Here is a 57,671-nt window from a genome sequence, read left to right as displayed (position 1 = left end):
GTTATGCTGCTGAGGTTATAATTCAGATCGAGGTTGGCCAGTACATCATTGCTGCTGGTGCGCTGATAGCCTGAAAACTCGGTTTGCGAAAGCAGGTTGTTGGTATATGTTGTTGTACCGCCAAATGTGTTATTTGGATTATAAAGCGGATATGCATTGTTTGGCGTGCTGTAAAGAGCGCCCAATATGTTTCCATATCCTGCCCCTGGCTGCGTGCTTTGCTGGATACGGCCAAATAACTGAAGATCGACCGTAAATTTTTTGGTTACGTTAACCGCGAGATCGGAGTTAATGATATAGCGGTTAAGATCATTATTGGTGTTGTAGGGTACAGCTGATGCGGTGCGGAACATCCCGGCCTGGTCAAGGTAGTTTAATGACACGCTGTACCGCGCTACCTGGGTACCGCCGTTAACATTCAGCTTGTAGCTGGTCATCGGCGAATTATCGCGCAATATGGTTTTAAACCAGTTAACGTCCGGATGTCGTAAAGGGTCGGTGTGGTTGCGGTAGGCGTTAAAATCGGCACTGCTGTAAAGGGCCGGCTTACCATCGTTTTGTAACGCTTCATTATATAAATACGCATATTGATAAGCAGGCAGCGGGTTTGGCAAGCCCAAAGGCTGCTGGGTGCCTGTTTGTGCAGTGAATGAAATATGCGGCGTACCCACCTGACCGCGTTTAGTAGTAATAAGTAAAGTACCGCGCGAACTGTTGATGCCCAGCATCATATTTGAAAGCGCATCCTTCAACACTGAAACCGATTCGATACTTTCCGGATCAAGCGACGCTATCTCACGCTGAACACCATCGATAATCGTTATCGGCCCCTGCCCTCTTAATGAAAGGCCGAACTCGGTATTGTCATTGGCCGAATAATTATTGTGCTGCACTACCGCCCCGATAAAGTCATTTACCGTCTGCACGCCGGTTTGAGGTGCGGCGAAACCGCTATACTGCTGGGTATATAAACCGGGGAGTTGCCCGGGTAAAGCATAGGTATATAAAGTTGCAGGGGTGCTGGTAAGTTGATTGGTATAGATAGTTGATATGGCACCCACATTTTTTGATGTGCTTATGGTATCATAAAGCACATTAATGGTTTTAGGTGCCTGAATATAGGTATCTATGAGCCTCACCGTTAATTTAGCAGTGTTTTTAACGGTAACCTGGCGGGCGTTATAATTCGCGGCAGTAAATACCAGGGCATCTCCCTTTATGGCGTTGATAGCAAACATGCCGTCTTTACCGGTAGTCAGGGTACTATTTTTTCCTTTATTGATTACTTTAACACCCTGCAGTGGGTTACCATACTCATCAAGTACAATACCGCTTACCTGACCGGGCCGTGCAGGCGCCACGGCAGCTGTATCCTGCTGCATGGCTGCATAGCTGGTTTTAACCAGTAGCAGCATCAACAGCGTGATACCTGTTAAACATTTATTTATGTAGCAATAAGCCATATTTTTCAGGTTTAAAATTGTTGGCAAAAGGTTTAAATATCGTTTTAGCAGATCCTGTATAGTTAGATGCATCTGCTTGTTTATTTCATCTACAGATCAACCGCATTTAAATGTATAGGTGAACGGGGCATCAGTATTACCATAGCCTACTTTTACCTTGCCAGTTTTATCTGTAAGGAAGTACTCCATTCTTGTGATGGTTTGCGTATCCCCTGCATTAAAGAATGATCTCGGCCAAAACGTAAGCTGGTACTTTTTACTGGTGGCAGTAGTTTGTTTCAATAATGTTTTAGAGGTTTGCTCACAAACGTTTATGGTTTTGCCATCGCTGGTGTAGGCCTTTGCGCACAGGTAAACTTCACTTGCGCCGCTTAACTGTGTATCGGTAACTGTACCATCAAAAGTCAGGGTTACAAAATCGTTATCCAATGATTTTGGCGGATCGATTGTGGTAAGCTGCGGGTTACAAAAGTCAACCAGGTCACCGCTGCCGCCGGTTACTTCAAAACAGGTATTACCAAGCAGCACACTGTAATAAGTACCATTGCCATCGCTGGTAAAACCGTTACCGCTGTCGGTTATGGTATAGCCCAGTTTAACCAACATGTTATTATTATCGGCGCCTACTTTTGTTTTGATATTCAGGTCGACAATAAACTCTACCCCACCGGTATGGCTGTAGGCTTTATCAGTTTGGTAAGCCACCCATTCCATGTCATCAATAAGGTTACCACCGTTACCGAAAGTTTTTTTCATGTATGCCGACCAGGTAAGGCCGTCGCCCTTTTTAGGTAAAGTACCGTCGGGTATCAGGGACATGGTTCCGTTACCTTGTTTGCTGGTGTAAGTTATGGTGGTATTCTGCGCTGCCTTCCAGCCTTTAGGCACCAAAAAACCAAAAATGAGGTAGTCGGGGCCTCCATCTCCCACGGTAGGGATATCACAGTGTACCGTTATCGGCACAACTGAACCTACGGTAGCTGTGGCCGGCTGATCAACACTGGTAATTTGTTCGCCGCAGCAGGCTAAAGCAATACCCAGCACCACCAAAGCACACAGCTTCCATAAATTTTTACCTTTTATATGTAAATATGATCTCATAATTTATCGGTTGCTTTTAGTTTATCAATTGGCTTTTTCAAGCACGTACACATAAGTATTATTGGTACAGCCCGGACTGAAGGTGATACTAAGCTGCCTTTTGCCGTTTACTATAGGATAAGTAAAAGCTGTTGAAACCGGTTTATCGCCCGTGGCAGTAAAGGTGATCTTAAACGGGTACTGCGGATCATCAAGTGCAAAAGCACCATCCTTGCTTACCAGAAAGGGCAATTTGTTCACCAGTGTATACCCTTTATCGGTAAAGCTGATCCTGAACTGGCTAAAATCAATAATGGAGGTTAAATCGGTGCCATTACGGGTAGCTTTGATCACCCGCCAGTTGCCGGCGATATCTTTGGGAGCCTCGCTTCCGGGAACTATCTTTTCGGTTTTACATGATGATACTGCCATCATAAAGACAGCTATCAACAGCAAGTAAAACCATTTTGCTTTGTAATTATATTTCATATCAATACTATTATACTGTCGGTGATTAATAGCCCGGGTTCTGGATCAGTTCGGGCGATTTGGCTACCTCGCTTTGCGGGAAAGGCCACAGGTACATCGCTTTACGGAAATTGCGTTTGCGCACATCAAATTGTTTGTAGGCCACTGCAGCACCATCGCGGTCAACTTCCATCCCTTTGGTAGTGATGTTGTCAGTTTGGTCGGCAATTTTCCAGCGGCGCACATCCCAAAAGCGGTGCTCTTCAAAAGCCAGCTCAATACGGCGTTCGTTTTGAATAGCCGTACGCATTTCGGCCTGGCTCAAACCCGCGGGCAGCTGGTATGGGTTTAAGCCCGCACGTTGACGGATAGCCTCAACTGCCGAATAAACTAATCCGGTCGGCCCTTCATATTCATTAGCAGCTTCGGCATAGTTCAGCAGGATCTCGGCATAGCGGATCAATGGTAGGCAACGATCTGTCCGGTGCATAAAATCGTTGGCCACGGCAGCCGGGTCGAGCATTTTATTGGTGTAGTATCCGGTGGTAGTGCCAACATGTACGGCATCAGGTCCCGTTGTATTTCCGTTGTATTTACCAACAAAAATATTTATGGGCGAGGTACCCGACGAAAGCCTGATTTGCAGAGGCGTTTGGTCATGGATGATGCTATAATCCAAACGCGGATCGCGGTTAGCATAAGGATTATTGGGATTATAGTTTGATGTAGGGTCTGTTATATTTTTACCGTTGCTCATCGGGAAAGCATCAACCAATCCCTGCAGGGGGAAAGCACCGTTTTTGCCCGTACGGGTCGGTGGCTGCCATAAGTTTTCTAAATCCACGTTGCCGGTCGGGCGCATCAACTGGAAAATATATTCGGTGTTTACACGCTTGGTAAACAGCTTTTGAAAGCCAAAACCCGGGGCGGTGGCATTGTCAACGTTGAGGCTATACACCCCTGTTGAGATAACGGCGGCCGCAGCTTGTTCGGCAAGTCTCCAGCGCTCTTTATCGTAAGCCGGGTATCCCACCAATTCAAGCGTTTTACCCTCACCGATAGATTGCCCGTTGAACAAAGGACTTGCGGCATAAAGCAGCACCCTTGATTTTAAAGCAAGGCAGGCCCCTTTTGATGCACGGCCATAGTTTACCCCCGATTGCACAGTCGGCAGGTCCTGCGCTGCCGCGTCACACTCGGCAAGGATATAATTCACGCAATCGGCATAGGTATTGCGGGCAGCCGGGATCTTATCCGTATAGGTGTAAACACTGTCGCCAAGTAAATGCACACCGCCGTAATGTTTCAGTAATATAGCATAATACCAGGCCCGTAAAAACCGCGCCTCGGCTTTCATTTGTGTTTTGACGAAATTATTGATTGGTGCCTTAGGCAAATTTTTAAGCAACTGGTTTACCGAGCGGATATTGGTATAACAGGTTTTATACGCATCATCGGTAACCACGGCGGCATTGATGGTGCCCGTTTCAAATGCCAGGGCTGTTGATCCGGCAGATGCTGATACTTCCGCTTCGTCGGAGGCAGCATCGATACCGCCGTTAGGCGTAGGCGAAAGTATTGGCCCGTAGGTAAACCTTCCTGCCGCCGCACTAAAACCAACATTGCTGTAAATACCGGCTAAAAACGATACGGTATTAGCACTATCGGTAAACACCGTCTCGCCGGTTAGGTTTGATGTTTGTGTTTGCCCCAGGAAACCTTCCTTTTTACATGAAGTAAAAACAAGGAAGCCCCCGAAAACCGAATAAGCAAGAACCTTAAAGTAAAGTTTTTTCATACTATAGGGGTTAGTTAACATCGTGCTTCGACAGAGAAAATATAAAATCGTTTTAGCAATTTCATATTTTTTAACCCGCGGAGCAAATGTTTTAAAAGCTGTTTGTTAATTGGTTTATAATTCAGATGTTGAAATCTGATACTAATATAGTTTATAAAAACGATTTAGCAAATTTTTCGAGTTATTTTTTTATAATTTTTAAAATCACAATTTCTATACTGGAATTTTAACAATTACAACATTTGCAATCGGTTGAAAATGTTGTAATTGTTATTATAAAAGCGTTATCTATTTAAGTCCATAGTACTTAAGCGGAAGCCACAGGTCTGATTTTCTCTTTTTCGATACCTGAACGTGTAAATTGAACTAAAAACTTAGCACCAATTTATTGGTAACCCGGCATCATTTATTTCATTCCGCCAAAAAAACGACTAAAAAACAGTGCCTGGTAGTTGATGGAATTGCCCCAAAATTCCCAGGTATGGCCTCCCGGCCTTACAGTATAATCATGGGGGACTTTGCGTTCAAGCAACTTTTCATGCAGTTCCTGGTTAGCCTGGTAAAGGAAATCATCATAACCAACATCAAAAGTAATAGCAAGTGAGTTGGGTTTTAACAGGTAGATGAGGTTTACCACGCTGTTTTGTTCCCACCTGTCGGGGTGTTCGCTGTATTTACCCAATACGCGTTCGATGCCGAAACTATCCGGAAAAGGCCTGATATCAACCGCGCCACTCATGCTCCCGGCAGCACCAAATTTGTCTAAATGCTTAAAAGCTATATACAACGCGCCATGTCCGCCCATACTCAAACCGGTTATGGCCCTCCCCTTTCGGTCAGTTATGGTTGAATAATGCTTATCTACCCAATTCACCAGCTCGGTACCTACATAGGTTTCGTATTGTGAATCCTTAATGGTTGGGCTATCAAAATACCAGCCAGCAAAATCGCCGTCGGCACAAACTATAATAAAATGATAAGTATCGGCCAAACCGGCAACAGCAGGGACTTTTTTAATCCAATCGCTGTAATTGCCGCTAAAGCCATGCAGCAGGTATAATACCGGGTACTTTTTGGTGCTTGAATAATCGGCCGGCTTGATCACCACAGCCTTAATGTCTTTATTCATTATAGCACTGTGGGTCAGCACCGTATCAACCGTTGCGGCAGCAGCTTTCCAACTGTAAACCGCAAGGCCAATAAATAATGGAATAGATAGTAACTTTTTAATATTCATCAGTATATAGTGATTTTATTTTGAGGCGATGATGGTGATGCGATGGTTTTGCGGTTTATTGATAGCATAGATCTGGTCGGTAAGTACATCCATTTCTTTTTGCCAGGCATCGCGCAGGCTTTTGTAACGGGCACGGGTATAGTTATCTTTATTTCCGTTAACAAAAATGTCTTTTTTGGCATACTTGCTTATGGTATCCATAGCGGCGTTGGTATCATGGAATAACAAGCCTTTGCCTTTTAAAAAGTCAAACTGCATCCAGGTATACATGCGGATACGCCTTTCAATGTCCCAACGTTCCTCGTTCAGTTCCCTGATCTGGATGGCCTGCTGATATTGCGGTGTTATAGTGATCTCGGCCAGGTTGATACCTGCGCCCAATTGCTCAGCCGACCAGCTACCCATTTTTTCGCCATCGATAAGTACATTATAATTAGCTGCTTTTAACCCTTTAACGGCAAGCAACTCCTGGTTCATTTCTTTGGTAAACGGCACAACCTTAAGCGCATCGGCTTGTTTTTTTCGGTTTCCCCAGCCACGCGGAATGGTATCAATGGGGTACGGCAATGAATTTGCGAGGTAATTGAACGATACGGAATCTGCCGAAGAAACCACGTTAGTTACTTTACAATTCACCGCCTTAATGGTCTTTTTACTTTTTGCATCAACAGCCACATCAGCCACTACCTTATTGCTGAAGCCCTGCGCCTTTAGAAAAAGATAAGCCATCACCAGGTGTCCGTCATTGTCCGGATGCACCCTGTCATTAGGCGTTAAGCTGAAGGTGGAATCTTTGGCTTGCTCACGCAGGTTGATCTCTGTCATGGGATGATAGAAATCAACATAACCCCAGTTATTTCTTTTCGCTGCTGCTTGCTGAAAATCGATCACCTTTGAAAAAGCCGCACTTTTTTTAGGATAGATGTTTTTTGTAGTAAACTTGCTTGTTTCATCATAAGGCGAACCAAGAATAAAAATTTTACGGATCTCGGGGTGTTGCTTTAGTTTGTTTTCCAGCAGTGCATAGTTATCGTATGAGCCCTGGATCCTTTTATCCATAACATCCTGTGCATCGGGGCGGTACCATTCAAAATAACCGGTGTCGTTCATGCCCCAGGTAAGGGTTAACACATTTGGCTTTTTGCTGAACACATCATCTTCAAAACGGTCGTTGATCTGTCCTACAACATCGCCGCCAATGCCGGCGTTATAGCAGGTTATCCGCATGTTAGGGAAACGGGTCATATAATACAGCCAGATGTACGAGTGGTAATGGCCCCCATCTGTAATACTGTTGCCAACAAAAGCCACCCGGTCGCCCGCGCGAAATGGCGCTATGTTTTGGGCAGTTACTGCTCCCCGGGCTGCTATCAGTACTAATAATAAAATCAACTTTTTCATTAACTGTTAATTATAATGTGTTCAGCAAAAAATAAATTCAAACTATAAACCCACCAGGCTGTACGGAACCCTTACTGCTTTTACCTGGTAAAAGTTAGGATCCTGGTTATTATTTACGCAGGTGGTTGTGCTGCAGCTGCCGCCATCACCATTATAATTAAGGCAATAGGTAACAAGCAATTCGTTATGTCCGTTTATAAACTCAGCGTGGATGGCCGGGGTATAGTACTTTGCCAAATGGCCCTGGTAAACATCATTGATGGTGAAAACCATTTTAGGCGCAGTGAAAGGCCCCTTAGGACTATCGGCCGTTGAAATATAAATGTTATGGCTCGCCGGATCACAAAAATAGCCCAGGTCCATTTGCATCATTACATATTTATTGTTCACTTTTGATATGGTCACATTTTGCTGCGTGGTATTGCCCGCACCTACGTTTATAGCTGCCGCCGAAGCGGTTGTACGGGTTGACGACCATGAAGAGCCTGTCCAGAACGACCAGTTAGACGGGTTACTTACCGGGAAGCGGGCCAGGAATACATTGGACGTATTGAAGAAAACGCTTTTGCTTCCGTAAACATATACCGAGTCGTTAGTAGCGTTTTTAACCATCCCGTTTGAAAACCCGGTTTCTGTTTGGCCCGACATACCCGCAGGTGTTAACCGCGCGGCTGTACCCCAGTTAAGTCCGGATGTGTTTTGAGTTAAGTCATAAAGCACCTGGTTTTCGGGTGTAGATCCGTTGGCCGATTCAAATGTGTAAAGATAAACGTGGCTACCGGCCTCAATTCCTGCGCCGGGCCAGCGATAGGTTGAGTTATGATCGCCCGGGCTTTCAATGATCTCCATGCTGTTTACCGGCGAATTATTGGTAGTGATATTTGGCGTAAGTGATTGATCCCAGCTGTGACTGGCCGGCTGCAGCAGGGCCGAATTATGATATTTAAAAAACTGGCAATATAACTGTCCGTTACTTTGAAGCTGTGACGATTCATAGGCATCTTCGGTTATCCAAAGCACTTTTCCGTTGTTGGCCCCATAGGTAAGCGGGATACTTTTTCCCTCATCAAAAGCCACGGTGCCATTGGTACGGTGAAAAAAGTTCACGACATCATCGTCGCGGTAAGCCTCGGCTGTAAGCCCGTTAAGCAGCCAGGTTTGCGCCGTATTCCCGGCAACAAATATTTCCTGGGTAATAGGCGTACCATTAGTGGCAGATGATCCATGATTGGTGACCGCAAGCCCATTACCCACATTAATAATTTTATAAACGCCGGTACTTACTGCCTGAATATACCATTGCTGGGCATTGTTAGTGTTGGCTTTATCCTGCCATAGGCCTGTACCGGGATTCGTGGTGGCCAAGGGTACTTCCAGATATTTACCGCTGGCTACGTTCATGATCTTAAATTTGGTAGTGCTGGTTATAGCGCCGCTACCCTGTTGTACAATTATCCATTTTTGGTTGGGAGCCGTGGCCGTACCACTGCCCGAGTATTGGTTTTGCTGCGCACCGGTGCCATCATTAAGCATACCGCTGCTATTAATTTCAATAGCTTTACCGCTTAACACGTTGGTGATGAAAAAGGTTCCGTATGAGCTTACCGGCGATCCGCTGGTTAGTTGTACAGAATCTGTGCGTACAAAAGGTTTGGGGTACTTAACGGCAGCTTGTTTGCTGCATGAGGCCAGCAAGGCCATGGCCGTCATGGTACAGGTGAACAGGTTTGTTTTCATAATTTGGTTTGGTTTATAATTTGGTTTGATGTTTGGTTAGTGCTGTCAAATCATTCAATTTATAAAATCGATTTAGCAATTCTATATAAAAAACCTGCTCATCTTTCCTTCACGCATATCCTAAATTATCAGATCCCCCAGTTTTTATTGGGTGTTGCGCCCATACTTAGTTCAAGGGCGCCGCCTGCCGCAATATCCTTATAATCGATATAGCATTTATTATAGGTTTTGCCGTTAAGCTTTGCTCCCTGTATATAAATATTTTTTGCCGAATTATTATTGGCGATGATGGTAAAGGTTTTACCCTTTGCGTATTTAGGATCAAGCTTTAACGTTACTTTATTAAATACCGGACTGGTGATCTCCTGCCTGGTATCGCCGGGACAAACCGGATGCAAACCACTCGCTGCCAATACATACCAGGCCGACATTTGCCCCACATCTTCGTTGCCTACTAAACCCTCTACCGAGTTTTTATAAGCCCGGCGGCAGATCTCACGGGTCCATTTCTGGGTAAGCCATGGAGCGCCCAACCTGTTATATAAAAATGGAACATGGTGCACAGGCTCATTGGAATGATTGTAGTAATCGTTCCACATCATGTTATCGGGCGTTTTTTCAAAAAGATTGTTCAGATCAGCTATCACCTTGTCGCGGCCGCCCATCAGTTTTGCCATACCATCAACATCCTGCGGCACAAACCATCCCTGCTGATAAGGGTTGCTCTCAATACAGCCGTACCATTGTTTAATCCGCCCCTCTGCAGGCCATGGAAGCCAGTTGCCGGTACTATCCTTAGGCCGGAACCAACCTTTATCCGTATCAAAGATGTTTTTAAATGCCTCTCCCCTTTCGCCGTATTTTTTTACGTCTTTTGTTTTGTTAAGCGCTTTTGCAAGCTGTGCAACGCACCAATCGTTATAGGCGTATTCAAGCGTATAGCTTATGCTGCCACCACCCGGAGTAAAACCCTTATCGCCATTGCCAAATTTTTCAACAGTGCTCACCGCTAATTTATAGGCATCTGGTATATTATAATTACGGATGCCTTTGGCATAAGCATCGGCCAATACAGCTACAGCCGGGTTGCCAAGCATACAACCGCTATATGCATTCAGCAGTTCCCAGCGCTCCAGGTAATCTTTCTTCTTTTCATTCGCAAGCGTAACCAGCGAATTAACCAGGTCATTAACCAGCGAAGGGTTAATAATGGTTTGTAAAGGCATCTGGCTCCTGAAAACGTCCCACCCGCTAAATATGGTGCGTTTTTTAAATGTTGTAGTATGATGAACCTTGCCATCACCACCCATATATTGCCCGGTAACATCGCTTACAATGCGGGGATCGATCATGGTATGGTACAATGCTGTATAAAACACCGTTTTTTGCTCTGTAGTGCCCCCCTGGATACTTACTTTTGATAAGGCGTTATTCCAGAGGTTAACGGTATGCTGATGAACAGCATCGAAATTCCAGTCCTTTATTTCGGCTTGCAAATTGGCTTTGGCACCGGCTATACTCACAAATGAAATACCCGATTTAAGCAATACCTGTTCACCTGCTTTGGTAGCAAATTCGCTATAAAAACCAAGGTGCTTTCCCTGCTTTTCCTTCAATCCTTTAAGGATCTCAGCATTAGCTACGCGTTCCTGGTATTTATCGCCGGTATCGCTTGGAATATCGGCACTCCAGATACCATAGTTTTTAAGCGGCTTGCTGAATTGTGCATAAAAATACACTGTATAATCTGCATGTCCATCACCATTGCCCCATCCGCCACCGTCTGGGGTGCATTTCATAAAGCCCTCAATAGTGTGGTCATCAACTACTTTTACATATTGCAGTGTTGACGTTCCCCCTACCCTTCGGGCCAGATCAATCTGGATACGCGATTGTTTATTTTGAGAAAAGGTAAAGCGCAACATGCCGCTATGAGGGGCGGCAGTGGCTTCGGCCTTGATATGATTATCAGTTAGCAGAACACTGTAATATCCGGCCGATGCTTTTTCAGTGCTTTTATCGTAAGCAGAACGATATCCAACCCCTTTAGTGCCTGGTTTACCGGCACTGGTTTTAATTGGCCCCGCTGTAGGCATTACCAAAAAATTCCCCAGATCGCCATACCAGCCAATGCCACTCATTTGAGTAAAAGCAAAGCCTTCAATACTTTTATGTTCATAGCTATAGCCCGAGCCATTGTCGCCTCCGGTTATGGTGTTTGGGCTTAACTGTACAAGCCCGTAAGGTGAGGCAGCGCCCGGAAACGTTTTACCTAAGCCATGGTAAACCCCTGCCCCATCGGCGCTGGTGCTGGCACCTATAAAAGGATTAACATAGGCAGCCACATTTTGCGCTTTCAGCACTGTTGCCGGAATAAACAACATACCCGCGGCAAATACGGTTATTAAACATTTTTTTAAGGCTGGCAGCGTAGTTATGTTCATAATAGCAGTACCGGATAGAAAGTTTAGTTTACCGTAAGTTTTTTTTGACAGATAAACCTTCAGAACTAAAATTGACCGGTATTTATAAATTGGTTATTGCACGACCAAATTATATAATAAAATCGATTTAGCAAATTTTTGTTAATTTTATTTTTTCAGATAAATATTCTGTCTGAAGCTTCCATTAACATTGCAGTGACATACATACCTACAGCCATTTGCTAAACCAATCCAACGTCATTTTTAAATGTTCAGGCGTAGATGTATGGAATAGCTTTGGCGTTACATCGCGCATAATCTTATCGGTTGCCCCTTTCGATCTATATGCTTGTATGGCCGAAGCGTAAGCTATGTTTGCTCCGGGAAGCGGGCAATTGGGATCATTTTCTGTGCCTACAATCAACACGGCACGGGGCGCTATCAATCGCAGCATCGACGGACAATCGAACTCGCCGGTGATACCGGGTAATAGTTTATCCCATACAGCCTGTACATTATGCTTGTTTAATACCGAATCGCCAAGGTCTTTGGCTGCCTGCAAATGCGCTCCCCGGATAGTACCTGCCCGCCCCTGCCATTTATCATTATCTAACGACCATTTGAAACTCTGCACTGCAATATCCAGTACAATTACTTTTATCCGCTTATCTACTGATGCCGCAAGCCATGTTTCCATCCCTCCCATGGATATGCCGCCCATACCAATGCGGTTGGCATCTACATCAGGCCTGCTTGCCAGGTAATCGGTTACCCGCCAAAGATCGAAAGCGGTATCAAACAAAAATGGATGCGTTTGATGGGCTTTGTCCTTATTTTCCCAGGCAGCGGTGGCAGCTGCTACGTATTCTTTTGAGCCGTGCGCGCCTCCGGCAATGCGTTCGCCATGAAAGCGGGCATCAATGGCTACGCCCATGATCCCTCTTTTAACCAATTGGTACAACATGTTTTTGTTGTCTTCCTTTTTACCACCTGTACCATGTAAAAAAATTACAGCAGGGTATGGTTTTATACCGGTAACCGGCTTATAAATAAGAATAGGCACCCGTTCGTCCTTTTCGCTGTAAATAAAACCGTGCTCTATAATAACCGAATCTGTTTGTGTTATTGTAATGGATGGATTTAATGGAACGCGTGGCCTTTCCAGCAGTTTTTTAAAATCAGCGGCAACCTTATCAACTGGAGGATAATTTATTTGCTGCGCAAATGAAAGCAAAGAGCATACCGATAATGTAATACAGGCACAAAGCACCCTGATCTTAAACAACATAACATGATTGATTTATAGGTACAATGTATAAAATATACAGATTAATGAGTGTAACAATACTAACATACTACGTGAGAATATTGAAGTGTACAGGCCGGGACAGGAAGCGGGGAATTGGTAAAAAGAATAATAGTTTTGTTGAGTACATTTTCCTACTCCTAAACTAAGGGCAGAGTAAAAAGTACGAAAGCTGAATGTCTCCATCCAGCTTCTGTAAAACTACCATTAACGGTAACTTTCTGAGCACATTAATTTTCTTCGGCGTATTTTTTAAAGTTGTTAAGTATCGCCTGCCAGCCATTTTTTTGCATTTCAAGGGGATTTTGATCTTCAGGATCGAAAGCTACCTCAACTTCAGTTTGATTATCATTGGCTTTGAAGGCAACCGAGGCCTGCCTGCCGTTTGGCATGGTATAGGTAAACTTTTCACCGTCAACAATTTCGTCATAAGTAGCTTCAAAGTCAAAACCAAAGCTCCCGTCTTTAGCTTCCATTCTTGCCGAGTATTTTCCGCCTACCCGCATATCATTTGATGCAGAAGGACATTGCCATGAAGGATCTGCAAAGTTCCATTTTGTAATGTGTTCGGGATTGGTGTAATAATCCCAAGCTTTTTTAGCATCTGCATTTACCATAGCGGTAACGGTGATCTTGTTGCTCATTTTTTACTTTTTTAAGGTTAATAATAATTGGTCAAGCTTTTCAAGGGTTGCCATCATTCCCTGTTCCATGCCCATCTGGATAACAGTTTCCAAATCTGAAAGCGATTTGTAAGTTACAATGGTTTCTACCAAAGCGTTTTCTCCTTTATCGGTAAAATTCACAAGCCACTCCGCACGGGGAAGATCCTTATTTATTTCACCTTCTGCGTTACAAAAAGCATCCAATGATGTATAGTAATCAATGGGTTTGATTTTCAGATAGTCTGTCCAGCCCCAATATTCTGTACCGTTGGGCTCTACCATGGCATAGTGCCAGTGGCCACCTTCGCTAAAGTCCATTGATTTGGTTTTGGTGGTTAAGGGCGCTGGCGCAAACCACTGATCGAGCAATTCGCTTTTAGTATAACAGTCCCAAACCAATGGTCTGTCGGCTAAAAACTCACGTCTGATGGTCAGCGTATTTTTTACTTTGTCGGCAATAAAATCAAAGTGCAAGTTGTTTTTCATTTTTGTTGTTTTTTTAAGGTAGCTAAAAGGTTATCGAGTTGCAGGAACCGAGTTTCCCAAATCTTACGGAATTGCTCCAGCCATTTGTCTATTTCTTTCATTTTGTCAATCTCCAGTTGATAGTAGATCTCACGCCCCTGGTGTTCCTGTTTCACCAGTTCGCATTCGGTCAAAACCTTCAGATGTTTTGAAATTGCCTGCCGCGTAGTGTCAAAATGCTCGGCGATGGCATTAGGTGTCATTGCCTGTAAGGCGATTAAGGCGATGATAGCCCGCCGTGTAGGGTCGGCAACAGCCTGAAAAATATCTCTTCTCATTGAAGTACTATTTACGAACCGGTTAATAAGACCGCCGGTTCATTTAAAACTTATTTCCTGATCATGGGCAGGTATTTTTCCCAATTGTCAATAATTACCCAAAGAACAATTGCGATCAATATCAATACGATAGGTAAACCTGATGGGGCCATACTGATATTAGCCAATAAAATACCGGTTAAAAGAGGTACGAGTACTACAGCACCAAGCGCCCTGGTTCTTGGGATGATCAATAATACACCGCCAAGGATTTCCATGGCACCCACCAGCGGCATTAGCCAGCCTATTTGCATAAAGGCCTGCCCCGCTTTCACCATTTTTTCAGGCATTTCTTTAGGCATGGGCATGTAATGAAAAAATTTGTCAAGACCGGCGTTGATAAACATTAGCCCGGTTAACAGGCATAAAACAAATAGGATTTTAGTTTTCATGGTTTGGTTTATTTAAATAAGAAACTGATTGGTTGCAAATATATGCGCAACTAATTGGTTTCACAAATTTATTTTGATTTTTTTAGTTATAAACACAAAGCCCCGATATTTGCGATATCGGGGCTTCTAATTATCCAATCTTATAACTGTTATCCCAGTTGCAGATCTTTTTGCTGTACAGCGCCTGGTTGCCCAGGTGCACACTGATGGCGGTGCGGGCTCCCGTGAATACATTACTATCCGGTAGCTCATTATGCTGTATTTTCTGATAAAAATCGTTGAATGCATACCAGGTACCATCTTTCGTCGCCTCGGGCAGAATGGGTGTGCCTCCTTCTTTATTCCATACAATACGTGTTGCACCGGTTACGCCGTCTACTGTCCCTTTTTCTTTCAATAGTTTTTTCTCGGGGTAAAACATGCCCTGATCAGTTAGCAGGGATACAGTACCCAGGGTACCTTTAATCTTGAAAAGATATCCGTCATGCGCATTGCCGCACATTGCGCCGAAATTACCGATCAGGCCCAGGTCCGGGTAACGTAACATCAGTTGTACATTATCATAGGTCTCCCTGCCATCTTTAAACACATCTATCCCGCCAGTGGCAAAAAACTCCTGCGGATGGGTATCAAAAACCCAGTTAATAAAATCAATCTGGTGCGAAAGCAGTTCGGCCGCCAGTCCTCCCGAATATTCTTTGTACATGCGCCAGTTGATGGCCCGTTCCAGTGAAGGATCAGGCACCGGGCGTCGCCAATTGCCATTGCGGTCCCAGCGGCAATCCACTTGTGTTACTTTACCCAGGTAGCCTTTATTGATCATCTCCTTAACCCGGTAATATAAAGGCGAATAGCGGTACTGGTGACCAACCTGCAGCACCTGGTTGCTGCGGCCATGCATCAGGCTCACAAGCTCAAGCGCTTGATCAATGGCATAGGTCATCGTTTTTTCCAGGTATAAATGTTTGCCCGAGCGGATAACATCAGCAGCCACAGCGTAGTGCAGGTACAGCGGAACAGCAACGATGATCGCCTCCACCTGCTTATCATCAATTAATTTACGGTAATCCGTATATATTTTTACTGAACCTGGCTTAACCAGCTTTTGTGCTGCTGTCAGTCTGAAATCGAGCACATCGCATAAGGCAGTAATCTGGAACTGATCGGGCATTCCGTTAAGGATATTCATAATCCCGGTACCACGGTCGCCACAGCCTACAACTGCAATTTTAACGGGATCGGCCCCGGGCTGTATTGCGCTCAGGTTTTGGTTTAGCAATAGTCCGCCTGTTAGCAGGCCTGTATTTTTCAAAAAAGTTCTTCTCTCCATTTATCCAGTTTTATTGTTGATATCCTTTAAAGTAAGCAGTAACCGTATCTGCTATACGGCCATCCGGCTTCCGGTATACAATATAAGCACCCAGATCCTTCCGGTTTTTCAGAAAGTTCAATGTGCGTTTTAATCCCATTGTCATAAACCCGTTATCATAACCATCCGCTGTTATTGCATCTTTTGCATAAACGGTAACGCTGATCATTTCGTTTTGAATTGGATAACCTGTTAACGGATCCATCAGGTGCGAAACCTGTTTGCCGCCTGCTTCATGATGTTTGCGGTAATTGCCGGATGTAGTAATGGCGCCATCCCCCGGCTCAATCACTTTCCGCATCGGGGCCGGATTCAGGTCATCGCCACTGATGCCTTCAATGCCCACCTTAAACGGTTCGTTGCCGGGTTTATGGCCTTTAATACGTAATTCGCCACCCAATTCGATGAGATAGTTATGAATGGAATGCTGTTCCAATAACGAAGCCAGCAGATCGACAGAATAGCCCTGCGCGATGCCGTTGAGATCCAGTTGTACTTCCGGCTGGGTTTTGTGTAAAAAAGTACCTTTCAAACTGATTTTATCCGCTCCTACATGATGAAGGAGGTTTTGCACTTCTTCCCGGTCGGGGTCATGTGCCGGTTTAATTACACCAAATCCCCAGGCATCAACCAAAGGTTTCACTGTGGGGTCAACCAGCCCCCCGGTTGCGTGGCTGATCTGCAGCGCACGGGTGATCAGCACACGAAAAATTTCATCTATACGGATACCTTTTGCAGAACGGTTGAACTGGCAGATAAGCGAATTAGGCTGATATAGGGACACCGACTGATCAAAATGCTTTAACAGGCTATCCGTTTGCGCTGTATTCACCAGGCTGTCGGGCGCATAATACACGATACCATATGTGGTACCTTGTGCATACCCCTTCAGCTCGAAGCGGCGGAGCGGCTCCTGCTGTACGAAAGCACAGCATACCAAAATAAAGACGCAAGGATACGCCAGTAAGGTCGTTTTCATAGTCAGATAGCCAAATGTAAGCATTCAGCCGCTTTTTCATCTCATTGCGTGAAATAAGCATAGCGATCATCTGCAGTGCCGGGAGTATTTGTGAAAAAAATGGAGGTATTTGTTGGATCTGTGCGCTTCAAAGTATTTCCAGAGAGAGTCAAGCCGGATATTCAAATCCATTCTACAGTAAGCTCAACCTATGAATATACAATGGAGTTGTTCAATCTCTCTGGTTCCTGTCTTTAATTTCAAAATAACATTGATTGCAAACAACTTTAATGTCTGCGAAAGCCATTGCGTTATCAGTCCACTCGCCGTCTCTGAGCCTGATCTTTTCGCACTCATCACACCATGCCTGATAGTCACCATCAGGATCAAATGATGGATGGGAATCGAAAGCCTCATGGAAACCAATAGATTTATTACTAATTAAATGCTGACAGACAAATGCAACACGATCAGACACATGTGTTTCACAATCGATATACTTATTTTTGAGATCGTTGTATTCTGCTTGTGTTAGTTCATTAGTAAAAATAAAATACATAAACAGATGATCGTGCGGTATGCGATATGAACCAATCGCGTTTAACAATTTTGCCGAAATCGCGGTCATTTCCCAACCTGTATATTCATCCCCTTCAAACAGACCTTCAATAAGCTGTTCAAAATCGTTTTCTAATCCGAAAGCTTTCACTTTTTCCAAAGAACGGCTGACGTGTTTGGGGGTGGTAATGTTATCCCAAGCCCATTTCCAGGTGTTGTCTTTGGTTGAAAATGAACCGACATCAACGTATTTAAAATACAAATTTCTTTCATTGTCCGATTTGAAATGAAATGCACCAACGCCATGGTCGTAAAACCATTCATCATAACTATCAATATCATACAACTTCATAAATTCAGGTTGTAACGACATTAGATGTGTTACACATTGACTTTTAAATTCTTCAAAATCGTGTTCCTGTGACAGCATAGAACGAATTAATTTTAAGTAAACTTAAGATTTTCAACAATAAAAAAACCGTAAGCAAAACATACGTTCAACTTACTATTTTTCTTTTCGTACTCAATCCCGATCGCCTCACGAACCAATTTTTAGATGATCTGAAACAGTTGCCGTTCTATTTGATGATTGCGGTCGATCTAAAATTTCTAAGCCGTTTTCAATTAAACCTTCATCGGTACAACAAAAAGGTTAATAGTTGTTCTAATATCTTCGCACTGTATGGATAACCTGCGTATAAGGAAAACCCAATTTAGCATCAGAGGCTCATCTTTTTTACACCCCAGCCAATAGTAAGCTGTATTTCGTTCTACCTTATCATCAAATTAAAACGGCTGGCTATAAACAATCAATACCAGCTATTTGGAATGGTAACCTATTTTCTTTAATTAATCGATTAATAGCTTAGCATTTAAATACAATGCCATTATTTCATCTCTGTTCAATATCCGGCCAAACACTTTTATGTTAGTTAAAAATGATGAAGCTGAAAGATGGCCGCAGCTGCTTCCTATTGTTTTTAGCGGGCAAACGAATTGCTTTTCGACTGACTCTGTTTCTTTGCCATCGATATACAAAGTACAGGTGTTATGCCCGCCGGTCAAAGTTATTTGCGTCCATTTATTTACAGGGACAATGCCGGTAAATACCTGCCGGTAAAAATCTTCGCCCTCACCTGCGTACTCTTTATAGCCAACAGTCCGGGCAATACCTAAACCGGTCTTGCCCGATTTTTTATCTTTAAGGTTCAGGAAAATTGTTCCGTAAGGCGATTCGAACAGTACCGTCGTTGTATCGCGGGTATCTGTTTTTTTAACCCGGAAGCTCAATGTCCAGGGTTGTTCTAACTCGTCGGCTGGTAAGTTTAGCCGAACAAAATCATGCTGATCAAGCGCTAATACTGATTTTGATTCGTAACCTGTTAAAGGTTTTATTAGCTGTTTATTTGCAGCATCGGGTAAAGTATTTTCTTTAAAATCGAAGTCAATGATTGGATCACTATTTTTGGAAGCGTCCAATAGCCTTGTATCATTTACCTGAGGTACGTTTTTCAAGCCGTCAACTCTCTTTATAAATTCATCAAAAGTAGGTGACATTTTATTGCCCCATAGTTTCTCAGCCATTACGGGTAAAGCCACCGCAACTTCTTCTGCCGTTTCATGATAGGTAAAACCCATTGGCCCAAGATCATTCCATACATGCAGCTTCGCCCCTAACAAATCAGGTTCGCCCGGGTTTAGCTGCTGGTTTGAACCGAAATCGTTGGGAGCCCATTTTTCATATAAAAACTTATTATCTACCCCATAGTAATTTGTACCTGGAACAATATACAGCCATCCGTCCGTTGATTGTACCACCTGGTGCCCTGCTTTAATCTCTTCTTTGGCATTATTGCCCAACCACATATCAATCACTATATTGCTATCAATTGGGGTAAATCCTGGCATTTCGTTGTATCCGGACCATATCATTACTTTTTTTCCCTTAGCACCTATGTATCTGTTGAAATGATTGATATAGTTGCAAAACCCTGCTGCAAAAGCCTTACGGTCTTCTGTCATAGTAGCCTTTTTAAATCTGTACTCATCAGTTCCGATATGGAAATAGGGTGATGGAAATAACGGCACAAATTCATCGAAGATCTTTTCCATCATGGCGGTGGTTTTGGGATTTAATACATCCAGCTGTCCATCCTGTAATTTTTCATTTTTTAGCTCGGGGGCAATATCTAAAATACTCATGGCGTGGGCGGGCGCATCAATTTCAGGGATAATATTTATGCCACGATCTGCGGCGTATTGTATCAAATCCCTGATTTCCTGCTGTGTGTAAAACCCATCTGTTGATGTTAGCTGCGGATATGTTTTGCTTTGGATCCTGAAAGCCGCGTAGTGCTGCCCGTGAAAAGCCTGATCGTTTAAATGCAATTGTAATTGATTCATTTTATACCAGCTCATGCGGCATATGTAATCTTTCAGCTGCGATACCGGGAAAAATTTGCGCCCAACATCCAGCATAAATCCCCTAAAAGGATAGGCAGGGATATCTGAAATAATATAACAAGGGATGCTTTGCTTATCGGTACTCTGTTCAATTAACTGCAGCAAAGTCCTGGTAGCATAAAAAACACCCGCCTCGTCCATTGCCTTTATAATAATCTTATCCGGTTTGATTTCCAGGTGATAAGATTCTTTTTGGAGTTGGGTTAAATGACGCTGCAGTTTGATTTTTATGATGATATCATTCTTCCCTCCTTTTGCCTGTAACCCGGATTGTTGCTCCTTGCCTCGCAACGCAGCCAGGTCTTCAAGGAATATTGCAACAGTTTTTTGTGTTGATACAGATGGCTTAAATTTAAATACCGTAGCAGCGCTGATAATAAAACTACCGTTACCTGCCTGCCATTGATGAACCGCCGGTATGATATTCGGCGCAATATTATTCACCTGGGCGTGCAGGCCCGATTGTATTAAAACAAAGAACGTGATGTACGTGATTAATTTTTTTGTTGAGATCATTCAAATGAATTTCGATGTGGTTGTAAATAACAATTAAGAAAACTGGAGGGGTAATTTTGTTGCTTCGCCGGTGGTTTTAACCATATCCGTAGCCATTTATTCAATAGTGAACCATGTATAACTCTCGGGCGCAATATTGAAGGTTAGCGTGATCTCATATTTCCTGTCAACAGGATACTTTTTAGCTACCCCTCCCTTTTCCCTGAGCAGGGCCGAACTTGTTAAACCTGTGTAGTACAGGGGTACCTTAATGGTTCTTGTGATCGCAACTTTAAGCGGGTTGTAAAGCATGATCATTCCTTTTGTACCTAGTTTCGGGTTCACATGCAGCAAACCATCCCAGTCCCTGCCGTCGGCCCGGCGAAGATGGATAATATCGGAGTTAAGGATGCTGCGATATTTTTTATACCAGTCAATTACACTTACCACCATCTTGCGGGTAGCCTCGGTATCATACAATCTTGGGCCGCGGTAACAGGCCTGGACTCCCGCCCCGTAATATTGCACCATCAATTGTTCATAATCTTTCAAATGATCCGAAAGCGGTTCCAGCACGGCTTCGGGGCCACCGCCCTGATACCGGGTAAGCGGCACAAATCCCCAGCCCATTGCAGGGGTCTTTTCCCAGGTACCATCAAAAATATTCTGACGGTTCAGGATCATTTGCTGATCGCGCGGCAAAGAAAAATTAACTTCCCGGTAGCCTAAGGCAATTTTGTTGGTGCCATCCAAAAAATACCAGTCGGGAGCGTTCACATAAACACCATGCTCATTGCACCAATGATATAAACCTTTTTGCAGTTCCATTTGCCGCCATTGGCTATCATCCAGGTTTTTATGGCCGGGATGTGTAGTTGAAGCACAAACATCGCCGGGATAAGGGCCGTCATTTTCAAAAATATCGAACCCGGTTTTACCAATAAAGTATTTTAATTTATCCAGATAGGCCAGGCCCCATTTGCTGCCCAAACAAGGGGCATTACCAAAGAACGCAGCTGCATCCGGCTTTTTTGTTACCGGATCGATCACATCATCTTCATCGCTGATCCGCCTTGAACTAAATAAAGAATAGCACCCTATCAGGATATGCTTACTGTGTGCATAATCGGATAGTGTTTTCCAGCGTTGTATGTTGACAGCCGAACTGTCTTCCATATTGCAATGGCTTCCAAAGCTGAGGATCAGGGCTTCATATCCTGTCGCCGCGCATTGGTCTATAGCCTTTTTTACATCATCATCGTTACGGCTTACGAGGTGCATGAAGATGGGGTTTTCGGTCGTCCATGGAGCTATGGTGCTGTACATTTTCCTGATAGCCAATCCCCGCCTTTCGCGGTCATAACTATCCATCAGTAACTCATAAGTGCGAACCGAGTTAAAAACCTGCCCTTTTCCCAACCTTATACCAGTAGCCTTTTCCGGGTATACCTCTAATAAACACGGCGTTTGATAATTATAATTTACCTGTGATGTATAATTGCTATCGGCTTTCCAATGGGTAGTTTGGTCGCTGATATCATATCGCATAGAGTTATTGAAGGCATAGTTAGTCTCCAGATAAAGGCCGTGCTGTTTTTCCATCTGAGCCGGCGAACCAACTACGGCACTTTCTTCCTCTACTGTTGCAAGCACTTCATTTACTACCCTGTTTAACGTTATCGCTTTATTTCCTTTATTCTGAACCGAAAGCCATTTTACAATAAGAGGAATGTTATTATACAGTTCATAATGTACAGTAACAAGCAGATCTTTTAAACCGTCAACATTTGATTTATAGGTAAATGACAGCATTTTACCGGAGCCAGGAACAGTATTCAGTGCCCATCCCCGCGGTTTCCAGCGGATGTAAGGAGGAATATCCGTTACCGAAAAGGATTGAAACTGAAAATCATTTTCATTGCCTTTGAATCCGCTTACCCATTCGGGCAGCAGATAGGCATTCTCCTTTTGCCCGTAAAGGCCTCCGATATTATATTCCCTGCCATCAAGGGTTAACTTCGCTTCGGGCTTAACAGCCCTCAGCAGTTGCTGGCCGTTGCTCATATTGCTGTAATCAATGCAGGCCACATTTTGCTGAATCCGGAAGGTCCTTTTTACTAAACCATTGCTCAAAATAATGTTTTTACCATCAGCATAAACATCGGCTTTTTGCTGAACAGGGTTTACCAGCCAATCCTGAGAAAGGACCGGACTGTCGTTTTCCTTCCAGGCGGGTAATTTATTATTCGCTTCTTGTGAACTGGCGATGTTGATGATGCCCCAAAAAGCAATCGTCGAAAAAAACAGCTTTCTTTTCATTTATTTCTTTTCAATTTGTTCAATATTTTAAAAGCAACACTATACGGATAACCTCTTCAGTCAGAACGAATGCGGATAATAGCGGTTACTTACGCTTCCATCTTCAAATAAATCTAATATAGCATAGCCAGGCGGGGTTTCGCGGTAATAACATTTAGCCGCCGAATCACTATCGCCGTCTTCCCACCAAAATCCACTTAAGGCGCCGTTACAATAGTAGCGAACGCCATCATACCCAGCCTCATCACGTAAATGGATATGGCCGCTTATACAAGTGATTGTTTTGTCCCGGTGTTTATTAAATAAATTAGTGATATATCTCGCATCTGTATGGTTGCCTCCTTCCATTATGGTGCTTACGCTCAAAATCGGGTAATGGCTCATACACAAAACGGGCGTGCCGCGCCGCAGTGACGCCAGGTCGTTCTCCAGCCATTTTCGCTGTTCGGCATCTAATGAACCTGCATTATCATTATTACTGTCGAGAATGATAAAATGCCACCCATGCTTTTCAAAACTGTAAAAGCGGCCCGGCATTTCAAGTTGAGCGATAACATGCGGTTTGCCATACATGCTGTCGGATTTGTCAGGGCAAGCCCACCACATATCATGATTGCCCAAACAACTGTATACTTCATATCCCTTAAATCTTTCACGGGCGTTTTTCCATATCGCCCACTGTTCGTTGACCCGTTCACGGGTAATGTTATTGTAGTCGGCAGCGAATATGGAATCACCTCCGTTTAGAAAAAAATCGACCTTATGTTTCTTTATTTCTTCAATGCAGCGCCCGAAACGTTCCGGCGCATTGTATTCGGGGCGGATATGTACATCTGTAATATGTGCTATCCTTAATACCCGTTTCTTTTCATGCGGACCGGCCAAAGCATTCGGTTCGCGTTTTACTCCTAATGGCAATGATATGGCGAGCAGCCCTATCCCCTTTACCAGGTCCCGCCTTTTTTTTGAGTCGACAGTGTTTGTCATGTTTTTAGTTAAGTGTTTTAACGGCCAAAATTTTGTTGCCGGCTGTGATTTGCAGCTGTACTTTTTGTCCTGTTTTTACCATCACTTTAGGCCAATGTAAAAACGCTGTATACGGAAGCGGCTTCTGAGCCTGCGTAGTGCTTTCCGCAAAAACGGCTACGTTGGCATCATACCCGGTGTTGTTGCTCAGCAGCAGTGTGGTCAATTTCTTATCCTTCTTCAAAACAGCAGCTTCCACATGATCAAAAACCAGGAGTTTTCCCTTATCTGTCTGAAGATAAATTCCAGGCAGTTCAATGGCCATTAACATGCCGTTCGTTTCCGTCCACGAATTCCGGGTGTTTATGAAATTGCCGACACTGCCCCTGCCTTCGGCGTCACTGGGCTGAATTCGTTCCATGCTTGATCCGATAAGGTTGTTGGTAGTATAATGACCTGGCATGTTTACCGCTTCGGCGTGCGCATGTTGAATATCCTTTATTAAATCTGCATATAATTTGTTACCCGTCGCACGGTATAATTTGAACAGGTAATCGCCCGAGGCTTCACAAATACCCGGAGCTGAATGTTTATTTTGAATACTGGCCCAAACTGCCCCGGCCATATGGCAGTTCAACTTTGCGATCTGACTGCCGGCTGGAAAAACAGGATCATAGGACAATACCCAGGTTGAACAAAGCGCCGCTTCTACCTCAGCCTTCTGTAACCAGCTTTTATCGCCCGTAACGTTGTATAAGGCCATCAATGATTCTAAAAAACCAAATGCTGATTCTGAATTAGCATCCATACTAATATCCCCGCAGTCGCCGCCGGTAAGGCCCTGGTTTACCACATCGCGTTGGTAATAATAATTTGCTGTTTCCCTGGCTACTACAAGCCACTCCGGATTACTAAAGTAATTTGCCGCAATAGCCAGTCCGCCGGGCGCCATCGCCCCTGCCGTGGAGTTAAATACGGCTATCTCGCCAGTTTCGGGTACGATGTACTGCCCAAACTCGCCGTATCTTTTCCAGGTGTTAGTAAAAGCTCCGGCCAGTTTCTTAGCGGCCGACTCCCATTCGGGCTTAATTATGTTTTCAAAACCCTGCGCTTTGAACAGTAACAGATGTTTCATCAGCCACAGTAAAGCATCGCTGTTTTTGCGTACCATGGCCTGGCCCTCCGGAAAATCAGGGTGCATTTTTTCAAAAAGAAGGCGGCCATTTGCTTCTATTCCGCCATAAAAAAAGCCGCTTTTCCCCTGAAGTTTATTCACAACGAAATCGATCTCCTCTGCTACCCGCTCACGTTCTTTTGCATTATCAAGCACCAGCATAGGATAGGTATTAATCATACCGCTCACCCAACCTAACTGAAAATCGTCATTATTTTCGGGCTTGTAATAACTACCGGCAGGAACATGTATAAAATTACCGCTGCATATTGCCGAACCTACTGCAAGTAACTTACTCATAGGTAATATATTGCGGGGGCTATTTGGCCCGGTTATATCCTTACGTACCTGCATAAACTTCGTAAGCAAATCGGGAATGCTGCGGGCATCAAATACATATAACCTCATCGCAATGGTTATATGGTCGCCGGGTTTCCAGTCGTGTGCTTTATCACCACTTTCATGAAAATCCCCAAACCCCGGCGCCAGTCTGCGCACTGCCGGTGCCGAAATGCTAAAGCTGCAACTATCTTGTTTTGCATTTTCTGCAATGGTAAGGCCACTATTGCCCAACTGGGTCTGCTGGGTGGTCAACAGGATAAAGCCTTTCTTTAGCGATGGTGAAAAAAAGCACATTGCCGGCGTTGCTGCGTTGCCGGTTTGTAACTGCACCAGCGATGCTTTATCGGGTTCTGCGGATAACCTGGGGTTATTTGAAATGGTTAGCGGTACTTTGGGGTTATAGTACATATCCCTGGTATAGGGTGGGTTGTACCCGTTGCCAATGGCAGGATACCTGTTCCCGTTATACATACTTGCAGGCACCATAACATAATTCTTCCTGCTCCAGCGGCTGAAGTCAAAAGACACCTCCAGGGCCGTGGCAGCTGCATGGCCTTCTTTTAACTTAATATCGGCGGTGATATCCAGTATCCCGGCGCTTGCACCCTGTTTTGCGGTTAAGTTAAGCAACCACTGGGCACTGTCTGTTGTCAGGCTATTGTTCCCGAACTCAAATTTATTTAATGCTTTGGTACCCTCATATTGGATAGCGCTTACACGCATATTTCCATGCACAGCTTTTAAAAAATCAGGAGTTATAAGCTTTTTTGCTCCCTGCGCATGGGCAATGCCTAATAAACACGTATAAATTATGGATGCGGAAAGGCAGCTTTTTTTGTTAAAATCCATGTTAAATCATCAAAGTTTTATGCCCGGTCCTACAGATGAAACCAGCAGTTCCATATTTACTTTTTGATTGCTATTTTGCAGGGCGCTAACCTGGATTGATGATGCTCCATGCGGTAGTGTCAAATTGCCCTGGGCTGGAATTTCAGCGATCTTCTTTCTGTTCTTATCCGCTACATAGCAAGCATTATCCTTCAGGATAATAAATTCGCCATTGGTAATTTTTTTGTCGATTGAAAGTTCTGTACCGTCCTGAAAAGTGATCCTGATGCCATCAGCATACCCATCTTTTTCGGCAGATGATATCCGTATCGCACAATCCAGCGGCTGCGCATCAAATTCATTATTTAACCGGCACGTATTTTTTTCGACAGTGTATTGCTGGTCAGGAAAACGGGCTTCACGTACAGGATATAAAACGAAAGACTTTTCGCCGTTTTGCACCAGGTGAAATTTATAATTTAAATCTTTTAAACGCTCTTTTACTGTTTTGGTGAAAATATTCAATGCCCTGGCATTTTCCCAGGCGCGGTATGCCTTGAAAATATTATTCTTTTCCGGGCAATTTTCAACAGCATGCTGGCTCAAACCAAGCATGTAGGTTGCATTCCATCCAATTGATTTGGCTTCCAGGTTTTCAGCATCGTATAAACTCCAATCACTATGCAAATCAACTATTCCGAATGTTGCAGGTAAATAACTGCCCTCAAAAACATATCGCATATCTTTTCCCTCTATTCCCCATTGGTTCAATACCGGATTAAACATATTATTGCCGCCGCCAACATTGCAAACGCTCATATAATGCCAGTTGCCTTCATAAACCGCGCTCCCCATTACGCGGAGATAATCACCTCCATTTTTTGCGTAGGTATCAAATAACTTCCTGAAAAACTGCTTAAAGGAGTACTGCCCTTGCCCCTGGTACATACAGCTCTCCAGGCCATCAAAATCAATATAATCCATCCCTCCTTCTGTTAGCCACTTGCCATAATAATCTGCATATACTTTTTGCAAATTCATATCCGGAACAAAACCACGATAGCAGTTAGGCTGCAGCTTTACTATTGTGGTACCCTTTCTATAGGTACCTCTTTTTGTTCCATAAAGCCCTCTTTTGATATGTAAAAAGGTGTAAGGCTTGCTCTCGCTAATGCCATTGTATTCTATAAGCTCCTTCCCTATTTTCAGCACATTGGTATGGTTACCTTCCCACCCGCCAAACTCGTTGAAATAAGCCCTGTCGGCCACCGTTATAACCGTGTCCTGATCAGTAAGATCTTTGGTTATCATGGTGCGCTGCATAATGGCGAGGCTATCGCTTGGTACCGGGGCCACATCGCTGTTATTATCAGGCTGCAGAAACTCGCACAGGGTATGCAGTCCATACCTGATCCCATTTTTCTTCATCAATGCGCCGTAGTCCGGAATGTTCATGGGAGCCGCGTTGTTGAAATTTATTTTTCTGTTGGTCCAGCGATTTTGCGGGTTGGGATAATATTCGCCCCATCCTTCGTCCTGTACGCCTTTGATGGCTAATTGATGAGCATAGGTGATCAGGCTGTCATGAGCGCCATGCCACGCGATGTCAGGGCGGTATGCTTTAGGGTCTTTGATCCATTGACCATCAATTTCGGGATGCGGCAGCCCTTCCTTTAAAACTATTTGTTCGATAGTGCGGAGCCCGACAGAATCGGGGCAGGCAAGCAAAGCAACCGACGATCCGATGTAATCGGCATTAACCGGCGGCACCAACTGGTACCTGGCCGAATTTACCTTCCCATCCAAATTATCGGGCAACACCGGGAACCGTATCATCTGTTCCTTTCTCCGGTCTCTTGAGTGCATGCAAACTGTAGAACCAAAAGCGGGCTCAAGTCTTGCCCCGTTTCCGTAATTCATCCGGTAATACTCTTCCGGATGTGAATAAAACGCCACATCATTTATGCCATCTCCGCCGATTGTGAAAGTTTGGCCTTCCTTAAGATTTGGCGGCAAGGGGTATTTCAGGGGATCAGGCGAATGAATAAAATAGTACATGAAAGACATGTCGCCTCCTGTTGGGGGGCCGCCGGTGGTATTGTCATTTAAACCGAGTATGCCAAATGCGAAATCATCATCTCTTACTACGCCCAGGATATCTCCTATTGTTTTAGAGATAGTTAATTTATAAGGGCCCCAAACGATATTGTCAACCCCGTTTCGCGGCTTAAGCGATACCAGTTTCAATCGTACGTACTCCCCTTTTTCATCAGTTTGCACCGTTGCCACAGAACCATTAGGATAGCGTAGCGTAATGCGCTTATTGAGCGTATTAAATGCAGCAGCTATCGGCAGTATATAGTTTTCGCCTTTGTACAGACTCAGTAAGGCAGAAACTTTACCGGCAGGGCAATATTCTTTATGGGATGATTTATCCTTAATACTGGTAATAAACCCACGTTTGTTTATACTAAGCATAACAAACTTTGTGTTTAAAGTAATGGTTTGTGCATTTGCCTGCGGGTGAATTACCAGCATCATACTGAACGCCAGGAGAACTAAAAAACCTGTGTTCAATTTATTTATCATGTTATAAAAACTCATATATAATCAACTAAAAAGCATTTCTAATTTCCAAGCACCGCTTTCTGATCAATGATAAAAGAGGGCGCCCTGTACCACCATACAGGGACGCCTCTTCAACTAAACCTCAGGTAGTCTCATTACCGGAAGTACACTTAAAAAATAAAACACATTCGGCACCTATTGTATCACCGGATTAAATGTTCCGCCATCCCAGCCTGTATTTTGCTGCAGATTTTTATTTTGTAAAATATATTGCGGATCAATAGGACCGAAATAATAGGCATCGGGTATATTGATTTGACTGGTGGCACCAGGATCTATCGGCTCATATTTGTAATTGGTAATAGCCTTAAGAAAAGCGTTACGATCAAACGATGCCGGTGAATTTACTATCAGGTTAGAAAGCTGTGCGGCAATCCCGCTATTACTTTGCGTAATATTAATACCATATTGAGCGGATGCAGCCGCACTGTTAAAGTACGGCCCGTAAGCGTGCAGTGTGCCCATGTTATTCAGTACACTAAACATCCGTCTGCGCCTCAAATCCCAGAACCGTTTTCCTTCAAAAGCAAACTCTATTGCCCGTTCGGTCATAACAGCGTTCAACGTGGCCTGATAATCAGAACCAACCGATGCAGCCAATCCATAATTTCCTGCTCCTGCTGTGATATGGGCCCTTTGGCGGATTTGAATAATATAGGCCCTTGCTTCGGCCGGGTGCTGTACTTCATTAGCAGCCTCAGCAAGGTTAAGTAAAACCTCAGCATACCTGATGATAGGCCAATCAAAAGCCTGGCGGTTCCAAACGCTTGAACCCAATGTGGTATCAATCCCCTTACGGCAATAAAAACCAGTGATATTATAATTGGGTGTGGCTTTGTACGCATCATCGCCGGCTATCGTGTTAAAAATCCATTGCACACGTGGTGTAATATCCGCAAAATCATACCTGGCGCCATTATACACAATTGTTTGATAGAAGCGCGGATCCCTGTCCTTCCAAAACTCTGTAGGGTCATATCCCGAAGCCGGGTCGGAAATTGGGAGACCATTTTTCATGGGATAAGCCTGCACCATTTCCCAGGTAGGATCGCAGGAGCCTGCAGCGCCAGAGGTTTCAGTTAAAGGCCTTTGCCCCTGTTGAAAGCCATTTGTTTTTTCGGGATAATGGTAACGTAAGCTCAAAACCATTTCCTTAGCAGCCCCTGCCTTATCATACCACATGTTTTCATTTGGTTTTGCAGTATTATCGGTATATAAGCCATAACCATCAGCATCTAACTCAGTTTTAGCGGCCAGCAAGGCACTATAAGCATCATTCCAATAAGTGGCATTAGGTGTTTTGCAAAACAGGGGGCTTGCTTTTAATAACAGGGCTTCGCCTTTTACCGCCATAGCAGCGCCTTTGGTAACCCGGCCAATATCATTTGAACCCCAGGTAGCCGGCAATAAATTAATTGCGCTATCCAACTGTTTGCCAATAAAATCAAAACACTCAAGTGATGAATTCCTTTTTACCAGTAAAGTATTTATGTCGGCCGTTGGGTCCTGAACCGCTGTAATGATCGGTACCCCTCCTAATACTTTTACCATCCTATAGTATAAATACGCGCGGAAGAAGTATGCCTGGCCTTTCAGGCTTTTATAATCGGCATCGGATAAAGCAGATTTACTTTTATCAATATTTGCAAAAAAGTTATTGATAGACCTTACCCTTCCCCAGTCCCAAACCCTGTCGGGGTAACCGCTTTGGCTTGTATAGGTGCCTTTAAGGAAAGAGTTAAGGCCGTTTCCGCCGCTGCCGCCAGAATAAGCCTCGCCGGCCAGTTCTTCGTTCCTGTTCCATGAAGGCAAAATATTATAGAAGTCGGTTACATATCCTTTTACAAAATCAGGACTGCCCCATTCCTGCTCCGGCGTAATTGGGCCTCCCGGATGATCAACATCAAATACCTTTTTACAGGATATTGTTAAAGCAATCATCCCCAATAAAACGAATAGTATATTGAATTTAAGTTTCATGATCTAATAATTTAATGTTTTAAAGTGTTACATTAAGCCCGCAGGTAAACCCTCTTAATACCGGGTACATTCTGAAATCGCCGCCCAGTTCAGGGTCCCAATCGGTTACATGGTTCCATTGATACAGGTTTTCGCCGCTGAAATAAACTTTCACAGCTTTAACTTTTATTTTCGCCAACAAGCTTGCCGGCAAACTGTAGTCAACAATTAAGGACTTTAACCGCAGGAAAGCGCCATTCTTTAACCAGAATGTAGATGACACCTCGCTATTGCTTGTGCCTTGCCAGTCGGTCATAATAGGACTTGGCATGGTGGCGGTAGAGGCTGTTTGCGGAGTCCATGCATTTTTCCAGATGGTTAAATTATTATTGCCAGGCAAAGGCCGTCTGTAGTAAACATCGGTAGGCATAATATCGTAACGGCCCAAACCGGCAAATACTGCCGTGAGGTTAAGCCCTTTCCAACCAAACGTGAAGTTGAAGCCATAATTAACACGCGGTACCCCGTTTTTTGAGATGATTTGCTGGTCGTTCCCGTCAATTTTCCCATCAGGCGAATCGATACCCAGCGGGCCCCTGATATCTTTGTACATCAACATCCCGGGCTGTGGCTTACTACCAAATATGGTGAAATTAGGGCCGTTAGCTTTTAAAATATTATCCGCGTCCTGCTGCGTTCTGATAATGCCGTCGGATACATAACCCCATATAATCCCATTAATAGGTTGCCCGATCAAATTCTGGTAACCACGAACTGATGCCGCCTGGTCAACCTTCAGGTATTTATTAGCAGAATATGACCAGTTGCCAGACACACGATAGAAAAAGTCATTGATGTGCCGTTCGTGGCTAAGAGATAGTTCAATACCCCGTGCCGATGCTATTCCATAATTAACTGCAGGCAAGTTTGCTCCAACCGTGCTTGGGACTGATGCCACACGTGCGCCAAGGATATCGGTGGTTTTTTTGTACCATAAATCAACAGTTCCGGTAAGGATTCTTTTTGGCATGCCAAAGTCTAAACCCAGGTTGTAGTTATGATTTTTTTCCCATGTGATATTAGGGTTGATAGTTGAACCCAACGTTGTTGAAGGCGGAAGCCCGGATCCTATATAAATACCTGAGTTTGCGTTAAAGTTGTAGGTTTGTTGCCACTGCCATGGAGCGGTATTATCTGTACCGGTTATACCGTAAGAAAAACGCAGCTTCAAAACATCAAGGACTTTAGTATAATTTGCAAAGAAGTTTTCATTGGCGATATTCCAGCCTGCTGAAACGGCCGGGAAATATCCCCAACGCTTATTTGACGGGAAAATATAAGAACCGTCGGCCCTCATGGTAAAGCCAAGCAAATATTTTGAGGCGTAATTGTAATCGACCCTGCCAAAATAGGAAGCAAAGCCTGTAGGCTGGTTCTGATCGCCCCTGATGTACCAGTCGGTGCTATTGGTTGAGCCACCGTTAATTTGCTGATAGTTAGGGTTACTGTAATTGTCATCCCAAATGGTTGAATAATGGCCCCTGTATGCCGATTGTTCATAGCCGGCAAACGCGCTGATATTATGAAGGCCAAAAGATCGGTCATAATTCAACATCAAATCCAGTTGGTAATTAGATGACTGCGAATATGACTCCTGCAATTCTGTAGGTGCACCAATTCCGGAAATCTGGGCTTGGTCTAATATCTGATAGCCTCCTGATCGTGTTAAATCCAATTTATCGGTAACGATGTGGTTATGGTCTCCACCGGTTTGGAAATAATAAATGTAAGGTGCATTACGCCATGCTTTGGTGTAATTATTAGTGGTATTGTAAGCGAAAGTACCCTTTGCTGATAGTCCGGTTATGCCGGGGATATCATATTTCAATTGAAAAACCGGGGTGATATTGTTACCCGACGGCTTGGTGTAGCCACCATTTCCCTTTGCCAGGTTGGCGGTATTGGTATTATCAAAGTTGCCAACAGGAAGGCCATTAATAAAAGACGGCCGGCCGGGATTTACCATTAACAACCTGTTGTACATGTTCGACAAATTGAAATCCCCATAATCATAGGCCCAAAACGGACGGCTGCCGTTATTCCATTCGCTTTGGATATTTAAATTATAGCTCCACCGCTCAGAAATTTGTCCATCCACTTTTGCTGTTAAATTATATTTACGGAAGGAATTTGAGGTTGCCCCTTCCTGCTGGAAATAACCTGCCGAGATGTAGTACCTGGCTGCTTGCGAACCACCACTTACGGCTAAGTTATGTGAAGTATTCCAAGGATTACGCCAGGTATCTTTTAACCAATCGTAGGAATGTGTTTTGAAATAATCTAATTCATCAGGCGTATAATAGCTTGGATCGTTTGCCGGCAAACCTTTTTGGGCAAACGCCTCATTGGCAAAAGTATAAGCATCAAAAGCGTTCATTCTCCGTGGTGTAATTTCACGGTTATTCATTGTATATGATGCATTGTAGGATATAAAGGTCTTATTAGCTACGCCATGTTTTGTTGTAATCAAAACAACACCGTTACCGCCCCTGATACCATAAATCGCGGTTGACGCGGCATCTTTCAGGATACTGATGTTATCGATATCGGCCGGGTTAATGGTGGCAAATGTTGTTGCATCCCTTACAAAACCGTCTATCACGTATAGCGGGTCTGTTCCACCCTGCCAGGTGGAGGATTCCCTGATTTTAATATTAGCGCTTGCGCCGGGATAACTACCTTGCGTAGTAACGGTAACGCCCGGCGACAGGCCTTGCAACAAATTGGCGGGGGAAGATGTAGGGCGGTTTTCAAGTGCAGATGATTTAATTACGCCTATTGCACCTGTCAGGTTTTCTTTTTTCTGTGTACCATAGGCAACCACAACTATTTCGCTAAGCCCGCTTACATCTGCTTCCATCTTTACCAGCATAGGTGTGCCGGGAGTAACCTGCAATTCTTTTTTCACATAGCCAACAAATGAAAAAACAAGTGTTGCGTTCCCATCAGGAACCTCAATATTGAATTTACCATTAGCGTCGGATATAGCGATGGTTTGACTTCCCTTTACTGAAATAGTCACGCCGGCCAGGGGTATATTTTTGGTATCAAATACTTGTCCGCTTATCTTAACCGGGCTTACATTTAAGTTTGTTACAACATTATCAACAGCCTTTTCAATTTGCTGAAGAACAATGTTGTTATTAACCTTTTTATAAGTTAATGGCTGATTTTTAAGGCATTCCTTTAATGCCTCATCTATTGAGGCATCTTTCAGATGGATGGTTACACTTTTATTCTGTACATCTTTTGAATCATAAAAAAACACATATCCTGTTTGTTTATTTATCTGGTTAAGTACTTTTTTCAGTGAGGAATTTGTTTCATCCAGGTTAATTTTTTGACTATACACTTTTGCGCTACATTCAAGAAGGGCAACTAACATGATCAAGGTAGTCAATTTCATAACTAATAACATTTTGCGCGGCCACGGACAACGCATGGCCATTAAAAAAGCATTTAATTTCATACTTTTGCTGAGTTGGGTTAACAGATAGTTAGAGACACTAAACATATTCCCGTTTTGCGGGGAGGGTTAACTCAATATTTAACCGCATTCCGATTGCCCTCGGGATGCGTTTTTTTTTGAGTTAACCTTATGGGGATGGGCCTAAATTTTGAAGGCCGGATGTGTATTTATTTTTCCATATGGTTCCTTTTATTTTGAGGTGAATAATTGGTTAATTACAGGTGTTAATTCATTACAATAATTATTTTCCCATCTATTTTGTAATGTATTTGCTTAAAGCTCAGAATATCCAGTATTTGTGACAGATTGACGTTCCTGGAAATTTCGCCCGAAAACCGCCGTGAGGGTAATTGTCCTTCATATTTGATCTCCACACCATACCAGCGCGAAAGCTGCCGCATTACTTCCTGAATATTATTGTCTTCAAAAAAGAAAAAGCCATTTTTCCAGGCCACCACTTCATCCGCATCTACATTCATAACATCGATCAGGCCGCGGTCAAACCTTGCCTGCTGGCCCGGTTTAATGATATTACTCACTTTCCCGGCTGACACTTTTACACTGCCTTCGAGCAGGGTAGTTTTAACAGCCTGTTCATCATTGTAAGCATTGATATTGAAATGGGTGCCTAATACCTCTACTGTTTGCCCGTTTGAAATAACTTTGAACGGCTTTTTGGCATTGTGTGCAACTTCAAAATAGGCCTCGCCGGTAAGTTCTACCCTACGTTCGTTACCATTAAAAACTACCGGGTATTTTATTGATGACGATGCGTTTAACCATACTTTAGTACCATCGGCCAAAATAAATTGATACTGCCCGCCTTGCGGCGTAGCTGCGGTGTTGTATATAATGTTCTTTGACGGATGGAAGTCCACAACAACATCCTTATAACTAATTTGGCCATCGGCGGCTTTTTTTATAACGATGTTACCCTGACGTGCGAGTTTTCCAATCTTTGCACCATTTAATACAATGGTACTCCCATCCCCTAATGTTAATATGGCTTTGTTTCCGCCGGGGGCTACATCCTGTTTCTGAGGCTTAATTGCAGCTATTTGCCGGCGGGAATTATTATTAATGGTAAAAAAGTATCCCCCCACAGCCATAAAAAAAAGTATTGAAGCAGCTATTGCCCAACGCGATAATTGTATCCTTTTTGTTCTTCCCTGTATTTCATTCAGCAGATTATGAAGGCTCTCTTTCTGATCTTCTTCCAATTGCTCCTGCGACAAATAAGGATCGCTGTGCTTGTATTTTAAATACCAGCTTTCAACCAAAGCATTCTCTGCCGGAGTAGTCATGCCGCTGTTATACCGTTCTATTAAATCTTCGATGTCTTGTGGTTGCATAATCGTTAAAGGATATATCATCCTTATTACCCCATATACAACTACAACCGGGGGGAGGGAGTAGATGAAAATAAAAAAATTGAAAATAATTTACCAGATCATAGATTGGGGGAAGGTATCACCTGCTATTATTGTAAGAAAGCTTATTGAACACCTGGCTTATATTCAGCTATTTCAAGTCGCCGGATCAAGATCGTTAATGCTTTCGGATATAAGAATTTATCACAAATAAATTCAACGCAAACGTTTGTTTATCGCAACAAGGCTTATAAATATGTTTTTTGAGTTTTATAAGCGCGAAGTGTTGTTATTGAAAGCCTGCATTAATTACCCCGACGGTAAAATCTTTACCAATCAGTTAAAAATAGCGCTCTTAATCAGCTGATTAAAGCGACATAGCGCTTGCATTGAGGGCAAGAACCTTTTTGTTAAAGCTGATTCGCCCAAATTAACGCAAACGGTTGCGTAGAACTTTAGCGCTTAAAATCACTCCAGTCCTCTTAATTTGTAACAACAATTATACGATTAGATAAACAGGGACCCGGTTTCAGGCGATTCGTTTATCCCGGGCCTTAATGGTCATCAATCAATAAATATCGCTTTGCAAATTTATAATCAATGTAAACTTTAATGGCTTTGTACGGTAAATATAGTGACGACGATTTGATAACGCTGTTAAGGCAAGATGACATATCTGCTTTTACGGCGATTCATTCGCGCTATTACGGAGCGTTGTATCAGCATGCGTATAAAAGATTGCCGGACAGGGATACCGTTAAAGATCTTTTACAGGAGCTTTTTATCCATTTATGGGACCAACGGACATCAATTGATATTAAAGGCAGTTTACAGGCTTATTTGTGTACCGCTGTACGGAACAAGGTTTTAAATGTTTTTAAGCACGAGAAAGTAAAAGCCAATTACATTACTTCGTTAATTAACTTTGAGGAAACCTGCGAATCTACAACGGATGAAAATTTAAGAAATAAAGAACTTATTGCCCTGATTAAGGCCGAAGTAAGCTCTTTACCTCCAAAAATGAAACTGATATTTGAGTTAAGCAGGGATTCAAACCTGTCGCACAACGAAATTGCCGAAATATTGGAGATAAGCCCCTTAACTGTCAGAAAGCAGGTAAACAATTCTTTAAAAATACTGAGGGCAAAATTAGCATCACATCTGCTAACGCTGTTTTTATAACCAGGTTTTAACACTTACGTGGTGTATTTTGATATGCGATAATAGCATCCTAACAGATTACAAAAAATTTATGCTGTTTTAAAATGTTCCCGGTTTTGATTCGTCTTCATTATTAAAGAAGGTTAAAATCATTAAATAAACAATAACATGAAAAAGCATATCATATCAACAGCACATAGTCAGTTGTGGGAGGGCATAGACGACTAAAAGAGTAAATTAACAAAGGTTATTAGCGGCAGGTGCTGTATCTTAGCGCCATGACGGATTATAAACTGGAAGCAGCTAAAGCCGCTTTAACCTTGATTACCCCCAATCAAATTATTGGTTTGGGAGCTGGGAGCACCATAGCTCATTTGGTTAATATGTTAGCCCAGGATCGTAAGCTTGCGGCTTCCTTAATATTTACCTCATCATCATTCAAAACAACTCAACTGCTAAGCACATACGGTTTGCGCATTCAGTCGCCTGCCTTGCTTAATAAACTCGATATCTATTTTGATGGCTGCGACCAGTTTGACAACGAGCTAAACGCCCTGAAAAGCGGCGGCGGCATCCATACTACCGAAAAGATCCTTGCCTCAATGGCGCATGAATTTATTTTGCTGGGCGATGAGGGAAAATTCTCTGCCCAACTTAACGCTACATATCCCCTGGTTATAGAGATATTACCCCAGGCTTTACAAATTGTACTGGCAAAACTGGCAACCCTATTTCCCCAGGCTGCACTTACCCAGCGTATGAGCACACAAAAAGATGGTGCGTTGATATCTGATAATGGCAATATGCTGATCGATGTACAATTTACTGAACTGCCCGAACCGGTTAAATTAAATACCCTGGTTAAAATGATACCAGGTGTTGTTGAACACTCTTTATTTTACCAAATGGGCGGCAGGGCAATTGTTGCTGGCGAAAATGGTATCCGGACTATAAGGCCTCAACGCTAACCCTCAGTTGGGATTATTTAAAACGGCGATACCCTTGAGCGTACACACGCCATAGTTAAAATGGTTTAAAAGCTGCAGCTGAACATCCCATAAATTAAATTCGACATGCGGGTATATGGAGGCGTTAAAACCAAGTTCAATCTGGTTAACCCGCATAATGGCAATTATTCTGGTATCAATTTCGGGACGGACATACCCTTGATCGATGCCCTTTTTTAAAAGCTTCCCGATAATATTTACCATGAAGCCTGTTTTAAATTTCAGGTATAACATCCAGCCTTCATGATGGTACTTTTGCAGATCGAACAAGACAGCAGGGTTTACCCTCGAAAAGATCTCCCCTGTACATTTGGTGAGCTCAACCATCTCATCCATCATATTACCCGCGTCACTAATAATTGAGCAAAGCATTGCCTCATCATCGGCCAGCCGCTTTTTTACAAGGGCGGTAACAAGCTCGTTTTTGTCCCTGAAATGCTGGTAAATTGTTTTTTTGGAGATCCCCAAATGCCGGGCAATATCATCCATAGTAACGCTTTTTATTCCCGCTTCAAGAAAAAGCGCTTCGCTCCCGTTTAAAACCCGCTCCTTATCAATCATAGCTTAGGTAGTTATCAACGCGGTGATCCCTCTTATAGCGCCGATCAGGATCTCCTGGTTCATTTTTTCATCCCGTGTGAGCTGGATCATGTTAATGGCTATCAACCCGTGAATTACGGCCCAGTAGGTGTAATATCTTTTTTGAACCTCTTCGTCACTTACTTCGCGGGGCGCGTATAGCGTACGGATCACTTCAGAAACCATCTCCGGAAAAACCAATGCTTCCGCTATCCGGTTTTCTACCGGGCTGCAACCTGTACCAACGGCAAACATCAACTGGTAAAGCTCCTTATAGGCAATCGCAAAGTTCCAGTAAGCCAACCACATAGCCTCCATCTGTTCAATGGCGTCTGTATGTGCCTCTTTTGCCAACTTCACCATAGCTGCCAGTTTCAGGTGTCCCTTGCGGGCAAGCTCGGTGTACAAAGCTTCCTTGCTTTCAAAATATTCGTAAATAGCGGGAGCCGTGTACTCGATATGCTCAGCAAGTTTCCGCATACTTAACGCATCACATCCCTCACACTTGATCATATCCAACGCAGCGTCCAGTATTTTTCGGCGGGTATCATCCTTTTGCCGCAATATCCGTTCTTTACTTCCCATGTTTTAACCTCTCAATCACAAGCAAAATTTACTTTAATTTATTCATTAATAAATAATTAACCATAATTAAATTATCAATTTGGTTTAGATGATTGTATGATAACAGGTTTTACAAAAATCAATTAGTTGGCATAGATAATAAATGTTTAAACAACTTCAAAATATGTCAAAATCACCACTGGCTATAAAAAAGCCCGGCAGCTCAATTGCAAACCGGGCTTCTTGATTAACAGGGAGGTAATTCCATCTATTTCCAGCCACCCCCTAAAGCGCGGTAAAGGTTAACTATGGCTTGTAATTCCTGCAAATGATCGTTAACGCCGCTTAACTGGGCAGCAAGCAAGTTTTGTTCTGAAGTTAAAACATCGGTATAGTTAGTTGCCGAGCTGTAACGCAGCAACTCCTTGGTATAATCAACCGATTTTTCGAGCGCCTGCAACTGTTTAACCCTTGAACCTTGTTTTTCAATGGCGTTTTGATAGGAGAACAACGCGTTGGTTACCTCCTGCCCCGCCGTGAGTAATGATTTTTGATAAGCATAATAAGCTTCCTGTTGCTGGGCTTGTGCTGTTCTTAAACGCGCCCGGTTTTGACCTTTGTTAAAAATGGGCTGGGTAATGCCGCCAACAAAGTTGTAAAATATGGAATGATCAAAAAAGTTCTTCAACTGCAGGGTTGATAAACCGGCCTGCCCGGTAATGGTAAGCTGCGGATAAAAATAAGTACGTGCCAGGTTGGTATTTTCAAACGCGCTCCTGAAGGCAAACTCAGCTTCCTGCACATCCGGGCGGTTTTTTAAGAGCTGGGATGGGATGCCCGTTTTCAGGTCGGCTACGGGTTTCTGCTCGCTTAGCGTTGTACGTTTGATAGTGCCCGGGGCCCTTGCCAGCAAAATGCTTAATGCATTCTCGGCTTCGCGGATGCTTTGTTTAAGATCGGGGATGGTAACCTCGGCGGCATAACGGTTAGCTTCGCTTTGTACCACCGCCGCTCCGTTTACAACAGCCCCTTCCTTCAGGGCTTTTACGGTCTCTACATCTTTTACCCGTATGGTAAGGGTTTGCTGAGTGATAGCCAATTGCTCATCAAGCGCCAGCAGGTTATAATAAGCGTTTGCTATATCGGCTATGAGCTGGGTTTGAACCGCTCTTTTAGCAGCGTCACTTTGCAGCAATGATGCCAGCGCCGCTCTTTTCGAACTGCTTAATTTACCCCAGATATCGGCCTCCCAACTGGTACTCAAGGCTGCCTGGTAAGTAGTGGTTTTCAGGTTGAACGAGTTGGCAAACTCAGGCGGAAAATTTAAGCTTGCTGCTGATGTTTTTGCCCGCGTAACGGTTCCGCTTCCTTCCAGGCTTGGCAGATATGCCGCCTTGCTTTGGTTAAATGTTGCCTGCGCCTCGTTAATGCGCTGTACGGCAGTTTTTAAATCGAGGTTTTCACGTAGCCCCTCCTGGATCAGGTTTACCAGTACGGTATCAGAAAATAGCTGGCTTACCGGCATGCTGGCCATTGATGTGGTATCGCTGATAGTGGTATCGCGATACAACTTATCGGTATTTACTACCGGCTGCTGGTATTTTTTTGTAACACATGAGGCAAGTACCGCGGTTGCTGCCAGCGTAGCCAGTATTTGCCGTTTATATGAATGGATCATTTTTTTGCTTATTTATTGTTCTTAAAAATTTTGCGGTCAGGCTATCGTTTCGGTTTCAATTTCTATTTCTTTTCCGGCAGGTTTACCGCTTACGCGTTCCTGGAGCGACTGGAAGATGATGAACAGTACCGGGATCACAAACACACCGAATATGGTACCGATCAGCATCCCGCCTACAGCGCCTGTACCTATTGAGCGGTTACCTTCGGCACCTGCTCCTGATGCAATCATTAGCGGGACTAAGCCCAGTATAAATGCGAAAGATGTCATCAGAATAGGCCTTAAACGGGCAACCGAGCCATCAATAGCGGCCTGCACAATGCTTTCGCCGTTACGCCTGCGGGCTACCGCAAACTCAACTATCAGGATGGCATTTTTGGCTAACAGGCCGATGAGCATGATGAGGGTGATCTGCAAATAAATATTATTTTGGATGCCGAAAATCCTGGCGAAAATGAACGCGCCGGCCAAACCTATAGGCAGTGACAGTAATACAGCAAATGGCAGGATATAGCTCTCGTACTGCGCACTTAATAAGAAGTATACAAACACTAAACACAGCAGGAAAATAAAAATAGTTTGACTGCCGCTGGCAATCTCCTCGCGGGTAAGGCCCGAAAACTCGAATCCATAACCGGCAGGCAATGTCTTTGCGCCTACTTCCTGAATGGCTTTAATGGCATCGCCTGTGCTGAAGCCCGGTTTCGGAGCGCCGTTTACCGAAATAGAAGTAAACAGGTTAAAACGGTTAACTGATTCAGGGCCGTAAACCTTTTTCAGCGTAACAAACTCAGATATGGGCGCCATCGTATTATTGGCATTGCGCACATACATGTTGTTCAGGCTGCCGGTGGTACCCCTGTAAGCGGCATCTGCCTGGATCATTACACGGTATTGCTTGCCAAATTCGTTAAAGTTGGAGGCATAAACACCCCCAAAATATCCCTGTAAGGCGCTTAATACCGAGTTTACAGTAATACCGGCATCCTTACATTTAGCCACATTAACATCAACCAAAAACTGCGGGAAGTTGGTATTAAAAAACGTAGACGCATATTGAATTTCCGGACGCTGGTTTAATGCGCCCAGGAACTTGCCGTTTATTTCGGCAAATTTCACAATGTCGCCGCCGGTTTTGTCCTGCACCTGGAACTCGAAACCGCTGCTGTTACCAAAGCCTTGCAAAGTTGGCGGGGCAAAGAACAGGACGGTAGCACCTTTAATACCGGCTGTCATGCCAAATAGTTTACCGATAACGGTGTTCACATCAGATCCTTTGGCCGTGCGTTTGTCCCAGGGTTTCAGCTTAACCATGATTAAGCCATATGAGCCACCCGCGCCGCTCAGTATGCCTTGACCTGCAACCCTGATAGTCGACTCCACTTCGGGCAGGGACCTTACCATACCTGATACCTTGTCGATAACCTCGGTAGTACGCTCCAGTGACGCGGCAGGCGGCAATGAGATATCGCCAATAATAAAACCCTGATCTTCATTAGGCACAAAGCCCGATGGCGTTGTTTTTAGCAGGAACCAAAATATCAACCCAAAAACCGCAATGCCGGCAATCGAGAGCCATTTTTTGGCCGCAAGAAAGCTTACAGATTTTTTGTATTTGCGGGTAATTGTATCAAAACTGGTATTAAAGGCTGTATAAAATCTTTGTAACAGGCCTGTTTTATGATGCTCGCCTTCGGGATGCGGTTTCAATAACAGCGCGCACAATGCCGGGCTTAATGTTAAAGCGTTTACTGCAGATATAAAAATCGCGACAGCAAGCGTTAAACCAAACTGTTTATAAAACACCCCGGTTGAACCGGTAATGAACGTTACCGGGATAAACACGGCAGCCATTACCAAAGTGATGGATACTATAGCGCCGCTGATGTCATTCATGGCGCTGATTGTAGCCGCTTTTGCCGATTTAGCCCCATGATCAAGCTTGGCGTGTACGGCCTCAACCACCACAATGGCATCATCCACCACAATACCAATGGCCAGCACCATGGCAAATAGCGTAAGCAGGTTAATGGTAAAACCAAACAGTTGCAGAAAGAAAAAAGTACCCACAATAGCCACAGGCACCGCGATAGCCGGGATCAGCGTGGAACGGAAATCCTGAAGGAATACGAACACTACGATAAACACCAATACAAATGCTTCAATCAGGGTGTGCACAACTTTTTCTATCGAAGCATCTAAAAAGTCATTAACACTAAAAAGGGAAGTATAACTAATGCCCGCAGGGAACGTTTTCGACGCCGCCTCAATGGTCTGCTCGCAGTTTTTAATTAACTCATGCGCGTTTGAACCCGCGGTTTGATAAATGGCTATAGCTACCGCAGGTTTGCCATTCATGGTAGTAGCATTGGCGTAACTTTGCGCGCCAAGCTCAACCCGCGCTATATCTTTCAGGCGCAACAGCTGACCTTTGGTTGAGGAGCGGATAACGATGTTTTCAAACTCAGGCACACTGGTAAGCCTGCCTTTATATTTCAATACATACTGGAACGACTGGTTATCGTTCTCTCCTACTTTACCCGGCGCGGCCTCAATATTTTGCTCGGCCAGGGCATTGTTCACGTCATCGGGCACAAGGCCGTAGGTGGCCATTACATCGGGCTTTAACCAAATACGCATGGAATAATCCTGTATGCCAAATGAGGATGCATCACCTACACCGCTGATACGCTTGATCTGCGGCAGCACGTTAATGTTGGCGTAGTTCTGCAAAAATTTCTCGTCGTAGCTTTTATTATCGCTCGACAGGGAAAATACCATCACCATACTGCTTTGGCGTTTACTGGTGGTAACGCCTGCCTTGGTAACCTCGGCAGGGAGCAAACTGGTGGCTTTTGACACCCTATTCTGCACGTTTACCGCCGCCAGGTCGGGGTCGGTACCTTGTTTAAAATAAACAGTGATAACAGCGCTACCGTCATTACTTGCAGTAGAGGTCATGTAGGTCATATTCTCCACGCCGTTAATTTGCTCTTCGAGCGGTACGATAACACTTTTCATTACCACTTCGGCATTAGCGCCCTGGTATGATGCGGATACCTGCACGGTAGGCGGTGCTATATCGGGGTATTCTGATATGGGCAAGGTTGCAAGGCCCAGGATACCCAGTATGACTATAATTACCGATATTACGGTAGATAATACTGGTCTTTCAATGAATGTACGTAACATATTGTTTATGTTGATGCCGGGTAAAAAGGAATCCGGCCGGTGTTGTGAAAATTATTTTAGATCTTTATATACCACGGCGTTTTCCTGTACTTCCGGTTTGATAACCATACCGTCTTTTAAACTGCCTGCGCCATCGGTAACAATGGTATCACCTGCCTTAAGGCCCTCGGTAACTACATAATATTGGCCTGTGGTGAGGTCCATAACGCTCACTTCGGTATTTTTAACCGCTCCTTTACCGTCAACCACATACACAAAATGCTTTCCCTGCAGCTCATAAGCGGCCTTTTGAGGGATTAGCACGGCATCTTTTACAGTCTGGGGGATCTGTATAGTAGCACTTCCGCCGCTGCGGATCAGGCCAACAGGGTTAGGGAATGCTGCCCGGTAACTTGCCGATCCGGTTTCGGTATTAATTAAACCGCTGATGGTTTCCACTTTACCTTTTTCGGCATAGGTGCTGCCATCCGGCAATACCAGTGAAACAGGCGGCGTGTTAGCCAGCTTTTCATTCATGGTTTTTCCTTTTACCGTTCTCGAAAAATCAAGCAGCTGCTTTTCATTCAGCGCGAAGTAGGCATACACTTTACCAATATTGGATACTGTTGTTAATGGCTGCGCGGTTGAACCGGTGATGAGGCTACCTAATTTATAAGGAATGGCCCCTACCACGCCATCAACCGGGCTGGTTATTACCGTATAACCTAAATTGGTTTCGGCGTTTGCTAAACTGGCTTTTGCCTGAGCGAGGGTGGCCTTGCGGGCTTTTAATGTATACTCCGCCGATTCAAGCTCATAATGGCTGATGATATCTTTTTCAACCAACGGCCTGGTCTTGTTAACCTGCAGTTGGGCAGCGCTTACATCAGCTTCGGCACTGGCTATGGCCGCGGTCGCGGTGTTTACATCCTGGGCATATTGCGGCGCGCTGAGCTTAAAAAGCAGCTGGCCCTTTTTTACAACGCTGCCCTCGTCAATGTAGATCTTATCTACATAACCATCAACTTTAGGACGGATCTCTATATTCTGCTGCCCCTGGAGTGTGGCAGGGTATTCGTTGTTTAGCGTAGCGTCATGTAAACTGATTTTAAAAACCGGGTAGCTTTGCGGTGGTTGGGGAGCTCCCGCAGCCATGGCGCCGCCCTGGTTTTGGCTGCCGCCACATGACGACAATAAAATTAAGGCGACCCCAAAGCCGGTTAGCAGTTGAACTGTATTTTTCATAAATATAAACTTGTAGTTATTGGAGTGAATTGATATTGAAGACATTGTGATGTGTGTTAAATTATTTTGTTTGACGATTGCGTTAATCACCGGATAAATTTTTTACTGGAAAATCATTTTACAGATCATCTTCTTTCGCTCATTAATGAGGCAGGTATAACTTTCGTTGCTCAGGTTAAAGGCCTTTTTATATATGGGCCCCATGATAAGCGGGTATGACATCAGCGAAAACAGGTTCAGCACAAAATGCATGGGGTTCATCCGTTCAATATTACCTGCTTCCATTTCGGCGCCGATCTGCTCCATGAACTTATTGATATGATGCGGCCTGGCCTCGTTTGTGTACTTACAGATGTTTGAATTGATCTCGGTGATCAGGAAAGTTTCCTGGTAGGGATAATTGTTGGCCTCAGTTAAAAACAACTCTATAAAGCTTTCAACCTTGCTTTTAAACGGCATGTCGGATGCCATAACAGCGTCGAGACGGGTTGTTAAAGCAAGCATTGCTTCCTTAAACACCTGTTCAATTAAAACGTCCTTAGTGCGGAAATAGTAATTTAACAAGGTGCGGCTTACACCGGCCGCGTCGGCGATATCCTGGGTATTGGCATGGAGCCGGCCCTCGGCAAAAAAAATGTGTTTAGCGGTGTCCTTAATTAATTGTTCGGCACCTGTGTCCCTTATCGGCATAAACAAACCTGGCGTTTAACCGGGCACACTATTACGCCCGGCTGCATCAACAACTGATGACAGGGCAAAAGTGGCTCAATTATCGTTTTTGCAGAATGTTTAAAGGATGGCGCAATATGTCAAAAAGTCGTTTTCACTAAAAACATTGTAATGGAATGGTAATAATAATTACAGCGTTGCAACGATACTTATCATTTGCAATTAAAATTATAACGAATAGCGTAGTAACTACGCACCAATGAGATCGGACTGAGAAGAATTTCTCCAGGGAGGGCTATAGGCTTATAAAGGCGTTTGACGGTATTTACTGGGACTGGTACCGCATTGTTTTTTGAAAAACTTGCTAAAAAAGAACTGATCGGCAAAGTTGAGATAAGCAGCAATCTGGGCTATGGTTAACGAGGGGTCGTTAAGGGCGACTTTAGCTTCCAGGATCACAATCTCGTCAATGAACTCGCCCGCGGTTTTGCCAGTTATTTCCTTTACAGTTTGCGAAAGGTATTTAGGGGTGATATTCAGCATGGCAGCATAAGCCTGTACGCTTCTTTCTTCCTTAAAATGCTGCGGAAGGATTTTTAGAAACCGAAAAGTCAGTTCCTCCTTTCGTGTACCCTTTACTTCCGCTATTTTTTGTTGCTTTTGATATAGCGCGCCTATCTCATAAACAAAACCGGTAAAAATGCTTAGCACAACTTCATCCTGGAATGCCAGATCATTACGATTATCCATTTTACTTTCAAGGATTTTCATAATTGATATAAGATTATCGGCCGGCTCCTGATCAATAACCAGTAACGGATTTACCTGCGATGATAAAAAATCAAACGCTTCCACATTTTTTGTGTGGATACTGGTAGCAGATAGATAAGCCGAGGTAAATATGATCGAGGTAAGCCTGCAATCTGGCGAAACATTCAGAAACTGGCGAACGGTATTGGGCGCTACCATCAGGATGTTATTCTTTTTTAAGTTGTACTCCAAAAGGTTGGCATTAATTGATAGCTCACCTTCATGAACAAGCGTTAAAAAAAAATGGTCTGACCGGAAGGGATGCAAAATAGGCACCTCAATATCCCCCGGATTAAACGACATAATATGCAGGCCTTTATACTGATTGGTAACACCAAGCGGAGCAAGCAATTGCTCCATGGTATGCATCTGTACAGGTCGGATATCTTTCGGCATAGGGCAATAATAACTATTATTTGCACGAATTATTACGCCTCGTCCGGGCATTCGTGTATATCAGCTCATTGACGGGAACGAAATCCCCTTAATTTTTCTGAACAACTCAACCGCATACAGATCGGTCATGCCCGAAACAAAGTCAAGAACGGTCTGGATCTTTGAATAATCGTCATTGGCTTTGGTTAAAAACTGTTTAGGGATCAGTTCGATCAGTTTCTCGTGGTATTTTGAATTATTTTTTAAATAAGCAGGGACAAACTCTTCCAATAAACCACCCATTACCTTATAACCAGCAACTTCCTTTTGCACTACCGAACTATAGTTGTAGATCTTTTTTACAGAAACCTTTTCGATTGCTTTCATGGCAGACCGGAGCGGTTCTTCAATCGCATCCATCAGCGCCGAATTAAAATCACCGTTCATGATCTCTTCCTGTTTGTCATAAAACAGATTTGAACATTGGTTTACCAAAGTATTTATGGCTATTGCCCTCAAATAGCCAACTTTGGCATCTGTATCATCAAACTCTTCCAGTCGCTCTTCCATCCTGGGAATAGTACACAACGGTATTAGCAATGCTTTCACTTCCTCATAGGAGAGTATTTTAAGGCGATGGGCATCTTCCAGATCAACGACATTGTAGCAAATATCATCCGCAGCTTCAACCAGGTACACCAGGGGATGCCTTTTGTAAATAAGTTCATCGTCCTCTACCCTGATCAAACCCAAATCATTGGCTATCTTTTCAAAGTCCTGTTGCTCGGAAGCGAAAAATCCGTATTTCTTTCGGTAGATGATACCCTTTTTATGCCCGGCTACAGATGAACAGGGGTATTTTGCAATAGAAGCGATGGTTGAATAAGTCAATGCCAAACTCCCCCGGCCTTTACCGGCAAACGGATGCGTTAATAATCTCAGGGCATTGGCGTTACCTTCAAAATGCGTCAAATCTTCCCATTGCTGCGCGGTAACAGTGTCTTTGTAATCCTTACCTGCTCCTTCCGCAAAATAATGTGAAATGGCTGATTCGCCCGAATGACCAAAGGCGGGATTACCCAAATCATGGGCTAAGCAGGCGGCAGCCACCATATTACCGATCTCACTGATCAGCGGATATTTCCTTTCTACATCCGGATCTTCTTTAAGCATCCGGTTGAAATGCATCCGCCCTAACGAGCGGCCCACACTGGCTACCTCCAAACTATGCGTAAGCCGGTTATGTACAAAAATGCTTCCGGGCAAAGGGAATACCTGGGTTTTGTTCTGCAACCTCCTGAAGGGGGATGAAAAAATTATCCGGTCGTAATCCCGCTGAAACTCCGATCGTGCGTCGATATGGTTTGCAATATATTTATCCTCGTAACCCCAGCGTTTTGCCGATAAGAGTTGATCCCAGTTCATTATAGTTTGATGTATATAGAGCGGCAAAAGTAGCCATTATGCATGAAAGAAATAATAAGCTACACCACCTCAAAATGCTGCCTTAATTTCTCTTCTTCCAAATCAAGCAGATCCAATTGCTGCTTTACAATATCATCGCTGATGTTTTCTTTTTTATTCAGCGTAAGTAACAAGGTCCGCTGCTGTGCCATTACATCATTTAAAATTACGCGGTAATCATGATAAAAATTATCGGCGCGTTGTTCACTGCCATCTTTTTCCCAGTCTTTCAGCAGTTCCATATCGGCACTCAACCTTAACCTGAATGCCTTGATCATATCGTTGCCGTCTAATCTATCGGCATATTTATCTTCAAGTATTTGTAAAGCTAACCTCGATAACTTTTTCCTGACCAACTGCTTTTGCTGCTCCGGCGAAACGGTATAGTCGCGATCGGGCATATTTACAAACTTCACCAATAAGGGCAACGTAAGGCCCTGAACCACCAGTGTAAACATGATCACCACGAATGTGATAAACAAAATAAGGTTACGTTGAGGAAAGGCAGCGCCCGACGGTAAAAGCTCGGGGATACTCAAGGCAGCGGCAAGTGAAACCACACCCCGCATCCCTGCCCAACCCAGCAATAACGGCCCCTTCCAACCCGGGCTCGGATCGGCTGTAGTGATGTAACGGCTAATGAAAACGGTAAACACGGAAGCACCAAAAGTGCTGGCTAAACGGGCTACTATTAACACGCCTGTTATGATAAGGCTATAGTTTATAGCCGGTCGCAGCCCCTCGGGGCCAAGCGCCTTGATGATCACCGGAAATTCTAACCCTATCAGTATAAAAACGAAACCGTTTAAAACAAAGGCAACTGTTTCCCAAACGTTAACCCCCTGCAACCGGCTGCGGTAACTTAATATCACATGCCTTTGGGACGACAGGAACAATCCGCCGCTCACAACGGCCAGCACGCCCGAAAAATGGAACTCTTCGGCTACCATGTACATGGCATAAGGAGTAACAAACGTAAGGATAATATCAATATTAGCTGTTGTTGGCAGCCAGCGGTGTATGGCATAAAAAATCAAACCTACGGTCAATCCAATAACGATACCCATTACAATTACCAGTACAAAACTTAGCGTGGCTTGTCCTAATGCAAATTTGCCGGTAACAACCGCGGCAAGCGCAAACCTGAATATCACCAGGCTCGATGCATCGTTCATCAAACTTTCGCCCTCAACAATGGAAATAAAGCGTTTAGGTATTTTGATATTTTTAAGGATATTGCTTGCTGATACGGCGTCAGGTGGTGAAATTATCCCGCCGAGCAAAAAACCCAGGGGCAAGGTAAAACCTGCTATCAGGCTATTTGACACTACTGCAATTAAGCACGATGTTAAAATAACGATCAGAAACGCGAAGCTGGAGATCACCCTGCGCCATTTCCAAAAATCTTTCCAGGATGTGTTCCAGGCCGATTCATATAACAAAGGCGGCAGAAAAATAACAAAGATCAGATCGGGCTGTATTTCGATACCCTTTAAAAAAGGAACAAAACCAAGTGGCAAACCAACCAAAACAAGTAAAATGGGATAAGCTATTTTTATTTTTTGCCCCAGCATTACCACAAAAAGGATAACTATTAACAGGCAGGTACATTGAACAATAACGTGATGCAGCATGTAGCTAAAATACAATTATTCGTTGAGTAAAGCTTGCAAACTATATTATTAGGCAGTATTAAGGAAGCATGAACAAATAATCGTTTTTGCTGTTATGAAATCATTAAATAAAACTATCGAAGTAAAAATTGAGTTATAAAAAGATAAAATCCTAAAAAACAGCAACAAAAAATAAAAATAAAGTCATTTTATATCAAAAAAAATACAAACCTATTTCGATAGCTTCAAATATTTTAGTATTTTCGCAATCATGGCGCCGACGATAAAAAAAATATTCTTCGCATTATTTTTTTTCCAGCTTGCAATAGCTGTAGCCCCTGCTAACGCCGAATCAATTTTAACCCATTACAAAAAATCCGGCCAGGCTGCCGATTTAATTTCCCGTACCCATCAAAGGATCATCGGTCAAATTCAGCAGCAGGAGGTTCAGGATGATTCACCTGATTCAGATACTAACGAAGCTCATCATAACCGTACCATCATACGCTTTTTACCCAGCCGGGTAAATTATTCATCAGCACTAATGCCTGGTCAGCAGGCCTCACTTGCAGATGTTATATCATTAGTCGAAAAACGACAAAACCAGAATAAATCCATCAAAGGCTTTTTGCCTGCGTATTACAATTTCCTTTTCAGGCTCAGCCCGTTCTGATCCTTTTTCCGTTTCAGATGCCCTTTGCGGCAAATCCATGTTTTTATAAATCAAATTTTAACATTGGCTAACAGTACGTGATTAGCACTGCTATGCCTATAATCTATCCGGAAAAAAATGAAAAGGATCATCATTTATATACCCCTGCTGGCCATGGCTGCCGGTATACTTGTCACGGGTTGCTCATCAAAAGCTAAAACCAGTAACGAAGCTGCCGCTTCCGATACGCTTCAGCTGCCTGTACTTACGTTAAATACGCAGGATACCGTTCTTCAAAAATCATACGTTGCCGATATCCAGGCACAAAAAAACATCGAGATCCGTTCGCGTGTTCGCGGCTTCCTCGAAAAAATATACATCGATGAAGGAAAGCAGGTTAAAAAAGACCAGCTTTTATTTAAGCTTAACGACCAGGAATTTAAAGTAAACCTGTCAAAAGCTAAAGCCGCGTTAAGTAATGCCGTGGCCGCAGCCAAAGCAACCGAACTTGAGGTAGCAAGGGTTAAACTACTGGTTGACAAGAAAGTAATATCTAAGTCTGAACTGGAAGTTGCCGAATCAAAGATGAGTGCCGATCGGGCAACCATTGAAGAAGCACGCTCTATGGTACAAAGCGCCGAAGACCAACTGGCTTATACCTACATCCATGCGCCGTTTGATGGCATCATCGACAGGATCCCGCTTAAGTCGGGTAGTTTGATTGACGAAGGCACATTGCTTACCAGTCTTTCGGATATCAGCTCCATGTATGCTTATTTTAGCTTTCCTGAAAATGAATACCTGCAATACATCCGCAAAAAAGAATCGGCACCGGGCCAAACAAGTGATAAGGTTAAACTGGTATTAGCCGATGGACTGGACTTCCCCTACCAGGGCGAAATAGAAACTGTAGAAGCAGAAATTGAACAAAAAACAGGTTCTATCAACTTCAGGGCGAAGTTTCCTAACCCTAACAAGCTGTTAAGGCATGGCGCTACCGGTAAACTTTTTATCTCTACTAAAGCCGATAGCGTGATCATGGTGCCACAGCAGTCGGTGTTTGATATCCAGGATAAAAGTTACGTATACATAGTCGACAAGGATAATAAACTACATATGCAGGCCTTTTCGCCGCAAACTCGTTTTTCTACCTATTACATTGTAAAAGACGGCTTAAAGGCAGGCGACAGGATCTTGTACCAGGGAGCGCAGAACGTACGTGACGGCATGATCATTAAACCAAGGAAAATGGCAAAAGATTCGTTGCTGGCAATGAAATAATTATTGCCAAGGTTTCCTTTTTCCGGCTGCGTAAAACGCGCGGCACGGGTTTATTGTACACTTACCCTAACAAACTATGTTCGAAACTTTTATAAAGCGACCAGTGCTGTCGCTTGTTATCTCATTGATAATTACCATGCTGGGTGTGCTGGCGCTTATCACGCTGCCCGTTACCCAGTTTCCTGATATTGTGCCGCCATCGGTAACTGTAACCGCCAACTATACCGGTGCCAATGCCGAGGTATGCGCCAAGGCTGTGGCTACCCCGTTGGAGCGCGCTATTAACGGCGTGCCGGGGATGACCTACATGTCGACCGTTTGCAGTAACGATGGCTTAACGGTGATCCAGATCTACTTTAATGTTGGGGTTGACCCCGATCAGGCCGCGGTGAACGTTCAAAACCGCGTAGCCACCATTATTGACGAAATGCCGGAAGAGGTTATCAAAGCCGGTGTTACTACAGAAAAAGAAGTAAACAGTATGCTGATGTACCTGAACATCATGAGCCAGGACACCAGCATGGACGAAAAATTCATCTATAACTTCACCGATATCAACGTTTTACAGGAGCTTAAGCGAATTGATGGTGTAGGCCGTGCCGAGATCATGGGCGCCAAAGAATACTCCATGCGGGTATGGCTTAAGCCCGACAGGATGATGGCCTACAAGGTATCAACCGATGAGGTGATAGATGCCATCCGTGCCCAGAACGTTGAAGCCGCACCGGGTAAAACCGGCCAAAGCTCGGATAAAACCCCGCAGATGCTGCAATATGTATTGCGCTATCCGGGCAAATTCTTTGAGCCTAAACAATACGAAAATATTGTGATCCGCGCCGAGGAAGACGGATCGGTATTAAGATTGAAAGAAATTGCTGATGTTGAATTCGGTTCCCTAACCTACAGTATGGTTTCCAATACTGACGGCAAGCCTTCGGCATCAATCATGATAAAACAACGCCCCGGTTCTAATGCCCGCGAGGTGATCAATAACATTAAAACCCGCATGGCCGAGCTTAAAGAAAGTTCATTCCCTGCCGGGATGACCTTTAACGTAAACTATGATGTGTCCCGCTTTTTGGATGCATCCATACATGAAGTATTACGTACGCTGGTTGAGGCTTTTATCCTGGTTTTCATTGTAGTATTTATTTTCCTGCAGGATTTCCGGTCGACGTTAATTCCCGCCCTGGCCGTACCCGTAGCTCTCATCGGTTCACTGTTTTTTATGCAGATGCTGGGGTTCTCCATCAACCTGCTCACGCTCTTCGCATTGGTGTTAGCCATCGGTATTGTGGTAGATAACGCGATTGTAGTAGTTGAAGCCGTGCACGTAAAAATGACGGAGAACCACATGAACGCCATGGATGCTACCATCAGCGCCATGCGCGAGATCAGCGGAGCTATTGTGGCTATCACCTTGGTCATGTCGGCTGTGTTTGTTCCGGTCGCCTTTATGTCGGGACCTGTTGGCGTATTTTACCGGCAGTTTTCGCTTACGCTGGCTATTTCCATTGTGATATCGGGCGTCAATGCTTTAACGCTTACCCCTGCCCTTTGTGCTATCATGCTGAAACATAGCCCTGCTTCAAAAAAGAAAAGTTTGATGCAGCGCTTTTTTGGCGGTTTCAATAAACGGTATGATGGGTTGCAGAACAAGTATTCTACCTTCATGACTTACCTGTCGCCACGAAAGGGTATTACTTTGATATTGCTGGCGGGCTTCTTTATCCTTACCTGGGGAACCAGCGCTATTTTGCCAACGGGCTTTATCCCAACTGAAGACCAGGGTATGCTTTACGTGAACGTAACCACCCCGGCAGGTGCTACAGTTGAGCGTACCGAACAGGTGCTGAAAGAGATTGAAGCCAAAACCAAATCGATGAAATCTATCGAATCGGTTTCAACCCTTTCAGGTTACAGCTTGGTGAATGAGATTGCCGGCGCATCATACGGCATGGCCATGATCAACCTTAAACCATGGGATGAGCGCAGTGAATCATTGGATGATATTATTGCCGAACTAACCGCTAAAACGAAGAATATCGGCGATGCATCCATTCAGTTCTTCCCCCCGCCTACCGTACCGGGCTTTGGTAACGCAAGTGGTTTCGAGATAAGGGTACTTGATAAAAGCGGCCAGGGCGATTTGCAGAAAGCTGCCGATGTAACTAAAAACTTTGTAAATGCGCTGAACGCTTCACCGGAAATTGCCGGGGCATTTACCAGCTTCGATCCTAACTTCCCGCAGTATATGATCTCTGTCGATCAGCAAACGGCGGCCCAAAAGGGCATTACGATTGATAAAGCCATGTCGACCCTGCAAACATTGATGGGGAGTTTCTATGCTTCCAATTTTATCCGTTTCGGGCAGATGTACAAAGTGATGGTACAGGCCTCGCCCGAATACAGGTCGCGCCCGGAGGATGTACTTAACCTGCAGGTTAAGAACGATAAAGGCGAGATGGTACCTTTCTCCACCTTCATTAAAATGGAAAAAGTATTTGGCCCCGAACAACTTACCCGCTATAATATGTACACGTCGGCCATGGTTACCGGCGATGCAGACAAAGGCTTCAGCAGCGGCGATGCCATTAAAGCCATTGAACGTATTGCTGCCGAAAAACTGCCGAAAGGCTATGCCTTTGAATGGTCGGGTATGACGCGTGAGCAGATCCTATCCGGTAACCAGGCTATTTACATTTTTGTGATCTGTTTGATCTTTGTTTACCTGTTGCTGGCTGCCCAGTATGAAAGCTTTTTGCTGCCGCTTCCGGTTATCCTTTCATTGCCTACCGGTATTTTCGGCGCGTTTTTCTTTCTGAAAATCACGGGACTCGAAAACAACATTTATGCCCAGGTGGCACTGGTAATGCTTATCGGCTTGTTAGGTAAAAACGCCATCCTGATAGTTGAGTTTGCTATCCAGCGGCAAAAAGAAGGATTGAGCGTGCTAAAAGCCGCTATTGAAGGTGCAGTATCCCGTTTACGGCCAATCCTCATGACCTCGCTGGCATTCATTGCCGGTTTGATACCGCTTTGCGTAGCAAGTGGCGCCGGTGCAATGGGTAACCGGTCGATAGGTACCGCTGCTGCCGGAGGTATGCTGATGGGAACTATTTTCGGATTGATCCTTATTCCGGGTTTATATGTCATCTTCGCGGGTTTGGCCGAACGCAATAAAAAGCAAAAACCAGCCACAGAAGTAGCTCACCATGAGCTCGATATCGTTAATAATTAATCAAGATTTGCAATGCTAAAAAAAGCAATTTTCTATATACTCCATACAGCACTTTTGATGGTAATCATGACCGGCTGTAAAAGCTACAAACCGGTCACGGGCCAGGAAGTGGCCGCTGATCTGCCATCGTCATTCAATAACAGTACTGATACGGCAACAATTGCAGCCTTACCAATAGGCCAGTTTTTTGCCGATCAGAGGCTCGTTAACCTGATTGACACAGCCCTTAAAGCAAACCCTGATTTGTTAAGCGCCCTGCAAAGGGTTGAAGCCGCGCGGGCCAATCTACGGTTCAACGCCTCAAAGCTTTTACCTACCATAAACCTGGCCGCCAACGCAGGGGTTGAAAAATATGGTGATTATACCCAAAACGGCGTAGGTAATTACGACACCAATTTTTCAAATAACATCAATAGCGATCAGCATATCCCCAATCCTGTACCTAACTATTTCATGGGTTTTCAAAGCTCATGGGAGGTTGACCTTTGGGGTAAGCTAAACAACCAAAAAAAGGCCGCTTTTGCCCGTTTCATGGCCAGTCAAAGCGGATATCGCCTGGTAACAACCGCACTTACAGCCCAAATTGCAGGGCTCTATTACCAGTTACTGGCTTACGATACCGAATTAGGCATCATCAAAAAAAATATCAGGTTACAGGAACACGCCCTGGAGATCGTTAAAATCCAAAAACTGGGTGGCCGCGCTACGGAGTTGGCTGTTCAACAATTTGAGGCGCAGTTGGCCCGAACCAAAGGTTTGGAGTTTACCACCCGCCAGCAGATCACCGAAACCGAAAATCAGCTCCGCTTTTTAACCGGAAGTTATACCGGAACGGTAACACGGGATACTTCTATCATGAAAACGAAACTACCAGTGGTTGTTGGTACAGGAGTTCCATCGCAAATGCTGTTAAACAGGCCGGATATCCGCTCTGCCGAACTGGAGCTTACCGCCATGAACGCGGATATCAAAGCGGCAAGGGCTAACTTTTTCCCCACTTTAACTTTAACTCCCTATGTTGGCTATAATAGCTTCAGGGCAAACCTGTTATTCGATCCCGCTTCATTTACTTATGGTATTTTAGGAGGTATCACCGCCCCTGTTTTTAACCGCAAGGCTATCAAAGCAGAATATGAGCGGACTATAGCCGAGCAGAAAATAGCGGTTTACAATTATCAAAAAAGTATCCTTTCCGGTTTCCAGGAAGTGAAAAATAATTTGAGCGGGATAGAGAATTTTAACCGCGCTTTTGAATTTAAACAACAGGAGCTGCAATCGCTAAACAATGCCTTGTCTGTAGCCAACGATCTATACCTTGTTGGCCGGGCCAATTATTTAGAGATCATCACAGCCCAGCGCAGCGTACTTGACGCCGAGCTTGAACTGGCCGGTATTAAGCGGGATATTTTCTTAAGCTCGGTTAATTTATACCAGGCTGTGGGCGGTGGTTGGAGATAAATAGATAGATAACATTAATAGAAAAAGGGTACTTATTTAGGTACCTTTTTTGTTTCTATGGGTCATCAAAAGCGTGGAAATGTGCGATTCCCCTCTTGAGAGGTTGTAGGGCGTGTTTCAGCATTTTTGCTAAACACGCAGCAGAAACACCCTTGCCGTCGCTCTTTTCCTGCGCGCCGCCTCTCTGCCCACAAAATTGTTGCGTATAATCAGCAAGGCGTTTGTTTTGCCCCTCTGGGGCAAAGGATATTTCTATTTTTCAGCTACAAACCTTTTGCACCTCTGGTGCACCTGTTTTTAAGCGCGTCTAAAGTAATACCGGTCTGTTAAATAGTAAAAGTCCCCCAGAGGGGGAAAAGGTTTATAGAATAGCATCCTACCCTTATCCGAACCCCAGAGGGGTTCAACTAACCTGATTACTAAATTGGCAACAGCTATTTGACCATTATTTTGCGGGTGAGCTTAAACTTTCAGGGAGGGAATTGAAAAATACACGCCACACCCGTCACAAATCCGTTACACAAATCAAATTACATCGCAATAATATTAACCAGTAGTATATATTGCTTAATATAGTGGTTCCGGTGTTTACCAAACGAAGCACCGGTTGACTGACTAATACTTAAACAATTAACACAAATGATCAAACTTTTAAAGCATGCATTGATCACTCCATCAATTGCTGTACTGGCGTTTAACGCGGTTGCCCAAACCGCCGCGCAACCAAAGCTTATTGAAAAGGTTACCCGTAAGGGAACCGAGCTGGTGATCCCCTATGAAAAATATGTATTACCTAATGGCCTTACGGTTATTTTGGCCGAAGACCACTCCGATCCGCTGGTTCATGTGGATATCACCTATCACGTAGGTTCGGCGCGTGAGGAGATCGGTAAATCGGGCTTCGCTCACTTTTTTGAGCACATGATGTTTCAG

At 44.0% G+C, this 57,671-nt stretch carries 40 protein-coding genes (2 of these 40 only partly in view); 7 read left to right on the top strand and 33 right to left on the bottom strand.

Annotated elements, in window-relative coordinates; genetic code table 11:
* From BLP33_RS10440 to BLP33_RS10325, 24 genes are all read right to left on the bottom strand, one after another.
* A protein-coding gene (locus tag BLP33_RS10440; RefSeq protein WP_090527677.1) for a SusC/RagA family TonB-linked outer membrane protein crosses the window boundary here: on the bottom strand, positions 1-1,463 show its beginning. It extends 1,636 nt beyond the left edge of the window; 1,463 of the gene's 3,099 nt are visible here — the first part of the coding sequence; the start codon lies at positions 1,461-1,463; its stop codon lies off the left edge, out of view.
* A 96-nt stretch (positions 1,464-1,559) separates the two neighbouring features.
* Positions 1,560-2,564: a DUF4961 domain-containing protein gene (locus BLP33_RS10435; RefSeq protein ID WP_090527271.1), complete on the bottom strand. Its 1,005-nt coding sequence runs from the start codon at positions 2,562-2,564 to the stop codon at positions 1,560-1,562.
* Between the two features lie 24 nt (positions 2,565-2,588).
* Positions 2,589-3,032, bottom strand: coding sequence for a DUF5004 domain-containing protein (locus BLP33_RS10430; RefSeq protein WP_090527268.1), 444 nt, complete (start codon positions 3,030-3,032; stop codon positions 2,589-2,591).
* A gap of 25 nt (positions 3,033-3,057) precedes the next feature.
* Positions 3,058-4,809: a RagB/SusD family nutrient uptake outer membrane protein gene (locus BLP33_RS10425; RefSeq protein WP_090527675.1), complete on the bottom strand. Its 1,752-nt coding sequence runs from the start codon at positions 4,807-4,809 to the stop codon at positions 3,058-3,060.
* A 406-nt stretch (positions 4,810-5,215) separates the two neighbouring features.
* Positions 5,216-6,046 (bottom strand): alpha/beta hydrolase, encoded by an 831-nt coding sequence (locus BLP33_RS10420; protein WP_090527265.1) that lies wholly within the window; start codon positions 6,044-6,046, stop codon positions 5,216-5,218.
* A gap of 15 nt (positions 6,047-6,061) precedes the next feature.
* Entirely contained in the window at positions 6,062-7,447 is a 1,386-nt protein-coding gene (locus BLP33_RS10415) for an SGNH/GDSL hydrolase family protein (protein WP_090527261.1), read from the bottom strand.
* 42 nt (positions 7,448-7,489) lie between these two features.
* Entirely contained in the window at positions 7,490-9,184 is a 1,695-nt protein-coding gene (locus BLP33_RS10410; RefSeq protein WP_090527257.1) for an RICIN domain-containing protein, read from the bottom strand.
* Between the two features lie 128 nt (positions 9,185-9,312).
* A complete protein-coding gene (locus BLP33_RS10405) occupies positions 9,313-11,628 on the bottom strand; it encodes a GH92 family glycosyl hydrolase (protein WP_254780096.1) in 2,316 nt (771 codons plus the stop codon).
* A gap of 208 nt (positions 11,629-11,836) precedes the next feature.
* Positions 11,837-12,895, bottom strand: a complete 1,059-nt coding sequence (locus tag BLP33_RS10400; RefSeq protein WP_090527254.1) for an acetylxylan esterase — start codon at positions 12,893-12,895, stop codon at positions 11,837-11,839.
* Positions 12,896-13,143: 248 nt separating this feature from the next.
* Positions 13,144-13,557, bottom strand: a complete 414-nt coding sequence (locus BLP33_RS10395) for an SRPBCC family protein (RefSeq protein WP_090527251.1) — start codon at positions 13,555-13,557, stop codon at positions 13,144-13,146.
* A gap of 3 nt (positions 13,558-13,560) precedes the next feature.
* Positions 13,561-14,064: an SRPBCC family protein gene (locus tag BLP33_RS10390; protein ID WP_090527247.1), complete on the bottom strand. Its 504-nt coding sequence runs from the start codon at positions 14,062-14,064 to the stop codon at positions 13,561-13,563.
* Complete coding sequence (locus BLP33_RS10385; protein ID WP_090527244.1) at positions 14,061-14,381, bottom strand: ArsR/SmtB family transcription factor; 321 nt, start codon at positions 14,379-14,381, stop codon at positions 14,061-14,063. The genes BLP33_RS10390 and BLP33_RS10385 overlap by 4 nt, the downstream gene beginning before the upstream one ends.
* 50 nt (positions 14,382-14,431) lie before the next feature.
* A complete protein-coding gene (locus BLP33_RS10380; RefSeq protein ID WP_090527241.1) occupies positions 14,432-14,812 on the bottom strand; it encodes a MauE/DoxX family redox-associated membrane protein in 381 nt (126 codons plus the stop codon).
* Between the two features lie 130 nt (positions 14,813-14,942).
* The gene (locus tag BLP33_RS10375; protein WP_090527238.1) at positions 14,943-16,142 is read right to left on the bottom strand and encodes a Gfo/Idh/MocA family protein; all 1,200 of its coding nucleotides are present in this window, start codon (positions 16,140-16,142) and stop codon (positions 14,943-14,945) included.
* 10 nt (positions 16,143-16,152) lie between these two features.
* Positions 16,153-17,160, bottom strand: a complete 1,008-nt coding sequence (locus tag BLP33_RS10370) for an FAD:protein FMN transferase (RefSeq protein ID WP_090527235.1) — start codon at positions 17,158-17,160, stop codon at positions 16,153-16,155.
* A gap of 211 nt (positions 17,161-17,371) precedes the next feature.
* Complete coding sequence (locus BLP33_RS10365; RefSeq protein WP_090527232.1) at positions 17,372-18,127, bottom strand: DUF6882 domain-containing protein; 756 nt, start codon at positions 18,125-18,127, stop codon at positions 17,372-17,374.
* 419 nt (positions 18,128-18,546) lie between these two features.
* Positions 18,547-20,676, bottom strand: coding sequence for a family 20 glycosylhydrolase (locus BLP33_RS10360; protein WP_090527229.1), 2,130 nt, complete (start codon positions 20,674-20,676; stop codon positions 18,547-18,549).
* 96 nt (positions 20,677-20,772) lie between these two features.
* Entirely contained in the window at positions 20,773-22,974 is a 2,202-nt protein-coding gene (locus BLP33_RS10355) for an alpha-galactosidase (RefSeq protein WP_175489987.1), read from the bottom strand.
* 60 nt (positions 22,975-23,034) lie between these two features.
* Complete coding sequence (locus tag BLP33_RS10350; protein WP_090527226.1) at positions 23,035-23,961, bottom strand: metallophosphoesterase family protein; 927 nt, start codon at positions 23,959-23,961, stop codon at positions 23,035-23,037.
* 4 nt (positions 23,962-23,965) lie between these two features.
* Positions 23,966-26,305 carry a hypothetical protein gene (locus tag BLP33_RS10345; protein WP_090527223.1) on the bottom strand — a complete coding sequence of 780 codons (2,340 nt, stop codon included), beginning with the start codon at positions 26,303-26,305 and terminating at the stop codon, positions 23,966-23,968.
* Positions 26,306-26,314: 9 nt separating this feature from the next.
* Positions 26,315-28,873 (bottom strand): hypothetical protein, encoded by a 2,559-nt coding sequence (locus BLP33_RS10340; RefSeq protein WP_090527220.1) that lies wholly within the window; start codon positions 28,871-28,873, stop codon positions 26,315-26,317.
* A 174-nt stretch (positions 28,874-29,047) separates the two neighbouring features.
* The gene (locus tag BLP33_RS10335) at positions 29,048-30,892 is read right to left on the bottom strand and encodes a RagB/SusD family nutrient uptake outer membrane protein (protein WP_090527217.1); all 1,845 of its coding nucleotides are present in this window, start codon (positions 30,890-30,892) and stop codon (positions 29,048-29,050) included.
* 19 nt (positions 30,893-30,911) lie between these two features.
* Positions 30,912-34,337, bottom strand: coding sequence for a SusC/RagA family TonB-linked outer membrane protein (locus BLP33_RS10330; RefSeq protein ID WP_175489986.1), 3,426 nt, complete (start codon positions 34,335-34,337; stop codon positions 30,912-30,914).
* Between the two features lie 287 nt (positions 34,338-34,624).
* On the bottom strand, positions 34,625-35,752 hold the full coding sequence (locus tag BLP33_RS10325; RefSeq protein ID WP_175489985.1) for a FecR family protein: 1,128 nt from the start codon (positions 35,750-35,752) through the stop codon (positions 34,625-34,627).
* A gap of 630 nt (positions 35,753-36,382) precedes the next feature.
* Between BLP33_RS10325 and BLP33_RS10320 the strand changes: the two genes are divergently transcribed.
* Together BLP33_RS10320 and rpiA are read left to right on the top strand one after the other, a co-directional pair.
* Positions 36,383-36,952: an RNA polymerase sigma-70 factor gene (locus BLP33_RS10320; RefSeq protein ID WP_090527209.1), complete on the top strand. Its 570-nt coding sequence runs from the start codon at positions 36,383-36,385 to the stop codon at positions 36,950-36,952.
* A 257-nt stretch (positions 36,953-37,209) separates the two neighbouring features.
* Positions 37,210-37,899 (top strand): ribose 5-phosphate isomerase A, encoded by a 690-nt coding sequence (gene rpiA, locus BLP33_RS10315; RefSeq protein WP_090527208.1) that lies wholly within the window; start codon positions 37,210-37,212, stop codon positions 37,897-37,899.
* Positions 37,900-37,902: 3 nt separating this feature from the next.
* On the opposite strand, the gene BLP33_RS10310 is transcribed toward rpiA, so the two are convergent.
* From BLP33_RS10310 to BLP33_RS10270, 9 genes are all read right to left on the bottom strand, one after another.
* A complete protein-coding gene (locus BLP33_RS10310; RefSeq protein ID WP_090527205.1) occupies positions 37,903-38,499 on the bottom strand; it encodes a TetR/AcrR family transcriptional regulator in 597 nt (198 codons plus the stop codon).
* A gap of 3 nt (positions 38,500-38,502) precedes the next feature.
* The gene (locus tag BLP33_RS10305) at positions 38,503-39,102 is read right to left on the bottom strand and encodes a TetR/AcrR family transcriptional regulator (RefSeq protein ID WP_090527202.1); all 600 of its coding nucleotides are present in this window, start codon (positions 39,100-39,102) and stop codon (positions 38,503-38,505) included.
* Between the two features lie 247 nt (positions 39,103-39,349).
* On the bottom strand, positions 39,350-40,759 hold the full coding sequence (locus tag BLP33_RS10300) for an efflux transporter outer membrane subunit (RefSeq protein ID WP_090527198.1): 1,410 nt from the start codon (positions 40,757-40,759) through the stop codon (positions 39,350-39,352).
* Positions 40,760-40,795: 36 nt separating this feature from the next.
* Positions 40,796-43,951: an efflux RND transporter permease subunit gene (locus tag BLP33_RS10295; RefSeq protein ID WP_090527196.1), complete on the bottom strand. Its 3,156-nt coding sequence runs from the start codon at positions 43,949-43,951 to the stop codon at positions 40,796-40,798.
* A 51-nt stretch (positions 43,952-44,002) separates the two neighbouring features.
* Positions 44,003-45,175 (bottom strand): efflux RND transporter periplasmic adaptor subunit, encoded by a 1,173-nt coding sequence (locus BLP33_RS10290; RefSeq protein WP_090527193.1) that lies wholly within the window; start codon positions 45,173-45,175, stop codon positions 44,003-44,005.
* A 102-nt stretch (positions 45,176-45,277) separates the two neighbouring features.
* Positions 45,278-45,865: a TetR/AcrR family transcriptional regulator gene (locus BLP33_RS10285; RefSeq protein ID WP_090527190.1), complete on the bottom strand. Its 588-nt coding sequence runs from the start codon at positions 45,863-45,865 to the stop codon at positions 45,278-45,280.
* Between the two features lie 282 nt (positions 45,866-46,147).
* Positions 46,148-47,050: a helix-turn-helix domain-containing protein gene (locus tag BLP33_RS10280; RefSeq protein ID WP_175489984.1), complete on the bottom strand. Its 903-nt coding sequence runs from the start codon at positions 47,048-47,050 to the stop codon at positions 46,148-46,150.
* A gap of 60 nt (positions 47,051-47,110) precedes the next feature.
* Positions 47,111-48,454: a deoxyguanosinetriphosphate triphosphohydrolase gene (locus tag BLP33_RS10275; RefSeq protein WP_175489983.1), complete on the bottom strand. Its 1,344-nt coding sequence runs from the start codon at positions 48,452-48,454 to the stop codon at positions 47,111-47,113.
* A 59-nt stretch (positions 48,455-48,513) separates the two neighbouring features.
* Positions 48,514-50,127 (bottom strand): Na+/H+ antiporter, encoded by a 1,614-nt coding sequence (locus tag BLP33_RS10270; protein ID WP_175489982.1) that lies wholly within the window; start codon positions 50,125-50,127, stop codon positions 48,514-48,516.
* Positions 50,128-50,377: 250 nt separating this feature from the next.
* Between BLP33_RS10270 and BLP33_RS10265 the strand changes: the two genes are divergently transcribed.
* The 5 genes from BLP33_RS10265 to BLP33_RS10245 form a co-directional block, all read left to right on the top strand.
* Complete coding sequence (locus BLP33_RS10265) at positions 50,378-50,779, top strand: hypothetical protein (protein WP_090527185.1); 402 nt, start codon at positions 50,378-50,380, stop codon at positions 50,777-50,779.
* A gap of 117 nt (positions 50,780-50,896) precedes the next feature.
* Entirely contained in the window at positions 50,897-52,039 is a 1,143-nt protein-coding gene (locus BLP33_RS10260; RefSeq protein ID WP_090527182.1) for an efflux RND transporter periplasmic adaptor subunit, read from the top strand.
* 76 nt (positions 52,040-52,115) lie between these two features.
* The gene (locus tag BLP33_RS10255; RefSeq protein WP_090527178.1) at positions 52,116-55,280 is read left to right on the top strand and encodes an efflux RND transporter permease subunit; all 3,165 of its coding nucleotides are present in this window, start codon (positions 52,116-52,118) and stop codon (positions 55,278-55,280) included.
* A gap of 12 nt (positions 55,281-55,292) precedes the next feature.
* Positions 55,293-56,738 (top strand): TolC family protein, encoded by a 1,446-nt coding sequence (locus tag BLP33_RS27735; RefSeq protein WP_254780095.1) that lies wholly within the window; start codon positions 55,293-55,295, stop codon positions 56,736-56,738.
* A 639-nt stretch (positions 56,739-57,377) separates the two neighbouring features.
* Positions 57,378-57,671, top strand: partial view of a M16 family metallopeptidase gene (locus BLP33_RS10245; RefSeq protein WP_090527175.1) — the 5' portion only. The gene runs 2,565 nt beyond the window's last position; only the first 294 of its 2,859 coding nucleotides appear in the window; the start codon lies at positions 57,378-57,380; its stop codon lies off the right edge, out of view.

The organism is Mucilaginibacter sp. NFR10 (assembly GCF_900100445.1).
Taxonomy (GTDB): domain Bacteria; phylum Bacteroidota; class Bacteroidia; order Sphingobacteriales; family Sphingobacteriaceae; genus Mucilaginibacter; species Mucilaginibacter rubeus.
This window is presented reverse-complemented; position numbering and strand designations above follow the sequence as displayed.

Coding starts and splice junctions, on each gene's coding strand:
- BLP33_RS10415 (WP_090527261.1), bottom strand. CDS start 7,447: ATGAAAAAGTTGATTTTATTATTAGTACTGATAGCAGCCCGGGGAGCA.
- BLP33_RS10405 (WP_254780096.1), bottom strand. CDS start 11,628: ATGAACATAACTACGCTGCCAGCCTTAAAAAAATGTTTAATAACCGTA.
- BLP33_RS10295 (WP_090527196.1), bottom strand. CDS start 43,951: ATGTTACGTACATTCATTGAAAGACCAGTATTATCTACCGTAATATCG.
- rpiA (WP_090527208.1), top strand. CDS start 37,210: ATGACGGATTATAAACTGGAAGCAGCTAAAGCCGCTTTAACCTTGATT.
- BLP33_RS10275 (WP_175489983.1), bottom strand. CDS start 48,454: ATGAACTGGGATCAACTCTTATCGGCAAAACGCTGGGGTTACGAGGAT.
- BLP33_RS10410 (WP_090527257.1), bottom strand. CDS start 9,184: ATGAAAACAAACCTGTTCACCTGTACCATGACGGCCATGGCCTTGCTG.
- BLP33_RS10265 (WP_090527185.1), top strand. CDS start 50,378: ATGGCGCCGACGATAAAAAAAATATTCTTCGCATTATTTTTTTTCCAG.
- BLP33_RS10400 (WP_090527254.1), bottom strand. CDS start 12,895: ATGTTGTTTAAGATCAGGGTGCTTTGTGCCTGTATTACATTATCGGTA.
- BLP33_RS10375 (WP_090527238.1), bottom strand. CDS start 16,142: ATGGAGAGAAGAACTTTTTTGAAAAATACAGGCCTGCTAACAGGCGGA.
- BLP33_RS27735 (WP_254780095.1), top strand. CDS start 55,293: ATGCTAAAAAAAGCAATTTTCTATATACTCCATACAGCACTTTTGATG.
- BLP33_RS10350 (WP_090527226.1), bottom strand. CDS start 23,961: ATGACAAACACTGTCGACTCAAAAAAAAGGCGGGACCTGGTAAAGGGG.
- BLP33_RS10380 (WP_090527241.1), bottom strand. CDS start 14,812: ATGAAAACTAAAATCCTATTTGTTTTATGCCTGTTAACCGGGCTAATG.
- BLP33_RS10300 (WP_090527198.1), bottom strand. CDS start 40,759: ATGATCCATTCATATAAACGGCAAATACTGGCTACGCTGGCAGCAACC.
- BLP33_RS10290 (WP_090527193.1), bottom strand. CDS start 45,175: ATGAAAAATACAGTTCAACTGCTAACCGGCTTTGGGGTCGCCTTAATT.
- BLP33_RS10360 (WP_090527229.1), bottom strand. CDS start 20,676: ATGATCTCAACAAAAAAATTAATCACGTACATCACGTTCTTTGTTTTA.
- BLP33_RS10255 (WP_090527178.1), top strand. CDS start 52,116: ATGTTCGAAACTTTTATAAAGCGACCAGTGCTGTCGCTTGTTATCTCA.
- BLP33_RS10330 (WP_175489986.1), bottom strand. CDS start 34,337: ATGAAATTGACTACCTTGATCATGTTAGTTGCCCTTCTTGAATGTAGC.
- BLP33_RS10435 (WP_090527271.1), bottom strand. CDS start 2,564: ATGAGATCATATTTACATATAAAAGGTAAAAATTTATGGAAGCTGTGT.
- BLP33_RS10395 (WP_090527251.1), bottom strand. CDS start 13,557: ATGAGCAACAAGATCACCGTTACCGCTATGGTAAATGCAGATGCTAAA.
- BLP33_RS10340 (WP_090527220.1), bottom strand. CDS start 28,873: ATGATAAATAAATTGAACACAGGTTTTTTAGTTCTCCTGGCGTTCAGT.
- BLP33_RS10320 (WP_090527209.1), top strand. CDS start 36,383: ATGGCTTTGTACGGTAAATATAGTGACGACGATTTGATAACGCTGTTA.
- BLP33_RS10425 (WP_090527675.1), bottom strand. CDS start 4,809: ATGAAAAAACTTTACTTTAAGGTTCTTGCTTATTCGGTTTTCGGGGGC.
- BLP33_RS10270 (WP_175489982.1), bottom strand. CDS start 50,127: ATGCTGCATCACGTTATTGTTCAATGTACCTGCCTGTTAATAGTTATC.
- BLP33_RS10430 (WP_090527268.1), bottom strand. CDS start 3,032: ATGAAATATAATTACAAAGCAAAATGGTTTTACTTGCTGTTGATAGCT.
- BLP33_RS10345 (WP_090527223.1), bottom strand. CDS start 26,305: ATGGATTTTAACAAAAAAAGCTGCCTTTCCGCATCCATAATTTATACG.
- BLP33_RS10385 (WP_090527244.1), bottom strand. CDS start 14,381: ATGAGAAGAGATATTTTTCAGGCTGTTGCCGACCCTACACGGCGGGCT.
- BLP33_RS10260 (WP_090527182.1), top strand. CDS start 50,897: ATGAAAAGGATCATCATTTATATACCCCTGCTGGCCATGGCTGCCGGT.
- BLP33_RS10305 (WP_090527202.1), bottom strand. CDS start 39,102: ATGGGAAGTAAAGAACGGATATTGCGGCAAAAGGATGATACCCGCCGA.
- BLP33_RS10335 (WP_090527217.1), bottom strand. CDS start 30,892: ATGAAACTTAAATTCAATATACTATTCGTTTTATTGGGGATGATTGCT.
- BLP33_RS10280 (WP_175489984.1), bottom strand. CDS start 47,050: ATGCCGAAAGATATCCGACCTGTACAGATGCATACCATGGAGCAATTG.
- BLP33_RS10310 (WP_090527205.1), bottom strand. CDS start 38,499: ATGATTGATAAGGAGCGGGTTTTAAACGGGAGCGAAGCGCTTTTTCTT.
- BLP33_RS10355 (WP_175489987.1), bottom strand. CDS start 22,974: ATGAAAAGAAAGCTGTTTTTTTCGACGATTGCTTTTTGGGGCATCATC.
- BLP33_RS10390 (WP_090527247.1), bottom strand. CDS start 14,064: ATGAAAAACAACTTGCACTTTGATTTTATTGCCGACAAAGTAAAAAAT.
- BLP33_RS10420 (WP_090527265.1), bottom strand. CDS start 6,046: ATGAATATTAAAAAGTTACTATCTATTCCATTATTTATTGGCCTTGCG.
- BLP33_RS10370 (WP_090527235.1), bottom strand. CDS start 17,160: ATGAAAACGACCTTACTGGCGTATCCTTGCGTCTTTATTTTGGTATGC.
- BLP33_RS10365 (WP_090527232.1), bottom strand. CDS start 18,127: ATGCTGTCACAGGAACACGATTTTGAAGAATTTAAAAGTCAATGTGTA.
- BLP33_RS10325 (WP_175489985.1), bottom strand. CDS start 35,752: ATGCAACCACAAGACATCGAAGATTTAATAGAACGGTATAACAGCGGC.
- BLP33_RS10285 (WP_090527190.1), bottom strand. CDS start 45,865: ATGCCGATAAGGGACACAGGTGCCGAACAATTAATTAAGGACACCGCT.